The sequence below is a fragment of the Paraburkholderia bengalensis genome (assembly GCF_037126505.1).
In the GTDB taxonomy this organism is placed as follows: Bacteria; Pseudomonadota; Gammaproteobacteria; order Burkholderiales; family Burkholderiaceae; genus Paraburkholderia; species Paraburkholderia bengalensis.
In genome coordinates this window covers 1-55855 of the sequence record NZ_JACFYJ010000054.1, presented here as the reverse complement: position 1 = coordinate 55855, position 55855 = coordinate 1, and the positions used below count along the sequence as shown (strand labels likewise).

The 55855-nt window shown below is 64.0% G+C and carries 44 protein-coding genes, 1 other RNA gene and 5 pseudogenes; 25 read left to right on the top strand and 25 right to left on the bottom strand.

Going from position 1 to position 55855, the window contains the following annotated elements; all coding sequences use genetic code 11:
- Positions 1–134 (bottom strand): annotated as a pseudogene (locus H3V53_RS44005) (XdhC family protein); the annotation flags it as partial.
- A gap of 36 nt (positions 135–170) precedes the next feature.
- On the opposite strand from H3V53_RS44005, the gene H3V53_RS44000 reads away from it, so the two are divergent.
- The 8 genes from H3V53_RS44000 to H3V53_RS26840 all read left to right on the top strand — a co-directional run bounded on the left by H3V53_RS44000 (position 171) and on the right by H3V53_RS26840 (position 5601).
- Positions 171–416: a hypothetical protein gene (locus tag H3V53_RS44000; protein ID WP_473766664.1), complete on the top strand. Its 246-nt coding sequence runs from the start codon at positions 171–173 to the stop codon at positions 414–416.
- Between the two features lie 340 nt (positions 417–756).
- Positions 757–1131 carry a 30S ribosomal protein S6 gene (gene rpsF / locus H3V53_RS26870; protein WP_054926850.1) on the top strand — a complete coding sequence of 125 codons (375 nt, stop codon included), beginning with the start codon at positions 757–759 and terminating at the stop codon, positions 1129–1131.
- A 65-nt stretch (positions 1132–1196) separates the two neighbouring features.
- The gene (gene priB, locus H3V53_RS26865) at positions 1197–1496 is read left to right on the top strand and encodes a primosomal replication protein N (protein WP_054926851.1); all 300 of its coding nucleotides are present in this window, start codon (positions 1197–1199) and stop codon (positions 1494–1496) included.
- A 2-nt stretch (positions 1497–1498) separates the two neighbouring features.
- Positions 1499–1774 (top strand): 30S ribosomal protein S18, encoded by a 276-nt coding sequence (gene rpsR / locus H3V53_RS26860; protein WP_012400321.1) that lies wholly within the window; start codon positions 1499–1501, stop codon positions 1772–1774.
- 27 nt (positions 1775–1801) lie between these two features.
- Entirely contained in the window at positions 1802–2254 is a 453-nt protein-coding gene (gene rplI / locus H3V53_RS26855; RefSeq protein WP_054926852.1) for a 50S ribosomal protein L9, read from the top strand.
- 172 nt (positions 2255–2426) lie between these two features.
- On the top strand, positions 2427–3815 hold the full coding sequence (locus H3V53_RS26850; RefSeq protein WP_054926853.1) for a replicative DNA helicase: 1389 nt from the start codon (positions 2427–2429) through the stop codon (positions 3813–3815).
- Positions 3816–3964: 149 nt separating this feature from the next.
- Positions 3965–4591, top strand: a complete 627-nt coding sequence (locus H3V53_RS26845) for a DUF47 family protein (protein ID WP_054926854.1) — start codon at positions 3965–3967, stop codon at positions 4589–4591.
- Entirely contained in the window at positions 4591–5601 is a 1011-nt protein-coding gene (locus tag H3V53_RS26840; RefSeq protein WP_336600520.1) for an inorganic phosphate transporter, read from the top strand. The genes H3V53_RS26845 and H3V53_RS26840 overlap by 1 nt, the downstream gene beginning before the upstream one ends.
- Before the next feature lie 36 nt (positions 5602–5637).
- On the opposite strand, the gene H3V53_RS26835 is transcribed toward H3V53_RS26840, so the two are convergent.
- The 13 genes from H3V53_RS26835 to H3V53_RS26775 form a co-directional block, all read right to left on the bottom strand.
- Positions 5638–6444: an SDR family NAD(P)-dependent oxidoreductase gene (locus H3V53_RS26835; RefSeq protein WP_336600519.1), complete on the bottom strand. Its 807-nt coding sequence runs from the start codon at positions 6442–6444 to the stop codon at positions 5638–5640.
- Between the two features lie 137 nt (positions 6445–6581).
- On the bottom strand, positions 6582–7679 hold the full coding sequence (locus H3V53_RS26830) for a C40 family peptidase (protein ID WP_336600518.1): 1098 nt from the start codon (positions 7677–7679) through the stop codon (positions 6582–6584).
- Positions 7680–7916: 237 nt separating this feature from the next.
- The gene (locus tag H3V53_RS26825) at positions 7917–9749 is read right to left on the bottom strand and encodes a PhoH family protein (protein WP_336600517.1); all 1833 of its coding nucleotides are present in this window, start codon (positions 9747–9749) and stop codon (positions 7917–7919) included.
- A 368-nt stretch (positions 9750–10117) separates the two neighbouring features.
- Positions 10118–10579, bottom strand: a complete 462-nt coding sequence (locus tag H3V53_RS26820) for a peroxiredoxin (RefSeq protein WP_336600516.1) — start codon at positions 10577–10579, stop codon at positions 10118–10120.
- Positions 10580–10810: 231 nt separating this feature from the next.
- Positions 10811–11707 (bottom strand): polysaccharide deacetylase family protein, encoded by an 897-nt coding sequence (locus tag H3V53_RS26815; protein WP_336600515.1) that lies wholly within the window; start codon positions 11705–11707, stop codon positions 10811–10813.
- 10 nt (positions 11708–11717) lie between these two features.
- Positions 11718–12764 carry a bifunctional UDP-4-keto-pentose/UDP-xylose synthase gene (locus H3V53_RS26810; RefSeq protein ID WP_336600514.1) on the bottom strand — a complete coding sequence of 349 codons (1047 nt, stop codon included), beginning with the start codon at positions 12762–12764 and terminating at the stop codon, positions 11718–11720.
- Positions 12761–13708 carry a formyltransferase gene (locus H3V53_RS26805; RefSeq protein WP_336600513.1) on the bottom strand — a complete coding sequence of 316 codons (948 nt, stop codon included), beginning with the start codon at positions 13706–13708 and terminating at the stop codon, positions 12761–12763. The genes H3V53_RS26810 and H3V53_RS26805 overlap by 4 nt, the downstream gene beginning before the upstream one ends.
- The gene (locus H3V53_RS26800) at positions 13705–14790 is read right to left on the bottom strand and encodes a glycosyltransferase (RefSeq protein WP_336600512.1); all 1086 of its coding nucleotides are present in this window, start codon (positions 14788–14790) and stop codon (positions 13705–13707) included. Before H3V53_RS26800 ends, H3V53_RS26805 begins: the two co-directional genes overlap by 4 nt.
- Positions 14791–14917: 127 nt before the next feature.
- Positions 14918–16069: a DegT/DnrJ/EryC1/StrS family aminotransferase gene (locus H3V53_RS26795; protein WP_336600511.1), complete on the bottom strand. Its 1152-nt coding sequence runs from the start codon at positions 16067–16069 to the stop codon at positions 14918–14920.
- Positions 16070–16107: 38 nt separating this feature from the next.
- A complete protein-coding gene (locus H3V53_RS26790) occupies positions 16108–16302 on the bottom strand; it encodes a hypothetical protein (RefSeq protein ID WP_336600510.1) in 195 nt (64 codons plus the stop codon).
- Between the two features lie 42 nt (positions 16303–16344).
- Positions 16345–16716: an SMR family transporter gene (locus H3V53_RS26785; protein ID WP_054927194.1), complete on the bottom strand. Its 372-nt coding sequence runs from the start codon at positions 16714–16716 to the stop codon at positions 16345–16347.
- A 28-nt stretch (positions 16717–16744) separates the two neighbouring features.
- Entirely contained in the window at positions 16745–18655 is a 1911-nt protein-coding gene (locus H3V53_RS26780) for a glycosyltransferase family 39 protein (RefSeq protein ID WP_336600509.1), read from the bottom strand.
- Positions 18656–19142: 487 nt separating this feature from the next.
- Entirely contained in the window at positions 19143–19517 is a 375-nt protein-coding gene (locus H3V53_RS26775) for an Mth938-like domain-containing protein (protein WP_336600508.1), read from the bottom strand.
- Positions 19518–20132: 615 nt separating this feature from the next.
- Here H3V53_RS26775 and H3V53_RS26770 point away from each other — a divergent pair.
- From H3V53_RS26770 to H3V53_RS26745, 6 genes and pseudogenes are all read left to right on the top strand, one after another.
- The gene (locus tag H3V53_RS26770) at positions 20133–21380 is read left to right on the top strand and encodes an aminotransferase class I/II-fold pyridoxal phosphate-dependent enzyme (RefSeq protein ID WP_054927004.1); all 1248 of its coding nucleotides are present in this window, start codon (positions 20133–20135) and stop codon (positions 21378–21380) included.
- A gap of 58 nt (positions 21381–21438) precedes the next feature.
- Entirely contained in the window at positions 21439–22770 is a 1332-nt protein-coding gene (locus H3V53_RS26765; RefSeq protein WP_336600507.1) for a homoserine dehydrogenase, read from the top strand.
- Positions 22771–22794: 24 nt separating this feature from the next.
- Positions 22795–24243, top strand: coding sequence for a threonine synthase (gene thrC, locus H3V53_RS26760; protein ID WP_054926996.1), 1449 nt, complete (start codon positions 22795–22797; stop codon positions 24241–24243).
- Between the two features lie 330 nt (positions 24244–24573).
- A complete protein-coding gene (locus tag H3V53_RS26755; RefSeq protein ID WP_336600523.1) occupies positions 24574–25845 on the top strand; it encodes a molybdopterin molybdotransferase MoeA in 1272 nt (423 codons plus the stop codon).
- A gap of 64 nt (positions 25846–25909) precedes the next feature.
- A pseudogene (moaD, locus tag H3V53_RS26750) lies at positions 25910–26166 on the top strand (molybdopterin converting factor subunit 1).
- A gap of 11 nt (positions 26167–26177) precedes the next feature.
- Positions 26178–26654: a molybdenum cofactor biosynthesis protein MoaE gene (locus H3V53_RS26745; RefSeq protein WP_054926999.1), complete on the top strand. Its 477-nt coding sequence runs from the start codon at positions 26178–26180 to the stop codon at positions 26652–26654.
- Positions 26655–26760: 106 nt separating this feature from the next.
- On the opposite strand, the gene H3V53_RS26740 is transcribed toward H3V53_RS26745, so the two are convergent.
- Entirely contained in the window at positions 26761–27318 is a 558-nt protein-coding gene (locus tag H3V53_RS26740; protein WP_336600506.1) for a group III truncated hemoglobin, read from the bottom strand.
- Between the two features lie 240 nt (positions 27319–27558).
- On the opposite strand from H3V53_RS26740, the gene H3V53_RS26735 reads away from it, so the two are divergent.
- Positions 27559–28065: an Rrf2 family transcriptional regulator gene (locus H3V53_RS26735; protein WP_336600522.1), complete on the top strand. Its 507-nt coding sequence runs from the start codon at positions 27559–27561 to the stop codon at positions 28063–28065.
- A gap of 469 nt (positions 28066–28534) precedes the next feature.
- Positions 28535–31132 (top strand): ATP-dependent chaperone ClpB, encoded by a 2598-nt coding sequence (gene clpB / locus H3V53_RS26730; RefSeq protein WP_336600505.1) that lies wholly within the window; start codon positions 28535–28537, stop codon positions 31130–31132.
- Positions 31133–31250: 118 nt separating this feature from the next.
- Here clpB and H3V53_RS26725 read toward each other — a convergent pair.
- The 4 genes and pseudogenes from H3V53_RS26725 to H3V53_RS26710 all read right to left on the bottom strand — a co-directional run.
- Positions 31251–31703 (bottom strand): annotated as a pseudogene (locus tag H3V53_RS26725) (YidB family protein); the annotation flags it as partial.
- Positions 31704–31826: 123 nt separating this feature from the next.
- Complete coding sequence (locus H3V53_RS26720) at positions 31827–32372, bottom strand: ComEA family DNA-binding protein (protein WP_336600503.1); 546 nt, start codon at positions 32370–32372, stop codon at positions 31827–31829.
- A 180-nt stretch (positions 32373–32552) separates the two neighbouring features.
- Positions 32553–34955, bottom strand: a complete 2403-nt coding sequence (gene pbpC / locus H3V53_RS26715; protein ID WP_419539583.1) for a penicillin-binding protein 1C — start codon at positions 34953–34955, stop codon at positions 32553–32555.
- A gap of 24 nt (positions 34956–34979) precedes the next feature.
- A complete protein-coding gene (locus tag H3V53_RS26710) occupies positions 34980–41027 on the bottom strand; it encodes an alpha-2-macroglobulin family protein (protein ID WP_473766663.1) in 6048 nt (2015 codons plus the stop codon).
- 415 nt (positions 41028–41442) lie between these two features.
- On the opposite strand from H3V53_RS26710, the gene H3V53_RS26705 reads away from it, so the two are divergent.
- From H3V53_RS26705 to H3V53_RS26685, 6 genes and pseudogenes are all read left to right on the top strand, one after another.
- Complete coding sequence (locus H3V53_RS26705; RefSeq protein ID WP_336600501.1) at positions 41443–41991, top strand: fimbrial protein; 549 nt, start codon at positions 41443–41445, stop codon at positions 41989–41991.
- 65 nt (positions 41992–42056) lie between these two features.
- Positions 42057–42806 (top strand): fimbria/pilus periplasmic chaperone, encoded by a 750-nt coding sequence (locus H3V53_RS26700; protein WP_336600500.1) that lies wholly within the window; start codon positions 42057–42059, stop codon positions 42804–42806.
- A gap of 58 nt (positions 42807–42864) precedes the next feature.
- Positions 42865–45183: pseudogene (locus H3V53_RS26695) on the top strand (fimbria/pilus outer membrane usher protein); the annotation flags it as partial.
- A 196-nt stretch (positions 45184–45379) separates the two neighbouring features.
- Entirely contained in the window at positions 45380–45913 is a 534-nt protein-coding gene (locus H3V53_RS43750) for a fimbrial protein (RefSeq protein ID WP_419539582.1), read from the top strand.
- A gap of 120 nt (positions 45914–46033) precedes the next feature.
- Positions 46034–46450 carry a MerR family transcriptional regulator gene (locus tag H3V53_RS26690; protein WP_336600498.1) on the top strand — a complete coding sequence of 139 codons (417 nt, stop codon included), beginning with the start codon at positions 46034–46036 and terminating at the stop codon, positions 46448–46450.
- On the top strand, positions 46447–46854 hold the full coding sequence (locus H3V53_RS26685) for a carboxymuconolactone decarboxylase family protein (RefSeq protein WP_336600497.1): 408 nt from the start codon (positions 46447–46449) through the stop codon (positions 46852–46854). The genes H3V53_RS26690 and H3V53_RS26685 overlap by 4 nt, the downstream gene beginning before the upstream one ends.
- A 162-nt stretch (positions 46855–47016) precedes the next feature.
- On the opposite strand, the gene H3V53_RS26680 is transcribed toward H3V53_RS26685, so the two are convergent.
- The 4 genes from H3V53_RS26680 to H3V53_RS26665 form a co-directional block, all read right to left on the bottom strand.
- On the bottom strand, positions 47017–48396 hold the full coding sequence (locus tag H3V53_RS26680; protein WP_336600496.1) for an MATE family efflux transporter: 1380 nt from the start codon (positions 48394–48396) through the stop codon (positions 47017–47019).
- 2 nt (positions 48397–48398) lie between these two features.
- Complete coding sequence (locus H3V53_RS26675; protein ID WP_336600495.1) at positions 48399–50156, bottom strand: ArnT family glycosyltransferase; 1758 nt, start codon at positions 50154–50156, stop codon at positions 48399–48401.
- 293 nt (positions 50157–50449) lie between these two features.
- Complete coding sequence (locus H3V53_RS26670; RefSeq protein ID WP_054927010.1) at positions 50450–50713, bottom strand: type B 50S ribosomal protein L31; 264 nt, start codon at positions 50711–50713, stop codon at positions 50450–50452.
- A gap of 173 nt (positions 50714–50886) precedes the next feature.
- Entirely contained in the window at positions 50887–51723 is an 837-nt protein-coding gene (locus tag H3V53_RS26665) for a M90 family metallopeptidase (protein ID WP_336600494.1), read from the bottom strand.
- Between H3V53_RS26665 and H3V53_RS43745 the strand changes: the two genes are divergently transcribed.
- Positions 51707–51985, top strand: coding sequence for a hypothetical protein (locus H3V53_RS43745; protein ID WP_419539580.1), 279 nt, complete (start codon positions 51707–51709; stop codon positions 51983–51985). The genes H3V53_RS26665 and H3V53_RS43745 overlap by 17 nt on opposite strands.
- Positions 51986–52091: 106 nt before the next feature.
- Here the strand turns inward: H3V53_RS43745 and rho are convergent, their stop codons facing one another.
- Together rho and trxA are read right to left on the bottom strand one after the other, a co-directional pair.
- A complete protein-coding gene (gene rho, locus H3V53_RS26655) occupies positions 52092–53354 on the bottom strand; it encodes a transcription termination factor Rho (protein ID WP_012400357.1) in 1263 nt (420 codons plus the stop codon).
- 287 nt (positions 53355–53641) lie between these two features.
- A complete protein-coding gene (gene trxA, locus H3V53_RS26650) occupies positions 53642–53968 on the bottom strand; it encodes a thioredoxin TrxA (protein ID WP_007586494.1) in 327 nt (108 codons plus the stop codon).
- Between the two features lie 433 nt (positions 53969–54401).
- On the opposite strand from trxA, the gene ffs reads away from it, so the two are divergent.
- Positions 54402–54500: signal recognition particle sRNA small type (ffs, locus tag H3V53_RS26645), an RNA gene on the top strand.
- Positions 54501–54695: 195 nt separating this feature from the next.
- A pseudogene (dnaX, locus tag H3V53_RS26640) lies at positions 54696–55855 on the top strand (DNA polymerase III subunit gamma/tau); the annotation flags it as partial.

Sequence of the window (55855 nt, the reverse complement as noted above, 5' to 3'; positions counted from 1 at the left end):
CGGTAACGCGGGCCGTGGATCGTCAACAGACGCCTGCCGTCGAACTCGACGCCATCGGTGGCTTGCGCGGGACTCAACCGCGCGATACCCGTTTCCATAGAGGATCTTGCCGCCAGCGCTTTCCGCTCGCGGGCGGACGGCTCGACTATGTCGGACATCGGCGGGTCGGCGTGCTGACGTACCGGCACGCGAAGCACGTGATCGACGTGTACGTGTTTCCCGCGGACGACCCGGCGGCGGGCAAGCCGGGGCCGGCAATGGTGCGCGACGGGTACGCTGTCGCCCGCTGGCGCGACGACGGCATGATGTGGTGGGCCGTCACGGACGCCGCGCCCGACTCGCTGACGGCCCTGCAGGCGGCGCTCACGGCGAGGCTGCATGGCGCTGAGCCCGGCGCGCCGTATTCGGGCAGTTGATCGGGCAGTTGAAGGACGGTTGTGCGGGGTGGGCGGCGGCGCAGGACGCGCCGCCTGCCCGCACGTCTGCTGGTTCGCCGCGCTTTGTTCGCCCCCGTCATTTCTCCGTCGTTTGTCTCGCTTCACCGGCCCGGATTGATCGCGAATCAACCCCGCGAAGCCGGGATTTCTCGCGATAACACCCCCGCCACGCCGCTAAGCCTTTGAAAACATGCCCGAATCGCGCGTTCGCTGCATGCTTTATCTTGCAAACAGTGCCGATTCAGGTTATAGTTTCCGGCTTCTCACTTGCCGCACCGGTTCCGACGCCCGGGTGGCTTTAATCCACAAGGAGTGATACATGCGTCATTACGAAATCGTCTTCATCGTGCACCCCGATCAGAGCGAGCAAGTGCCCGCGATGATCGAGCGTTACAAGTCCACGATCACGTCGCACGGTGGCCAGATCCACCGTATCGAAGACTGGGGCCGTCGCCAACTGGCCTACATGATCGAGAAACTCGCAAAGGCTCACTACGTCTGCATGAACATCGAATGCGACCAGGCTACGCTCGACGAGCTGGAACACGCGTTCAAGTTCAACGACGCCGTGCTGCGTCACCTCATCGTCAAGATGAAGAAGGCCGAAACCGGCCCGTCGCCGATGATGAAGGAAGTGCAGCGCGAAGAAGCCAAGAAGGCGGCTGCAGCGCAGTCGACCGAAGCGCAGGCTTAAAGCATCACCGTTAAGCCATCAGGGTTACGCGCCGTTTTCGCCAACATGGTTCGTAAAAGGAATCGATGAATCGGCTGCAACTCACGGCAAGCGTCGTAGAACGCGAACCGGTGCGGTACACCCCCGCCGGCGTTCCGATTGCAGGCTGTACGTTGCAACACCGCACGCAGGTCGTCGAAGCGGGCATCGCCCGAACTGTCGAGCTGACCATGCAGGCGGTCGCGGCCGGCGAAGCGAGCGGCAGGCTGGAGCGGGTTGAGATGGGCGTCGAAACGCTCTTCACCGGCTTCCTGGCAAAGAAAAGCCGCAACGCGAGAACTCTGGTGTTTCACATCACAGAATTGCAGGACATTGGAAAGGACTAATCATGCCCCGCCCGACTGGTAAGAAATTCGACAAGCGTCGTCAGCAACAAAACCCGCTCTTCAAGCGCAAGAAGTTCTGCCGCTTCACGGCTGCAGGCGTCGAACAGATCGACTACAAGGACATCGATACGCTGAAGGACTTCATCGGCGAAAACGGCAAGATCACGCCGGCACGTCTGACGGGTACCAAGGCTCACTATCAGCGCCAGCTCGACACGGCGATCAAGCGCGCGCGTTTCCTCGCGCTGATGCCGTACACCGATCAGCACAAGGCCTAATCCGTCGACGTCACAAGGAGCATCCGAATGCAAATCATTCTTCTCGAAAAAGTCGTGAACGTCGGCAACCTGGGCGACATCGTCAAGGTCAAGGACGGCTACGCACGTAACTTCCTGATCCCGAACAAGAAGGCACGCCGTGCCACGAAGGAAGCCATCGCCGAATTCGAAGTTCGCCGCGCAGAACTGGAAAAGGTCGCTGCTGAAAAGCTGGCGGCTGCCCAGGCTCAAGGCGAAAAGCTGGCAGGTCTGACGGTTCAGATCGCACAGAAGGCGGGTGTCGACGGCCGTCTGTTCGGCTCGGTGACGAACGCGGACATCGCTGACGCACTGACCAAGCAAGGCTTCGCAGTGGAAAAGGCACAAGTGCGTCTGCCGGAAGGCCCGCTGAAGATGGTCGGCGACCATCCCGTGCACGTTTCGCTGCACACGGACGTCACGGTTGACGTCACGGTGTCGGTGCTGGGCGAGCACGTCTAAGCTGCCGCCGAGACAAGAAGTGAGATCGCCAGGCAAGGTCTGGCGATGAAGGGCAGGGGCCGGGAAACCGGCCTCTGCCTTTTTTATTCTGCGCAATCGCCGTTAACGACGATAGGGCGTCGCGCGTTGCGATGCTTTGCCCGCGTCATCATTTGCTTGATAATTCCACCCCATGAACGCACCGTCGAAAGATCCTCAAATCGAGTCGCTGAAGGTCCCGCCCCATTCCATCGAGGCCGAGCAATCGGTACTGGGCGGCCTGCTGCTCGACAACGGCGCATGGGACCGCATCGCCGACTTCCTCGCGCAAAGTGACTTCTACCGTTACGACCACCGCATCATTTTCGAGCATATCGGCAGGCTGATCGCGGCGACGCGTCCCGCCGACGTCGTGACCGTCTATGAAGCGCTGACCACCTCGGGCAAGGCGGAAGAGGTCGGCGGGCTGGCGTACCTGAACGCGCTCGCGCAAAACACGCCGAGCGCCGCGAACATCCGGCGTTACGCGGAAATCGTGCGCGATCGCGCCGTGTTGCGGCGTCTCGTGTCGGTGGCCGATGAAATTTCCGCCGACGCGTTCAACCCGCAAGGCAAGGAAGTCCGTCAACTGCTCGACGAGGCGGAATCGAAGGTGTTTTCGATTGCCGAAGACGGCGCGCGCGGCACGCAAGGCTTTCTGGAAATCGGTCCGCTGCTGACGCAAGTCGTCGAGCGCATCGACACGCTGTACCACACCGCCAACCCGAGCGACGTGACGGGCACGCCGACCGGCTTCGTCGATCTCGACCGGATGACGTCGGGCATGCACGGCGGCGAGCTGATCATCGTCGCAGGGCGCCCGTCGATGGGCAAGACGGCGTTTTCGATGAACATCGGTGAATACGTGGCCGTCGAGTATGGGCTGCCCGTCGCGGTGTTCTCGATGGAAATGCCGGGCACGCAGCTGATCATGCGTATGCTCGGCTCCGTCGGCCGGCTGGACCAGCACCGCATGCGTACCGGGCGCCTCACCGACGAAGACTGGCCGAAGCTCACGCACGCCGTCCAGAAAATGAGCGAAGCGCAGATTTTCATCGACGAAACGGGCGGCCTGAATCCGATGGAACTGCGCTCGCGCGCACGCCGTCTGTCGCGCCAGTGCGGCAAGCTCGGGCTCATCATCATCGACTATTTGCAGCTGATGAGCGGCTCGTCATCGGGCGAAAACCGCGCGACGGAAATCTCGGAAATCTCCCGTTCGCTGAAGAGTCTCGCGAAAGAGCTGGACGTGCCCGTGATCGCGCTCTCACAGCTGAACCGCGGTCTGGAACAGCGCCCGAACAAGCGCCCCGTGATGTCGGATCTGCGTGAATCGGGTGCAATCGAACAGGATGCGGACGTGATCCTGTTCATCTATCGCGACGAAGTCTACAACCCGGACAGCCCCGACAAAGGCACCGCGGAAATCATCATCGGTAAGCAGCGTAACGGTCCAATCGGACCCGTTCGCCTCACGTTCCACGGTCAATTTACGAAGTTCGACAATTTTGCCGGTCCGCAGAATTTTTACGGCGGCGAGTAGCACAGTTGGGTGCAATCCCGTCAACCGGGTTGCGCCTGCCGTTGCGCGCGCGCCGAAAAGCTGGTCACGCGCAACCCTCGAAATGGTCCCTAACGGTACAATGTTGCGGTTTGATGACAGCCTCACCGTGACCATTTTCCGGGAACCCAATGTTTGGTCGATTCATGCCCACCGAGGGCAAATTTTTTGAAATTTTCAACGCACACGCGAAGCACATCGTCGCGGGTAGCCACGAACTCGAACTCCTGATCGATAACCTCGGCGACGCCGAGATCCACAAGCAGAACGTGCAGACGGCGGAAAAGGCCGCCGACAAGCTCACGCACGAAACCATCGATCTGCTGCACAAAACGTTCATCACGCCGCTCGACCGCGACGAGATCCACAAGCTGATCACCACGATGGACGACATCCTCGATCTGATGGAGGACGTCGCCACGGCCATTTCGCTGTACGACGTGCAGGCCGTCACGTCGGAGGCGAGCCAGCTGGCGCATATTTCGACGGCTTGCTGCGAACGGGTGCAGGCGGCCGTCGGCATGCTGTCGGACATGAAGCAGGCGCGCGACATTCTGAAAGCCTGCGAAGACATCGATCGTCTGGAATCGGATGCGGATCGCGTGCTGCGCTCGGCGATGTCGAAGCTCTTCCGCGAAGAAGACAACGTCAAGACGCTGATCAAGCTCAAGGCGATTTACGAACTGCTCGAGTCGATCACGGACAAGTGCGAGGACGTGGCGAACATCATCGAAGGCATCGTGCTGGAAAACGCGTAATGCATTCGATACAACTCGCCATCTGGGTGGTCGCGACGCTCGTCGTCGTCGCGCTCGTCTTCGACTTCATGAACGGGTTTCACGACGCGGCGAACTCGATCGCCACCGTCGTCTCCACGGGCGTGCTGAAGCCGCAGCAGGCCGTCGCGTTCGCGGCCGCGTTCAACGTCATTGCGTATTTCATCTTCCACCTGAAAGTCGCGCAGACGGTCGGCAAGGGCACGATCGACCCCGGTATCGTCGACCACTACGTGGTGTTCGGCGCGCTGGTCGGCGCCATCGGCTGGAACGTGATCACCTGGTACTACGGCATTCCGTCGAGCTCGTCGCACGCGCTGATCGGCGGGCTGGTGGGCTCGGCGCTGGCCAAATCCGGCTGGGCGTCGCTCAACTGGGACGGTCTGCTGAAGACGGTCGCGTTCATTTTCGTGTCGCCGCTGCTGGGCTTCGTGCTCGGCTCGTTTTTCATGCTGCTGGTGTCGTGGATCTATTTCCGCACGCCGCCAAGCAAGGTCGACCGGCGCTTTCGCCGGCTGCAACTGCTTTCGGCGGGGATGTATAGCCTCGGCCACGGCGGCAACGACGCGCAAAAGACCATCGGCATCATCTGGATGCTGCTGATCGCGACGGGCTACGCGTCTTCGACGGCCGACGCGCCGCCACTCTGGGTGATCGGCGCCTGCTATCTGTCGATGGGGCTCGGCACGCTGTTCGGCGGCTGGCGCATCGTCCGCACGATGGGCCAGAAGATCACCAAGCTCAAGCCCGTCGGCGGTTTCTGCGCGGAGGCGGGTGGCGCGATCACGCTGTTCGTCGCGTCGTTTCTGGGCATTCCCGTATCCACGACGCATACGATCACGGGCGCGATTGTCGGCGTTGGCGCGACCCAGAAGCTGTCGGCCGTGCGCTGGGGCGTCGCGGGCAACATCATGTGGGCGTGGATACTGACGATTCCCGCTTCCGCGCTGCTCGCGGCCGCCGGCTGGTGGGTCGGCCACAAGATTCTCTGACGTCTCCCGTCAGGAACTGAAAACGGCGCGCCGCGATCAGATCAGCGGCGCGCTGCCTCCATCCATCGGGACGATCGCACCCGTCACATAACTCGCGCGGCGGCTCGCCAGAAACAGCGCGACGTCCGCAATTTCCTCCGGCTTCGCGAAACGCCCGAGCGGGACGCGCGCTTGGCCGCGCGACAGCGCCTCGGCGGGCTCGATACCTTCGCGCGAGGCTTCCAGCTTCAACGCTTCCTCGACGCGTTCCGTCATCGTTGCACCAGGGTTGATCGCGTTGATGCGGATACCGTAGCGTGCGTAGTAGTGCGCGAGACCGACGGTGGCCAGCATCAGCGCCGCATTGGCCGCGCCGCCCGCGATATGAATGTCGCTCGCGATCTTGCCGCCCATGCCGATGATGTTGACGATCGTGCCCGGCTCCTTCGCGCCGCCGGTTTTCACGCGCTCAGCCATGCGTTTGAGCACTTCCTGCTGCGGGTAGATATAGGGAAAGTACTTGGCTTCCATCGTCGCCTTGAATGCGGCCGCGTCCAGCGTTTCGGGGTCGTAGCGGCGCGCGGCGCCCGCGCTGTTGATCAGAGCGTCGATCGGGCCGACGGCGCCCGTCACTTCCTCGACGACGTCAGCGGCGCTGTGGGGCTCGTGAAGATCGGCGCGCGTCAGATGGACGTGCAGGCCCTCGCTGGAAAGCTGCTCGCGGGCGCGAGCAAGATTCGCGGGGTCCCGCGACACGATCGCGACCTTGGCGCCTTCCATCGCGAACGCCCGCGCGCACGCAAGCCCGATGCCCTTGCTGCCGCCCGTTATCAGGACCACCTTGTCTTTGAGTCCGAGATCCATCGTCGTCACCCGCCGTTAGAGATTTATGAGATATCGTCAAAAGATAGCAGAGGTGCGGCGAATCGGGGTTGACCCTCGGCGTGCCGCGCTTCGCGAGCGCGCGTCGGGGAGCGCCTTCGGAGCAGCGCACTGTGGGTTCAGTAACTGCTGCTGGCGAAGCCGGCGATGGGATCGTCGTTGGTTTGCGTCGGGGCGGGAATGGGGCGCGAAGCCGTCGATGCGCGCATGATCTGCACGCCCCCCGTTTCTTCCGGCGACTGCGCCGCCCGTGCCTGGCGCGCTGCGACGGAGGCGGGTGGTGGCGGCTCGTAGGCGTCGGCGGCGGCGTCGATCGCGTCAGGCGCAGGCGACGGCGATGCGCCATATACGCGTTGCGCAGGCGCGACCGCGACGGGAACGGCAGCATCGGGCGCCGCCATGGCAGGTGACGCCGTCACCACCGGCGACACGGCGCCCGCGGCGCGCGCCTGCATGTGTGCGGTGCTCAGGACAGGCGGAGGCGGTTCGAACGGGTCGGCGGGAGCGGCCGCCGTAGCGGTGGGTGCGGCCGTGTGGGGACTGCCGGCGGGCTGCGGTTGCATGCGAACGACGGGCGCCGGCCTTGGCGCTGCAGCAGCGGCCACTGCCGGCGCGGGCGATGCGGGTGCCGACGCCTGATAGCTGGGCGCATCAAACGGGGTGGTCGTCGGCGCGCCGAGCGCGGGCGCGACGCGGCGAATGCCGTCAAACCGTTTCGCCCAGTACGGATTGGTCAAATAGTCGAGCCGCACGGTGCCGCCTGTCGATGGCGCGTTCACGAAGCGCAGCTTGCCCACGTAGATCCCGACGTGCGAATGCGGACGTCCCGTCGTATTGAAGAAAATCAGGTCACCGGGCGCGATTTCGTCGGGTTCGACCGATTCGCCGCGCCCGCTCATATCGGCCGTCGTGCGCGGCAGGTTGACGGACGCGGCGCGCTGCACGACGTAGTGCACGAGGCCGCTGCAATCGAAACCGCTGTCCGGCGTATTGCCGCCCCAGCGATACGGCACGCCGACGAGACTCATCGCCTGAATCGAAATTTCTTCGCGGCCGATGCTGTGATCGACGAAGTTCGGGAAGTCGGGCGGCGTGGTGCGATAGGCGCCGCCAGACGACGCGTACGTTCCGCCCGAGCCGCGCACGGTCTTTTGCGGCATGCCGGAGCAGGCAGCGAGCAGGGCGACGACGAGCAGTGACAGCACGAGGCGAAGCATGAAAAGAGGCGAGCGAAAACGCGCACGGGAAGCGGGTGATGCTCGATGGTAGCCCGTCAGACGGGCCTCTCGCAAGAAATCTTGATGGATTACTTGAAGTTTGCGCGCTAACTGTCAATTTTCTGCGACTGCGCGCAGCCGGATGGGATGTCGACTTCAAACGCGGCGCGCATAAAAAAGCCGCGTCCGGCACGAACCGGGAGCGGCTTTGAACAACAGAGGAGGCGTGTCAGCGCGTCAAAGAATATCCGACGCGTAATCGGCAAGCCGTGAACGCTCGCCGCGCGCGAGCGTCACGTGCCCGCTGTGCGCCCAGCCCTTGAAGCGGTCGACCACATATGTGAGACCGGAGCTGCCTTCCGTCAGATACGGCGTGTCGATCTGCGCAATATTGCCAAGGCAGATGATCTTCGTGCCCGGACCCGCGCGCGTGACGAGTGTCTTCATCTGCTTCGGCGTGAGGTTTTGCGCCTCGTCGATGATCAGATACTTGTCGACGAACGTGCGGCCGCGCATGAAGTTCATGCTCTTGATCTTCAGGCGCGAGCGGATCAGTTCCTGAGTGGCGGCGCGGCCCCATTCACCCGCGGCGTCATCCGTTTTCTGCAGTACTTCGAGGTTGTCGTCGAACGCGCCCATCCACGGCTGCATCTTTTCCTCTTCCGTGCCGGGCAGAAAGCCGATGTCCTCGCCGACAGGCACCGTCGCGCGCGTCACGATGATCTCGTTGTAACGCTTGTCGTCGAGTACCTGCGCGAGGCCCGCGGCCAGCGCGACCAGCGTCTTGCCTGTGCCCGCCTGGCCGAGTAGCGTGACGAAGTCGATTTCCGGATTCATCAGCAGGTTCAGCGCGAAGTTCTGCTCGCGGTTGCGCGCCGTGATGCCCCAAACGTTGTTCTTGTGATGGCCGTAGTCGCGCAGCGTTTGCAGCAGCGCCGTCTTGCCGTTCAGTTCCCGCACGATCGCGTGGAACGCCGGCTCGCCGTTCTGCGGCTCGAGATAGACGAACTCGTTGACCAGCATCGACGCGCACAGCGGACCCGTCACGCGGTAATACGTGGTGCCCGTCTTGGTGTCCTGCCAGCTCTCCATGTCCTTCGCATGCTTCGTCCAGAAATCGGGCGGCAGTTGACGGATGCCGGAGTACAGCAGGTCTTTGTCTTCGAGAACCTGGTCGTTGAAATAGTCTTCAGCGGGCAGGCCGAGCGCGTGCGCCTTGATGCGCATGTTGATGTCTTTCGACACCAGCACGACCTGACGATCCTGCCGGTCGCGCTGCAGCGCGCGCACGACGCCGAGAATCTGGTTGTCGGCCTTGCCTTGCGGCAGGCCTTCGACGGGCTCGATATGCGTGAGCTTGGTCTGGAAGTACAGGCGCCCGAGCGCCTCGCGGCTGCCGAGGCGCGACAGCGAAATACCCTCCGACATCTCGCCCGCATTGGCGACGAGCGAATCCAGCGTGCGGCTCACCTGACGCGCGTTGCGCGCAACTTCCGACATGCCCTTTTTGTGATTGTCGAGTTCTTCCAACGTCATCATGGGCAGATAGACGTCGTGCTCCTCGAAGCGGAACAGGCAGGTCGGATCATGCATCAGCACGTTGGTGTCGAGCACGAAGAGCTTGCGAATCTCGACTTGCGCGCCCTTGATCGAACGCTTTTTCGTGCCGGCGCGCGTGGTCGTCGCGCTCGTGGCGGCGGGCGCGTCGGCGTCGGCGGAACCCTTGCCGCGGCGTGCGACGACGGGCGCGGCTTCAGCGTCTTCGGCAGGCATCGGCGCAATCGGCTGCAGCAACGCGGCTGTCTGCTTCGCCTTGCGGCTGCGCGAAGGCGCGGCGTCGGCAGAGGACGAAGCAGCGGATGCAACGGGCGGGACGGAACGCAGCGTCGTTGCCGCGTTGGCGGCGTGCGACATCGGTGCGGCGACATTGGTGCGGCCATATTCGGCCGATGCGGCTTGCTCCCCTTCGTTCGCCTGTTTTCGGACAGGCTTGGCAGGCGTGGCTTTCGCCTTGTATTCATCAGGCGGCAACAGATTGCCGAGCTTGCTGGGTGGGGTAGGCAAAGGCATGGTTTCCCTCGAGTAAAGCGGGTCACAATTCTTCGCCGCCTGCCGCAAACTGTCGTGCGTCGTGCGCTCGCAATTTGCGTCCGGTGGCGCGTGTCGGATTAGTAATGCCGGTTCGCCTGGTTTTCGATCGGCTCCTTGACGAAAGTGCGCTGCGAACGACGCAAACGGCTGCGCGCAATGAAAAAAGCCGCCGCCCCGGCAAACGGGGCAGGCGGCTTGACTTCGGTCATCGCATTGCGCCTCGCGACTCGCCTCATGGCCGCACGCCTCATGGGTGATGTGTCAGCGGCGACGACGACGCGGTTCTGTGCGCAACTGCGGAAAAAATAGTATGAACAGGCACTCATTGCGGCCCAATATAACGCGCCTCAAAGCGCTTGTACAGCCTCCAGAATCTCGTCGACGTGGCCTGGCACCTTCACGCCGCGCCACTCGCGGCGCAGCACGCCTTGAGTATCGATGACAAACGTGGAGCGCTCGATTCCCCGTACTTCTTTGCCATACATTTTCTTCATTTTCATGACGCCGAAGAGCGTGCACAGCGTTTCGTCGGGGTCCGATACCAAGGTAAACGGCAGTTCCAGCTTGGCCTTGAAGTTATCGTGCGAACGCACGCTGTCGCGCGACACGCCGATGATCTCCGCGCCCGCCTTCCTGAACTTCGGGTAGAGGTCGCGGAATTGCAGGCCCTCCGTCGTGCAGCCGGGCGTGTTGTCCTTCGGGTAGAAATACACGACGACCTTTTTGCCACGCAGGCTGGACAGCGTGAAGTCGCCACCGGTGGCGGGAGCGGTGAAGTCGGGAACGGGTTGATCGACTGCGATGGGCACGAGGTCCTCCGGTTGTTATCGATTCTTATCGGTGTCGGCGGCGGCGTGGGCCGCGCGCCTGAACGTTTTCCTGGGGGGCTTGGGGCTGCCGCAGATCGCGGAACGTGTTGCCGGATTGAAAGCATTGCCGGCGCCGAACGTATGGTGCTCAGGACAGGCGCGCCGCATTGTTTCGTTCGCCCCGCTGCACGCCCGACAGCCTGCCACCCGTGCACGATGTTGTCGCCGCGGCTAATCGGGCTGAACGATCAGTTCGCCGGAACGGCCCGGAATTTCCCCCCACGTCACAGGGTACGACGGCAGTGTGTCGTGGTCTAGCGCGGCGTGGTAGTCGCCCATCGTCGCGAACGTGTGGCCTTGCGCGCGCCAGCCGGCGAGCAGCTGCTCGAAGATGGGCGCGAGCTTCTGGCCTTCGAGTTCCGCATGCAGCGTGAACACCTGATCGTGCGGATTGTTTTCGGTGCGCTTCAACATCCACGCGGCGACGTTAGCCGTGTCGATGCCGTCGACGCCCAGCACTTCGTCCAGCGTGGGCAGCGTGGTCGGCATCTGTACATGCGACAACGTGCGTCCGCCGACGACGGGGAAATACGGCGTATGCCCGCGCCCGTCGGAGGCGTACTGCATGCCCCACGCGTCGATCTGCTCGAATGCGTGGCCGTTCATCTGCCAGCCGGCCGCGCCGTGCGTGACGGGCGGCATGCCGAAAATCTCGACGAAGCGGTCATGGCTCTTCTGCATCTGCGCGACGGTCCAGTCGCGCGGACGCGAACGCACGTTGTCCTGCCAATAGACGTGATCCCACGTATGGATGCCACACTCGAAGCCCGCCTCGTGGATTGCGCGCATCTCCGAGCGGGCGCGCGCGCCGATGTCCGGCCCGGGCAGCAGAACGCCGTACATCAGCTGCCTGAGACCGTAATGCTCGACCACCGACGTGCGCGACACCTTTTTCAGAAAGCCCGGCCGCAGCACCCGCCGCATCGCCCAGCCGGTGTGGTCGGGGCCAAGACTGAAGAGGAAGGTGGCGCGCGCCTTGTAGCGGTCGAAGATACGCGCGAGATTCGGCACGCCTTCACGCGTGCCGCGCAACGTATCGACGTCGATTTTCAGGACGATCAGAGCCAAGCGGCAGCCCTTACTGTTGCTCGACGAGGGCGCGAGCCTCGGCGACATGGCCGCGGTACGCTTCGAAAATCTTGCGCAGCGCTTCGTCGAAGGTCGATTGCGGCGCCCACGCGAGTTCCTGCATCGTGTTGTCGATCTTCGGCACGCGATTCTGCACGTCCTGATAGCCCGCGCCGTAGTACGCGCCCGACGAGGTCTCGACCAGTTGCACCTGTTTCGCCGTTTCCGCGTATTCCGGGAATTCGGCGGCCAGCGCGAGCATCTTGTGCGCCAGTTCGCGCACCGAGAAGTTGTTCGTCGGGTTGCCGATGTTGTAGATCTTGCCCGTCGCGACGCCGTTCCTGTTCTCGATGATCTTCATCAGCGCGCTGATGCCGTCGTCGATATCCGTGAACGCGCGCTTCTGCGCGCCGCCGTCGACCAAGCTGATGTTCTCGCCGCGCACGATATGGCCGAGGAACTGCGTGACCACGCGCGACGAACCTTCCTTCGGCGTGTAGATCGAGTCGAGGCCCGGGCCGATCCAGTTGAACGGGCGGAACAGCGTGAAGTTCAGGCCTTCCATGCCGTAGCCCCAGATCACGCGGTCCATCAGCTGCTTCGAGCACGCGTAGATCCAGCGCGGCTTGTTAATCGGGCCATAGGTGAGGGCAGACGCGTCCGGGTCGAACTGCTCGTCCGAACACATGCCATAGACTTCGGAAGTGGACGGAAACACGAGGTGCTTGCCGTACTTCACGGCCGACCGCACGATGGGCAGGTTCGCCTCGAAGTCCAGCTCGAACACGCGCAGCGGCTGCTGCACATAGGTGGCGGGCGTGGCGATGGCAACGAGCGGCAGGATCACGTCGCACTTCTTCACGTGATACTCGACCCACTCCTTGTTGATCGTGATGTCACCCTCGAAGAAATGCATGCGCTCGTGATTCACGAGGTCGCCGAGGCGTTCGGTCTGCATGTCCATGCCGAACACTTCCCAGTCGGTCGTTTCGAGAATGCGCTTGGACAGGTGATGGCCGATGAAGCCGTTCACACCCAGAATCAGGACTTTTTTCATGTGTTACGGGAAGATTGAATGAGCTGGGTGAATTCGGCGGGGGTGACGACGCGCTCGCTTGTCTGGTGCTGATCGTCGCGCTGATGCCGCAATTCGTGGATCACGATGACGCGGCCGTCGCCGCATGTCGCAAAAAAGCCATTATCGCCTACGTGGATGCCGGGCGGCAAATCGCCGCCCGGCGCGCCGGGTTGCGCGAGCCGCGCCCGCGCAACGATGAAGCGCTCGCCGCTGACCTCCGTGAACGCGCCGGGATACGGCGGCGCGACGGCGCGAATCAGGTTGTACACCTGCTGGCCGCTCTGGCTGAAGTCGATGCGTCCGTCTTCCGGCTTGCGGCCACCGAAGTAGCTGCCGTGCGCGAGATCGTTGGGCAGATGCGGCGCCTCGCCCCGCAGCAGCGCGGGCAGCGCGCGCCACAGCGTCTGCTCGGCGGCGACCGTCACCTTGTCGAACACCTGGCCGGCCGTATCGTCGGGCAGGATGGGCACGGGCGTCTGAGCGATGATCGCGCCTGCATCCGGCTTTGCGGCCATTTCGTGCAGCGTCGCGCCCGTTTCCGTCTCGCCGTTGAGCACGGCCCAGTTGACGGGCACGCGGCCGCGATATTTCGGCAGCAGCGAGCCATGCATGTTGTACGCGCCGCGCGCCGCGACGGCGAGCAGGTCGACGGGCAGCATGTGCCGGTAATAGAACGAGAAGATGAAGTCGGGCTGCGCATTGACGACGAGCGCGCGCAGTTCCGCGCTTGTCGGATCGGCGGGCGTCACGACGGAGATGCCGTGCTCGGCCGCCACCGACGCGACGCTGCCGAACCAGATGTTTTCGGCCGGATTGTCCTCATGCGTGACGACGAGGGCGACGTCGACGCCACGCGCGAGCAGCGTCTGCAGACAGCGCACGCCGACGTTGTGATAGGCGAAGACGACGGCGCGCGGCTTCATCGGCTGGCCTCGCGATCGTTGCGATCGTCGCGACTGTCGGGGGCGTTGTGGTCGTCGCCGTTGACGCTGGCGGTCTGCATGCCCTGCACGAAGGACTGGCGCGGGTGCGCGGCGACGGGTTCGCCGTTGCGCTCCTCGAGAATGGTCTGCACCAGGTAGCGCGGCCGCGCGCGCACCTGCTGATAGATGCGGCCGATATATTCGCCGAGCAGTCCGAGCGCGAAGATGATCACGCCGAGCATGAAGAACGTGATGGCGAACAGCGTGAACACGCCTTGCACTTCCGCGCCGATGATGAAGCGGCGAATCAGCAGCAGCACGAACAGCGCCGCCGAGCCCGCCGACAGGATCACGCCGATGAACGACAGCCATTGCAGCGGCACGACCGAAAAGCCCGTCACGAGGTCGAAGTTCAGGCGGATCAGGCTGTAGAGCGAGTATTTCGATTCGCCCGCGAAGCGTTCCTCGTGCGCGACTTCGATTTCCACCGGATTCTGCGCAAACGTGTAGGCGAGGGCGGGAATGAACGTGTTGATCTCGCCGCAGCGGTTGATCGTGTCGATGATGTGGCGGCTGTAGGCGCGCAGCATGCAGCCCTGGTCGGTCATCTTGATGCGCGTGATGCGCTCGCGCAGCCGGTTCATCGCCAGCGACGCCTTGCGCCGCCACAGGCTGTCCTGGCGCTGCATGCGGATCGTGCCGACGTAGTCGAAGCCTTCGCGCATCTTGTTGCACAGCTTGCCGATTTCTTCGGGCGGATTCTGCAGGTCGGCGTCGAGCGTCACGACGATTTCGCCGCGCGACTGCTCGAAGCCCGCGAGGATCGCCATGTGCTGGCCGTAATTGCCGTTCAGCAGGATGACGCGCGTCGTGTCGGGGCGGGCGCGGAACTGTTCGGCGAGCATCGCCGCCGACCGGTCACGGCTGCCGTCGTTGATGAAGATCACCTCGTAGCTCGTGCCGAGCGCATCGAGCGCCGGATACAGGCGCGCGAACAGCGCGCCGAGCCCGGCTTCCTCGTTGTACACGGGGATGATGACCGAGAGTTCGGGAGCGACCGGGCGTGGGTCCGTTTGATTCATGTCCGCTGGGTTTCCGCTTGATTGACCGCTTGGTTTTTTTGACCGCTTGATTGACTGCCTGGTTTTGACTGCCTGCTTTTTTTAACTGCCAGAGTTCGACCGTCTGATCGGCTGCCGGATTGACTGTCTACCGGCCGTATTGTTCGCAAATTTCGTTCACCGCACGGCACACGCGTTCTACATCCGCTTCATTCATCTGCGTAAAGAGCGGCAGCGTGACGGTGGTCGCGCCATAGTGCTCCGCGTGCGGGTACATGCCTTCCTTGTAGCCCATCGCGCGATACAGCGAAAAAAGGTGGATGGCCGGGTAGTGCACGCCCGTGCCGATGCCGCGTTCCTTCATCTGCTCCATGAATCCGGCGCGGCTGATCGATAGGCGCGACAGCGGCAGCGTGACGAGGAACATATGCCAGTTGGTGTTCTCGAAGTCCGCCAGCGGCAGGCCCATGCCGAGCTTGACGGCCGCGCCGCCCTCGAAGCCGGCGAAGTATGCGCGCGCGAGCTGGTGACGCTGCGCGCGAAAACGTTCGATGTGCTTCAGCTGACCGAGGCCGACGCGCGCGGCCACGTCCGTCAGGTTGTACTTGCCGCCGAGCAGCTCGCAATCCATGCCGTCGAAGCCCGTTCGCACGATGCCCTGCAGCCGGTACTTTTGCGCAAGCGTAGCTTCTTCCTCGTCGTTCAGCACGAGCGCGCCGCCTTCGATCGACGTCAGATTCTTGTTCGCGTGGAAGCTGAACGACACGATGTCGCCGAGCTTGCCGATGCGCTCACCGTTCCACGTCGCGCCGAACGCCTGGGCGGCGTCCTCGATCACGCGCAGCTTGTGCGCGCGGGCGATCGCATACAGCCGGTCCATGTCGACGGGCAGGCCCGACAGGAACACGGGAATGATCGCTTTCGTGCGCGGCGTGATCGCCTGTTCCATCAGGTCAAGATCGATGTTGCGCGTGGCTGGGTCGATATCGACGAACACGGGCGTCGCGCCCACTTCCAGAATGACGTTGCTCGTCGCGACCCACGAAGCGGGCGTCGTGATGACTTCGTCGCCGGCGCCGACGCCTGCGATGCGCAGACCGATCTCCAGCGTCGCCGTGCCCGAGTTGAACGTGCGCACCGGGCGGCCGCCGCAGTATTCCGACAACGCTTTCTCGAACGCCTGATTTTGCGGGCCTGTCGTGATCCAGCCGGAGCGGAGCACATCGACGACACCGCGGATCGTTTCTTCATCGATCTCAGGACGAACGAACGGCAAAAACGGAACGGATGACTGGGTCATGGATGGTTTTGCTCGATAGAAAAAAGGGTCGGGGGCATTTACCTTAACAAAGCCTGACGATTTGCTTTAATCGGGCTTGGAATGGTGCCTGCATCGATCTCCGACGGAATGCGGCGGCGATAATGTGCGAGTTCCGCGCCAATGTCCAGCGCCCGAAACAATTCAGAAGAAAATAACAGACACGCGCCCGCTTGCCAGGGCCATTGCGCTACATAGCGGGATGAATCGCGCATGAACGGCCGCAACCGGCGCACGAACGGAGCAGAGCGCGGTGCTCAACTGCGAGCGACGATGAACACGCCGACCAGGATCACGCCGATGCCGACGAGGCGTTGTGCCGATAGCACTTCGCCGAACAGGTACCAGGCCGCGAAGGCATTCACGACATAGCCCAGCGACAACATCGGATAGGCGATCGAGACATCCACGCGCGACAGCCCGACGATCCACACCACCACGCTCAGCACATAGCACGCGAGCCCGCCGATGATGGGCAGCTGCGTGGCGATCCGCAGACCGACGGGGATGACGTTGGACAGCGTGAAGTCGAAATGGCCGACGGCGTTGGTGCCGGCCTTCAGCAGAAGCTGCGCGGTCGCGTTCAACGCGACACCCGCCAGGATGCAGAAAAGCGAAATCGGGTTCATTGAACAGGTTGTCGTGTGAAAAGTGCGGTCACTGCTGCGGCTGCGGCTGCGGCTGCGGCGGTGCGGCCGCCGTGCCGGGCTGAGCCTCGGCAGTACCGGCGGGCGCCGCCGGCTTCTCGACGATCACGCGGCGGCTGTCTTGCGCGACCACGGTCATCGGCAGATGTTGCGCGCTGAATTCCTTGTAGCGGTCGGGCGACATCAGCGCCATCGCGTAACGGTCGGTTTTCCAGCGCTCGGTCCATTGCGGGATCGTCGGCACCCATTTTTCTGGTTCGACGGACACGCCGAAGGCCAGTTCGTCCGGGTGCTCGACCATGATCATCGTGTGGTCGATATAGAACGGCATAGTGTGGTCGAGCACGCCGACTGAATAGAACGGCGTGTCGGCGGGCAGCTTCGCGAGCGCCGCCTTCACGGCAGGCGCGAGCGGCGCGCCCGACGACAGCCGGCCGAACACGTCGTGCCCCGTGCCCGCGACCGTCGCGAGCAGCACCCAGCCGATGCCGAACGCCGTCGCCGCCTTGAAGACGCCGTTGGGGCAGGTTCGCGCGCCCGTGGCGGCTGGCGCGGCATGCAGCGCGCTGACGGGCACGCCCAACGGCGAACCTGTGGGCGCACCGACCGTCGCACTCATCGGCAGGCCGATCGTCGCGCCGCTCTGCAAGCCATTCGACGCCGCGTTCGCGGCGCGCGTGCCGCGCCGGTTGATCGCGATCGCCGCGAGCGTGAAGACGAGACCGACGGCAAGCGCTGCGAACACCCACACGCGGAATTCCAGGTACAGCGCATTCGGGTTGCGCGCATCGCCGAGCCGCCCGAGGAACACTGCGCCAAAGCCGCCCGCGACCAGAAAGAGCGCGTAGCCCGTCAGATGCCGGTGGAACTGCTCGCGGGTGACGAGGGGCAGGTACATGCCGATCACGAGCGCCAGCGCGGGCGCGATGGGGAGCGTGTAGGAGATCAGCTTCGAGTGCGACGCGCTGAAGAACAGGAAAATGAAAGCACTCCACACGAACAGCAGCGTGACGGGCGCAAAGCCGTTGGCCTGTCGCGGCATGCGCGACGCATGGCGAACGCTCTGCAGCGTCACCGACAGCCAAGGCAAAAAGCCGACCAGCATCACGGGCAGGAAGTAGTAGAACGCGCCTGGGCGGTTCTGCTCGGGCGTCAGATAACGCCTGAACTGCTGCACGATGAAAAAGAAGTTGAAGAACTCGGGGTTGCGGTCTTGCACGAGCACGAACCATGGCGTGACGACCGCGAAGAACACGATCAGTCCGCTCACCAGATAGAGGCGCTTCCAGAGCGCCCAGTCGCGCGCGATCAACGTGTACAGCACCAGCACGGCGCCGGGCAGGATCAGCCCGACCAGTCCTTTGGACAGCACCGCGAGTGCCATCGACGCCCACACGAGCCACATCCAGAGCCGCTGCTCCCGCGCGGCGAGCCCCGGGCGCTGGGCGAGCAGCAGTGCGCACAGCGTGACTTCCATCCAGAACGACAGGCCCATGTCGAGTGTGTTGAAGTGGCCCATCAGATACCAGTACGGCGCGCTCGCGAGCACGAGCGCGGCGAACAGGCCCGTCGCGACGTTGAATACACGGGCGCCCGTGTAGCCGATCAGCAGCACGCCCGCAAACCCCGTCAGCGCTGTGTACAGGCGCGCCTGCCATTCGCCGATGCCGAACCACGCGAACGACAGCGCATTCGCCCAGGTTTGCAGCGGCGGCTTTTCGAAGTACTTGTAGCCGTTGTAGCGCGGTGTGATCCAGTCGCCGGTGACGAACATTTCGCGGGCCATCTCCGCGTAGCGGCCTTCGTCGCTTGGCAGCAGGTGGCGCCAGCCCAGCGGCACGAACCAGATCACGGCCAGCGCGAGCACGAGCAGCAGGACCGTCGTGCGATTGAGCGTCAGCCCGGACGGCTTGTCATTCATCTGTATTTCAACCTTTTTCGGCGCCGCTATCGCGGCCTCGTTCTTATCCCGTTCGGACGGTCGCGGCATGCCACGCGGCGCGCGGCTTCCGGCCCATGCCGGGTTGCCAGGCGCCTGGGCCCGCGCCGCGTCCAGCGCTGCGTCGGACGAAGCGCGCGGCCGATAGACCGCGATAAGGCGGGCGATTGTCCGTGCCCCACCTTATGGCAGCCTTATGCCGCCAGTATCCGACGGTGTTCGACTCGCGGTCGACCGGAGTTCGGCCACCTCGCGCCCGTGTTCTCTTGCGCGGCGTCCGCCGCGCGGCGAACGCCAGCTCGAACAGCCAGACGCCCGCGCCGGAACGCGCAGCCGCGCAGTGTACTTGATCCGCAAGACGCGCACGCCAAAACGCCGTGCCGGGCGCCGCGCACCCGGGCGCGATGCAGCGTCCAATGGGCGTCCAATGGGCGGCGAAATGGATGGCGAATGGGCGGCCAACGGGCGTCTAACGCTCGATCAGCAACGCCGCGGCGACCTTGCGGCCTTCCGCCATCAGAATGTTGTAGGTGCGGCAGGCCGCCTTGAAATCCATCGTCTCGACGCCGATGCGTCGGGCGGAGAGGGCGACCGTGAGGCGCGGATGCGGAAAACGCAGGCGCTCGCCGCTGCCGAAGATGACCACTTCGGGGGCGGGCTCGATCAAGAGCGCGAAGTGCTCGGGCGAAAGGGCCTCGAACGACGACACCGGCCACTCGATGACGGGGCTGTCCGGCAGCACGATGATGCTGTCCGTATGACGCTCGAGATTGATTTCGACGTAATCGGCGCCGTAACCCGTGACGGTGTTCAGGGCGCCGCTTGAATCCTGATGTAATTTCAAACTGGTTTTCCGTGATCGTCGTGAGACATGCAGAACGTGCGTGGCGCCCGGCTTCGCGCGGCCTGCGCGTCGGGGCGGCCGTGGTGTCGGCCCAGGTCTGCCCGCTCGGGACCGCTGCCGACCCGTCGCGTTTCGACCGGCGCGCGCGGCAGCCGGTTCAACGCGCAACCGCCATGCAGGAAGGCAGCCTGGAGTCGACACGCGGCGCACGCGCTGCGCCGGGCGCGGCATTGACGCCGCATACGGAAGGCTTGCAGAGCCTTGCGTGGTGCATTGCGGAAGTCGGCCAAAATCCGCTAAATTATAACTTTTTAGCCGCCCGGCGGCTCCCCCGAGGTTCGCGCGCTGCCACAAGCCGCGCCCGCAAGGCTGGCGACTGCGCCCGCCGTCGACCGTGGGGTGCCCGGATCGCGTCGGCGAGGCGTCAACCGTGCGCCCGGCGCGACGACGCATCAGGCAGCATGCCGGCGCCCGCCGCGCCATCCGATCCCCTTCGATGGCCGCGCCGCCCGCGTCCCGCCCGATGCGCCGCGGCCCGCCGCGCAATCCCGTCATCATGGCTTGCCCGCTGCATGGGGCGCAGCTCCGTGGTTCCGCTCATTTATCCAGGATGAAGTGCCCGTCGTGAAACCGATACTCAAATCCAACAAGCTGTTGAACGTCTGCTACGACATTCGCGGGCCCGTTCTCGAACACGCGAAGCGCCTCGAAGAGGAAGGCCACCGCATCATCAAGCTGAACATCGGCAATCTGGCGCCGTTCGGTTTCGACGCGCCGGACGAAATCATTCAGGACATGATCCGCAATCTGCCCGAGTCGTCGGGCTATTCGGATTCGAAGGGCGTGTTCGCGGCGCGCAAGGCGATCATGCATTACGCGCAGCAGAAGCGGGTGGCGGGCGTCGAACTGGACGACATCTACATCGGCAACGGCGCGTCCGAGCTGATCGTGATGGCGCTGCAGGCGCTGCTGAACGATGGCGACGAAGTGCTGCTGCCCGCACCCGACTATCCGCTGTGGACGGCGGGCGTGAGCCTGTCGGGCGGCACGCCCGTGCACTACATCTGCGACGAATCGAACGCATGGATGCCCGACCTCGACGACATCCGGGCAAAGATCACGCCGAACACGAAGGCGCTCGTCGTCATCAACCCGAACAACCCGACGGGCGCGCTGTACTCGGACGAACTGCTGCTCGGCCTGATCGAGATCGCGCGCCAGCATGGCCTCGTCATTTTCGCCGACGAGGTCTACGACAAGATCGTCTACGACGGCAAGACGCATACGTCGATGGCGGCGCTGTCGGAAGACGTGCTCACCGTCACGTTCAACAGTCTGTCGAAAAGCTATCGTTCGTGCGGCTACCGCGCGGGCTGGATGTGGGTGTCGGGGCTGACGGGCGAGAACCGCCGCCGCGCGAAGGACTACTTCGAGGGCCTCGGCATTCTGGCGTCGATGCGCCTGTGCCCGAACGTGCCGGGCCAGTACGCGATCCAGACGGCACTCGGCGGCTATCAAAGCATCAACGAGCTGATCGCGCCGGGCGGGCGTCTCTACAAGCAGCGCGAGCTCGCGTACGACATGCTGACGGCCATTCCCGGTGTCAGCTGCGTGAAGCCCGAGGCCGCGCTGTACATGTTCCCGCGCCTCGATCCGAAGATGTATCCGATCGAGAACGATCAGCAGTTCATCCTCGATCTGCTGCTGGAAGAGCGCGTGCTGCTCGTGCAGGGCAGCGGCTTCAACTGGAAGACGCCGGATCATTTCCGCGTCGTGTTCCTGCCGAACGTCGACGATCTGGCCGATTCGATTCACCGGATTGCGCGCTTCCTCGACGGCTATCGCAAACGCCACACGGCCTGAGCGCACTGCATCCGCGCCCGAACCGATTTCCCAATCTCTCACTAGAAACACACGCTGCATGGAACCGATCAAAGTTGGACTGCTGGGCTTCGGCACGGTAGGCAGCGGCACCTTCACGGTACTGCGCCGCAATCAGGAAGAAATCAACCGACGCGCCGGCCGCGGGATCGAGATTGCGCGCATTGCCGTGCGCAATCCCGCCAAGGCGACGGCGGCCCTCGGCAGCGAAGCAGGCACGGTCGTCGTGACCGATGACTTCGGTTCTGTCGTCGACGATCCGTCGATCGACATCGTCGCCGAAATGATCGGCGGCACGGGCATTGCGCGCGAGCTCGTGCTGCGCGCGATCAACAACCGCAAGCACGTCGTGACAGCCAACAAGGCGCTGCTCGCCGTGCACGGCACGGAAATCTTCGAGGCGGCGCGCGCGAACGGCGTGATGGTCGCGTTCGAGGCGGCCGTCGCGGGCGGCATCCCCATCATCAAGGCGCTGCGCGAAGGGCTGACGGCCAATCGCATCCAGTACATCGCGGGCATCATCAACGGCACGACCAACTACATCCTGTCGGAAATGCGCGACCGCGGCCTCGATTTCGCGACGGCACTGAAAGCCGCGCAGGAACTCGGCTACGCGGAAGCCGACCCGACCTTCGACATCGAAGGCGTCGATGCCGCGCACAAGGCCACCATCATGAGCGCGATCGCGTTCGGCGTGCCCGTGCAGTTTGATCGCGCTTACGTCGAAGGCATCAGCAAGCTGGCCGCGATCGACATCAAGTACGCGGAAGAGTTGGGTTATCGGATCAAGCTGCTCGGCATCGCGCGCCGCTCGGACAAGGGCATTGAACTGCGCGTGCACCCCACGCTGATTCCGGAAAAGCGGCTGCTCGCCAACGTCGAGGGCGCGATGAATGCCGTCGTGGTGCACGGCGACGCCGTCGGCACGACGCTGTACTACGGCAAGGGCGCGGGGGCGGAGCCGACGGCTTCCGCCGTGGTCGCCGATCTCGTCGACGTGACGCGCCTGCATACGGCCGACCCGGAGCATCGCGTGCCGCATCTCGCGTTCCAGCCGGATCGTCTGTCGAATACGCCCATCCTGCCTATCGACGAAGTCACGAGCGGTTACTACCTGCGTCTGCGCGTCGCCGATGTGACGGGCGTGCTGGCCGACATCACGCGCATTCTGGCCGACACGGGCATTTCTATCGACGCGCTCCTGCAAAAGGAATCGGAGCAGGTGGACGTGTCGAAGAAGGGCGAGACGGACATCATCCTGATCACGCATGAAACGGTCGAGAAGAACGTGAACGCGGCGATCGCGAATATCGAGGCGCTGAAGACGGTTGTGTCGAAGGTGACGAAGCTGCGCATGGAAGCGCTGAACTGACGCACCACGCAAAAAGGCAAGCTGATGAACTACATTTCCACGCGCGGCGCCGGCATCGGCGAGCGCCATACGTTTTCCGACATCCTGCTCGGCGGTCTCGCGAAGGATGGCGGCCTGTATCTGCCGAACGAATACCCGAAGGTAACGGCCGATGAACTCGCGCGCTGGCGCGTGCTGCCATACGCGGATCTCGCGTTCGAGATCCTGCGCAAGTTCAGCGACGACATTCCCGCCGAAGACCTGCGCGACATCACGCGCCGCACGTACACGGCGCAGGTGTACTGCAACGTGCGCGACGAGGAAAACGCCGCGCAGATCACGCCGCTGAAGACCCTGGGTGTCGAAGACGGCGCGCCGCTGTCGCTGCTCGAACTATCGAACGGTCCGACGCTCGCGTTCAAGGACATGGCGATGCAACTGCTCGGCAACCTGTTCGAGTACACGCTCGCGAAACATGGCGAAACGCTGAACATTCTCGGCGCGACGTCGGGCGATACGGGCAGCGCGGCCGAATACGCGATGCGCGGCAAGAAGGGGATTCGCGTCTTCATGCTGTCGCCGCACAAGAAGATGAGCGCGTTCCAGACGGCGCAGATGTACAGCCTGCAGGATCCGAACATCTTCAACATTGCCGTCGAGGGCGTGTTCGACGATTGCCAGGACATCGTCAAGGCCGTGTCGAACGATCATGCGTTCAAGGCGCAGCAGAAGATCGGCACGGTCAACTCGATCAACTGGGCGCGCGTCGTCGCGCAGGTCGTGTACTACTTCAAGGGCTATTTCGCGGCGACAAAGAGCAATGATGAGCGTGTGTCGTTCACGGTGCCGTCGGGCAATTTCGGCAACGTGTGCGCGGGGCATATCGCGCGCATGATGGGCTTGCCGATCGAAAAGCTGGTCGTCGCGACCAACGAGAACGACGTGCTCGACGAGTTCTTCCGCACGGGCATCTACCGCGTGCGCACGTCGGCGCAGACGTATCACACCAGCAGCCCGAGCATGGACATTTCGAAGGCGTCGAACTTCGAGCGCTTCGTGTTCGATCTGCTGGGCCGCGACCCGCAGCGCGTGCTGCAACTCTTCCGCGACGTCGAAGAGAAGGGCGGTTTCGACCTGCAGGCCAGCGGCGATTTCGCGCGCGTGCAGCAGTTCGGCTTCGTGTCGGGCCGCAGCAGCCACGACGACCGCGTCGATACGATCCGTGACGTGTTCCAGCGTTACGACACGATGATCGACACGCATACGGCCGATGGTCTGAAGGTCGCGCGCGAGCATCTGCAGGCGGGCATTCCGATGATCGTGCTGGAGACCGCGCAGCCCATCAAGTTCGGCGAGACGATTCGCGAGGCGCTCGAGCGCGAGCCGGAGCGGCCGGCCGCGTTCAGCGGACTCGAAGACTTGCCGCAACGGTTCGAGGTGCTGCCCAACGATGCGCAGCGTGTGAAGGCGTTCGTCGCTGCGCACACGGAGTAAGCGGGCTCGTTGTCAGTGGCGCTGGGCGGGCGCTGGGTAAGCGGATGGTTCCCCGCACCCAGCGCCCGTCTGTTTGCGATGTCGGCTGGCGCCAGCCACGAAGCGAACCTCAGCCGCGCGCCAGCGCCACAACCTACGGCCAGCCGTCGCAGGCCAATCAAACCGAACCCGATCGCCTTGCGACGCGCAGCGTCCCCTCCCGCTACAATGATTCTTTGCGAATCATTTCCGACCTGATCGATGTCCACACCCACGCCACCGACATCACCCGCGCCACCGACATCACCCGCGCCACCGACATCACCCGCGCAGCCGGGGCAGCGCGCGCCGATGCTTTCGACGGCCGATGCGCTCGCCACGCTGCTCGGCGCCGCCGTGCAGATCGACGGCACCGAAACACTCCCGACGCTCGACGCGACGAACCGCGTGCTCGCCGTCGACGTCGTTTCGCCCCTCGACGTGCCGCCGATGAACACCAGTTCGATGGATGGTTATGCGGTGCGTGTGGCCGAGCTGTCGCAGGGCGAGCGCCGCTTGCCGATTTCGCAGCGCATTCCGGCCGGCCACGCGCCGCAGCCGCTCGCGCAAGGCACGGCGGCGCGCATTTTCACGGGCGCAACGGTGCCGCCCGGTGCCGATGCCATCGTGATGCAGGAGCAGACGGAAGCGGCGGGCGACGAAGTGACGATCCTCCATACGCCGAAAGCGGGCGAATGGATCACCCAGCAAGGCGCCGACATCCGCAAGGGCGCGACGATCCTGCCCGCCGGCACACGGCTGACGCCGCAGGCGCTCGGGCTGGCGGCGTCCGTCGGCTGCGCGAATCTCGAAGTGGTGCGCCGCGTGAAGGTCGCGGTGTTTTTCACGGGCGACGAACTGACGATGCCCGGTGAGCCGCTCGCGCCGGGCGCGATCTACAACTCGAACCGCTTTACGCTGACGGGACTCTTGCACAAGCTCGGTTGCGACGTGACCGATTACGGCATCGTGCCCGACAAGCTCGACGCGACCCGCCAGACGCTGCGCGACGCCGCGCAAGCCCACGATCTGATCTTAACGTGCGGCGGCGTATCGGTGGGCGAGGAAGATCACGTCAAGCCCGCCGTCGAAGCAGAAGGGCGTCTGTCGATGTGGCAGATCGCTATGAAACCCGGCAAGCCGCTCGCATTCGGTGCAATCCGTCGCGGCGGCGCCGCCGACGCAGGCACACGCACCGCGGCGCAAGCCGCCGACAGTCCGGGCGCGGCGCGGGCGGCGCACGAAACGTTCTTCATCGGACTGCCGGGCAATCCCGTGTCGACCTTCGTCACGTTTCTGCTGTTCGTCCGGCCGTTCCTGTTGCGTCTTGCCGGCGTGCGCACGGTGACGCCGCGCGCGCTGTCGCTGCGCGCCGATTTCGCGCAGCAAAAGGGCGACCGACGCAACGAGTTCCTGCGCGCGCGCGTGAACGCCGCCGGCGGGCTCGATCTGTTTCCGAACCAGAGTTCGGCTGTGCTGACGTCGACCGTGTGGGGCGACGGGCTGATCGACAATCCGCCCAATCATGTGATCAGCGCCGGCGAGACGGTGCGTTTCATTCCGTTTTCCGAGCTGCTGAACTGAACGCGGCCCGTTCAACGGGCGCTTGTTGTACGTTTTTAGGGCCGCTACGAGGCCGTTATCGACGATGAGAATCCAGCTGAGATATTTTGCGAGCGTGCGAGAAGCGCTCGGCCGATCGGACGAATCGGTGGATGTGCCCGAAGGCATTGCAACGGTCGGCGACGTGCGCGCCTGCTGCGTGTGCGCGGCGGCGTGTGGGCCGAGACGCTCGCCGACGGCCGCGCGCTTCGCATGGCCTGCAACCACGTGATGACGGACGCCGGCACGCGCATCACCGACGGCTGCGAAGTCGCGTTCTTCCCGCCCGTCACGGGCGGCTGAGGGGATAGACGATGACCGTCCGCGTCCAGACTGAAGACTTCGACCTGTCCACGGAAGTTGCCGCGTTGCGCGCGCAGAATCCGAAGGTCGGCGCGGTGGCGTGCTTCGTCGGCACCGTGCGCGACATCAACGAAGGCGAAGCCGTCGAAGCGATGGAACTCGAGCACTATCCGGGCATGACGGAAAAGTCGCTCGAAGCAATCGCGGCAGCGGCGCGCGAACGCTGGCCGGGCACTGAGGTGCTGATCGTGCACCGCGTCGGCCGCCTGATGCCGCTCGATCAGATCGTGCTGGTCGCGACGACCTCGAAGCATCGGGCCAACGCGTTCGCATCGTGCGAATTCGTGATGGATTACCTCAAGACCCAGGCGCCGTTCTGGAAGAAGGAAAAGACGGAAAGCGGCGAACACTGGGTGGACGCGCGCATCACCGACGACGAAGCGCTCACGCGTTGGGGACTCGAATCGCAGAATTCGAAAGCAGATTAAGCGTTATTCATTGAACGCTTCAAAAATAATCGCCATCCATTCCGCCTGCAATTGTTAAATGGCGCTTCGTAAAATCCGATTGTTAAATCGAATTCATTAGGTGGTTTCAATCATCGCGCGACCGGCCGATGATTTTCGCCGGAAATGGTTCGCCGCGCGGGCGCACATGCTCGGCCGCGTGCTCGTCGCGTGAACGGCGGCGAGGAGCGATGTGCTCCAGCAGCGCCTGCTGTTCGGCGGGAATCTGGTAATCCCACCCGAATTTGCTCAGTTGCAGGCTCTGCGCGATGCGTAGAGCCGGCTCCATGAAACGCACGGCGGCAGCCGGTTCGTAGCGTGACTCGACCGTGTCCAGGAACAGGAATAGCCACCGGCTGAAATGCCGCGGCTCGAGGCCTGCCAGCGGCATGTGCGCCTGCTGCACGTTGCCCCGATATTGCTTTGCGCCGAGCACGAGCGATCCCCAGAACGCGCACATCTTCGGCAAATGCTCGTCCCAGCGGCCTGCGAGCTTCTGTTCGAATGCGGGTCCGAGCAGCGCATCGGCACGCACCCGATCATAAAAGGCGTATACGAGTTCGCGGATATTGTCCTCTGTCGGTTCTGCATATCGGCTTGCAAGGCGTTCGACGGGCGCAATATCGGAAGAAATATCAGGGTTCATATCTGGAACAAAAGTGAGTCGCTGCAAAATCCATTCGCGCACACGTTGGTAGCTCGAACTTTTAATAAAGAAAAAGTGCGCTTCAAACGAAAGTTAGCGTTTATAGTTACGCGAAATAACGAGATAAGCGCGGCAATAACATGTGGGTTGGGTGCATGTTATTGCGCAGCCGCAGTATTTGGCGTTAGTGGAGCTGACGTGAACATTCCGCACGTCGACTCCGTCGCGAATTGCCTTTCAATGAGACTCACAGACTATACCGATTACTCGCTGCGCGTGCTGCTTTACCTGGCAGTTCGTTCCGAAGGACTGGCTACGATTCAAGACATCTCGGATGCCTACGGCATATCGAAAAACCATCTGATGAAGGTGGTCCAGCGGCTCGCCGAGCTGGGGTGGGTGGAAACCGTGCGGGGGCGCAATGGCGGTTTGCGGTTGTTCGAGCACTCGTCGGCGCTCACTGTCGGCGAAGTCGTGCGAGCGGCCGAGAGCGATTTCGCACTCGTCGCCTGTTTCAACGGCAGCGACGCGAATGGGAACCATCGTGATTGCGTCATTCAGTCGCAATGTAGGCTCAAAGGCATTTTCGAGTCGGCGCGCGATGCCTTCTTCCGCGAACTGGACGGCTACACGATCCGCGACATCGCAGAGCCTGCGTCGCCGTTGATGTCGTTGCTCGCGCTCAAGCCTTCGGCGACGGTGGTGCCGATCGTGCCTGCCGTCCCCGCTGTTTCGACGGGGACTTGAGCGGAATCGCCGGCCAGCGGCGGGCGGTAGCGGAGGACACGGACGACCCGGTTCGAAACCGCGCTCGTGCGCGGGCGACGGGTCGAGTGTCCGGTGGTTGCGCGAGTGTGACGTGTGCGGCCGTCCTCCGTGTCCGCTGGTCGGGCGCGCGTCGTGTCGCTGCGTTGCGTGACCGGCGCGGGCCGTGCGTGGCGCGGGCTCGTTGCTCAGCCACGCTCGCGCTATCGGGTATCGCTCGATGTGCGGGCGCTTGTCTCGCTCGTATGCGCCGTTCGCTCGCTTCGCCCGCACTTTCTTCGATGCACGTAGCGGACTACACTGCGCTGTGTCTCCACGCCTTACCGCAGGCTTGCACGTTCGCACGGTCGTGCGGCTTCCGTGCAACTTCTCTCTCCCTGATGCAAAAAAACGCTTGAAACCTGACTAAAACCCCTCATTTTCGGTGGTAATCGAAATTGGAGGTCTCCTGATGAGAATCGACAAACTCACCACTAAATTCCAGGAAGCGTTGGCCGACGCGCAAAGCCTAGCCGTCGGTCGTGACAATCAGTACATCGAACCCGTGCACCTGCTTGCCGCACTCGTCGCGCAACAGGACGGCTCCGCGCGCTCGCTGCTCTCGCGCGCCGGCGTCCAGGTGCAGGCGCTGCAGACCGCGTTGGGCGACGCGATCACGCGTTTGCCACAAGTGCAGGGCACCGACGGCAACGTGCAGATCGGCCGCGAGCTGACGGGCCTGCTGAACCAGGCCGACAAGGAAGCGCAGAAGCTCAACGACACCTACATCGCGAGCGAAATGTTCCTGCTCGCCGTCGCCGACGACAAAGGCGAGGCGGGCCGCCTGGCGCGCGAACACGGCTTGTCGCGCAAGTCGCTGGAAGCGGCCATTGTCGCCGTGCGCGGCGGCGCGCAGGTGCACAGCCAAGACGCCGAAAGCCAGCGCGAGGCGCTGAAGAAGTACACGATCGACCTCACCGAGCGCGCCCGCGCAGGCAAGCTTGACCCCGTGATCGGACGCGACGACGAAATCCGCCGTTCGATCCAGATCCTGCAACGCCGCACGAAGAACAACCCGGTGCTGATCGGCGAGCCGGGCGTCGGCAAGACGGCGATCGTCGAAGGCCTCGCGCAGCGTATCGTCAACGGCGAAGTGCCGGAGACGCTCAAGGGCAAGCGTGTGCTGTCGCTCGACATGGCGGCGCTGCTCGCGGGCGCGAAGTATCGCGGCGAGTTCGAAGAGCGTCTGAAGGCTGTGCTGAACGATATCGCGAAGGACGAAGGTCAGACTATTGTCTTCATCGACGAGATTCACACGATGGTCGGCGCGGGCAAGGCCGAAGGCGCGATGGACGCGGGCAACATGCTGAAGCCGGCACTGTCGCGCGGCGAACTGCATTGCGTCGGCGCGACCACGCTCGACGAATATCGCAAGTACATCGAGAAGGACGCCGCGCTGGAGCGCCGCTTCCAGAAAGTGCTCGTCGACGAGCCGAGCGTCGAGGCGACCATCGCGATCCTGCGCGGCTTGCAGGAGCGCTATGAACTGCACCACGGCGTCGACATCACCGACCCGGCCATCGTCGCGGCGGCGGAACTGTCGCATCGCTACATCACGGATCGTTTCCTGCCCGACAAGGCAATTGATCTGATCGACGAAGCCGCGTCGAAGATCAAGATGGAAATCGATTCGAAGCCGGAGGAGATGGATCGGCTCGACCGCCGGCGCATCCAGCTGAAGATCGAGCGCGAAGCCGTCAAGAAGGAAAAGGACGAAGCGTCGCAGAAGCGTCTGCAGTTGATCGAGGAAGAAATCGAGCGGCTGGATCGCGAATATTCGGATCTCGAAGAAATCTGGACGGCGGAAAAGGCGGCCGTGCAGGGCAGCGCGCAGCTGAAGGAAGAGATCGAGAAGACGCGCGCGGAAATTACGCGCCTGCAACGCGAAGGCAAGCTGGAAAAGGTCGCCGAGTTGCAGTACGGCAAGCTGCCGCAGCTCGAGCAGCAACTGAAGGCCGTGACCAAGGCCGAGGCCGAAGAGCAGAACAATCCGACGCGTCCGCGGCTGCTGCGCACGCAGGTCGGCGCCGAGGAAATCGCGGAAGTCGTGTCGCGTGCGACGGGCATCCCCGTGTCGCGGATGATGCAGGGCGAGCGCGAGAAGCTGCTGCAGATCGAAGAGAAGCTGCATCAGCGCGTGGTCGGTCAGGACGAAGCGATCAGCGCCGTCGCCGATGCGATCCGCCGTTCGCGCGCCGGTTTGTCGGACCCGAACCGTCCGTATGGCTCGTTCCTGTTCCTCGGGCCGACGGGTGTCGGTAAGACGGAACTGTGCAAGGCCCTCGCGGCGTTCCTGTTCGATGCGGAAGATCATCTGATTCGCATCGACATGAGCGAGTTCATGGAGAAGCACAGCGTCGCGCGTCTGATCGGCGCGCCGCCGGGCTACGTCGGCTACGAGGAAGGCGGCTATCTGACGGAAGCGGTGCGCCGCAAGCCGTACAGCGTGATCCTGCTGGATGAAATCGAGAAGGCGCACCCGGACGTCTTCAACGTGCTGTTGCAGGTGCTCGACGACGGCCGTATGACGGACGGGCAGGGCCGCACCGTGGACTTCAAGAACACGGTGATCGTGATGACGTCGAATCTCGGCTCGCAGGTCATCCAGTCGATGGTCGGCGAACCGGAAGAGACTGTGAAGGATGCCGTCTGGGAAGAAGTGAAGCTGCATTTCCGGCCGGAGTTCCTGAACCGGATCGACGACGTCGTGGTGTTCCACGCGCTCGACCGCTCGAACATCCAGTCGATCGCGAAGATCCAGCTGGAACGCGTACACGAGCGGCTGGCGAAGCTCGACATGCAGCTGGTCGTGTCGGATGCCGCGCTGGAACTGATCGGCAAGGTCGGCTACGACCCGCTGTTCGGCGCGCGGCCGTTGAAGCGCGCGATCCAGCAGGAGATCGAGAACCCGGTCGCGAAGCTGATTCTGGCCGGCAGGTTTGGTCCGAAGGACGTGATCCCCGTCGAGGTGGACAACGGCAAGCTCGTGTTCGAGCGAGTCGTCCATTAAACGGCGCGGCGCCACAGGCTGCCGCATCCGTTTCGGCTGAAAGTAAGAAGGGCAACGAAGCGATTCGTTGCCCTTTTTTATTGGCCGTCCACAGGAGACGGCGCAAGTTCCGCTGGGATCAGGCGTTCTTGTTGCCGAACAGCCCGGCGAGCTGGCTGATCGTGCCGAGCGCGCCGCCCAGGCCGCCCGCGTCGACCTTGCCGTCGGCGGGCACTTCGCCGTTCGGCGTCGCGGCGTTGACGACGTGCGGCAGCACTTGCGAGAGCAGACCCGTGACCATCGACGGCTCGACGCCGATTTTTGCCGCCATGGTGGAAACAGCTTCGGAGCCGAGCACGTTGTGCAGCGTGTCTGCGGCGATCGGCTGGTTTTCGCCCGTGCCGACCCACGAGCTGATGATGTCGCCCGCGCCGTTTTGCTCGAAGCGCTGGATCAGCCCGTTCAGGCCGCCTGGCTGGTTGTTGATAAATTCGAGCGCTGCGGAAATCAGCGCTGCCTGGCCGCCGCCCTGTGGCGACTCGCCGCCGCCGAGCATGGAACCGAGGGTGTCGAGTAGGCTCATGACAATCTCTCTTGAGGAGCCGGCGCGGCATGAGAAGCGACGCGCGGGCGGGGAATGAAACGCCGCGCGTGAAGCGCGGCACCAATGGACGTTGGGGCAGTGCGGCCGATGGACGCTGACGGAAACGCGTTCTTATGCCCCCGATGCAGCGGACGCAGCCTTGCTCTTCTTCGATTTCTTCGACTTCGAAGCTGTCGTGTCCGACGCCATCGCAGGCGCGGACGCTGCCGTGGCAGCAGGGGCGGATGCCGCAGCCGCGTCGGCCTTACTCTTCTTCTTCGATTTCGACGTCATCGTGCCCGATGCCGTCTCGCCGGGCGCGGCCGGGGCGGCGCTTTGTGCCGTGGTGGCGGGCGCCGGTTTCGATGTGGCGGTAGTCGATTTGGCAGGCGCGCCCGTCGGCGGCCCGGATGAGCCGTTGATCGTCAGGCCCGCCGCTTCGAGATTCTTCACCGACTTGTGGCCGATCCCCTTCACGCGGTTGGCGAGATCGTCGGCATCCTTGAACGGGCCGTTCTTGGTGCGTTCGTCGATGATCGCCTTCGCGTGGACGGGGCCGATACCCTTGACGGATTCGAGCGCGGCCTGATCCGCGTTATTCACTTCGACGGCCGCCGCAAAACCCGCCGACAGCGACAGGACGAGCGCGGCGCACAGCATCAACAGCTTCTTCAACATGGCAATCACTCCATTGAGGGCAAACAGGTAGCCGGAACGGACGACGCTTTCACGTTAGCAAGCTTAGGGTTCAAGCATAGGACAATTCAGTGTCCTGTTTGACGGAACGGCCCGTAACTTCTGCGAATCGGCGGATTTATACCGTCCGAATCATGACAAAACAATGGGAACTGACCAAATTTATCGCTTTTGCCCGGTCCCTGCGCCGTCGCGGGCCAAGGATGTCGGAGGAATTCGAGAAGCTTGCGGCACCGAGCCGTTTTCCCGCCCGGGTTCGTCCGTGTGCGGCACGGCGGAGTGGCGCACGGTCGCTCCGCGCACTTCGAAGTGCACGCTGTCGGCGCCCGTGCCGTCCGCATTGACGAGTTCGAGCACGTGCCGTCCCGGCCACGGCAGCCACAGCACGCGTTCGTCGCGGCCAAGCGCCTTGCCGTCGAGCCGCCACGTGCTGCGCCCCGATGAGCCGCCCGCGCGCTCGAACACGATGCGCTGGCGCGCAGCCGGGATGTCGGGATCGAGCGCGAACAGCGTGCCGTCGGTGGGCGAGCCGATGCGCGGCGCGGCGTTCGATGACGACGCATGCGAATTACCCGCTCCGCGCAACAATGGCGATGCAGGCGCGGTCACGGGCGCGGCGTCCGTCGGCTTCGCGTGTGCCGCAAGCCCGACCGTCACCGTCTGCGTACCGTCGATGAACCACTCGTTGCGCGCGGGCTCGATATTGCCGTCGAAGCTCACGCGCGTTTGCACGACGCCCGCCGGCCTGCGCGGGGCGATGCTCGGCACGCCCCGATGCAGATAGCCGACGATGGCAGCCCAGATCGGCGCCGCGCCCGTCACGCCGGATACGTCCCACATCGGCTGGCCGTCGGCGTTGCCGACCCACACGCCGACTGTGTAACGCGACGTGTAGCCGACCGTCCAGTTATCGCGCATGTCCTTGCTTGTGCCCGTTTTCACCGCGGAGAAAAAGCGCGTCGCGAGCGGACTGTCGAAGCCGAAGGTGCGTGTGCGCGCGTTGTTGTCGGCGAGGACGGTCGTGATGATGTAACTGGCATCGGCGGTGAAGACGCGTTGCTGCGGCGAACGCGCGTCGGCGGCGGGAAGATCGCGCGGTGGCGTGGCGACGCCGCCGTTGGCGAGCGCGCGATACGCATTGGTCAGTGACAGCAGCGTCACATCGGCGCTGCCGAGCGCGAGCGAATAGCCGTAGTAGTCGCCGCTTTGCGCGAGCGGCAGGCCGAGCGCGGTGAGCGTGCTGGCAAAACGATGCGGCGTGACCATCACGAGCGTGCGCACGGCGGGCACGTTCAGCGATGAGCCCAGCGCCGTACGCACGCTGACCCAGCCCTTGAAGTCCTTGTCATAGTTTTGCGGAATATAAAGGCCGCCGCCCGCCGCCAGATCGAGCGGCGCATCGTCGAGCAGCGAAGCCGTAGTGAGCCGCTTTTCGTCGATGGCCTGCGCGTAGAGGAACGGCTTGAGCGTCGAGCCCGCCTGGCGGCGCGCGAGCACGGCATCGACATCGCGCGCGCCCGACAGCCCGCCCGACGATCCGACCCACGCGAGCACGTTGCCTGTCGCGTTGTCGAGCACGACGACGGCGCCGTCATGCACGTTGCGCGGATGCGCGGGCGCGTTGAGTTCGACCAGGGTGCGCGTGAGCGTTTCGCTGGCGAAGCGCTGCAGCCTGGCGTCGAGCGTGCTCGTCACGCGCGCGCCCGCCGCTGGATGCGTCTCGCTCGCGATGCGCCGCGCGAAGTGCGGTGCGAGCATCGGCGCATCGGATGAAGCGGACAGCAGCGTGGGAGCAGGGCGCGCGAACGCAAGCTGCACGAAACTCGCGAGATTCACACAGCCATCAGGTGCCTTCATGTCGCGCAGAATGCGGCACGCGCGCTCGCTCACCTTGGCGTACGGCGCATTCGGCGCCCGGATCAGCGCGGCGGCGACGGCGGCTTCGCGTTCGTCGAGACCGGAAGGCGCCTTGCCGAACAGCGTCATCGACAGCGCCGACAACCCGATCGTCTCGCCGCGAAACGGCACGAGATTCAGATACGCTTCGAGAATCTGGTCCTTGCGCCACGTGCGTTCGAGCAGCAGCGCGTTCACGACCTGATTGGCTTTTTGCGCGACGGAGCGTTGTCCCGAGCGCTCGCGATCGTCATCGAGCAGACCCGTCAGCTGCATCGTCACCGTCGATGCGCCGCGGGTGCGCGTGTTCCATAGATTCGCCCACGCAGCGGCAGCCGCGCCGCGCCAGTCGACGCCGCTATGTTCGTAAAAGCGCTTGTCTTCCGACACGACGATCGCTTCGCGCAGCGCAGGCGAGACGTCCGCGACCGTCACCCAGTCGCCGCGGCGCTCGGTCTTGTCGATGCGCGTGCGTTGCAGCGGCACGCCCTCGCGCGACAGCAGCACCCAGTCGGAGCTGCGCCATTGCGTGCGCACGTCATTGAAAGTGGGCAGGGCGCGCGCGGCGAGCGGCAACGAGCTCAGCAGCGCGCAAAGCACGACACGGACACACGACAGCGCTAGCGCCCGCCGCTGCTTCGGCGGGCAAGCGCGGCGCGTGGCATCCATGCTGTGCGGCATCACATGCGCTCCTTACTTCGCGGCAGACGCCGGCTTCACGACCACGGGCGCATTCGGCAGCACGCCGAACGTCGACGGCGCGTAGAGCGCTTCGACGCGTGTCGGCGGCAGGCCGAACGTGCCGACATTGTTCAGCCGCACCGTGTATTCGACCGAGAATTTGCCCTTCGGCAGATAGTCGTAGTACGCGCGATAACCGTCGAAGCCGCGCTCGACGAACGCGGGCCACGCGTCGCCTTTCGACTTCTCGCCTTGCGTCGCCGCTTCTGAATCGCGGTTCAACTCTGAGCCGAGTATCGTCGCGCCCGCGGGCACGGGATCATTGACGACAACCCACGTCATGTCCGTCTGTGCGTCGATATCCAGGTGCACGCGGAGGATATCGCCGCGCGTGTTGACGCCCTTCCCGGCGGGATCAACGGGCGTGACCGTCTTCGTGATCCGGTAACCTGCCGCGAACGGCGCTTTCAATGCAACGGCCGCAAGGCTTTCGATCGTCGCCCACGGTTTGCCTGTGCCGTCGTGCGTGAGTGTCAGCGAAACGGGCGCGCTGCGCGAGTCGGCTGGCCACGGCAGCAACTGGCTGCGGGTGTCGGCCGTTTTCGTGATGGCCGTTGCGGACGCATCGTTCGTCGCAGCGGATGCGCTCTGGCTCCACGAAATGGTCTTGTCCGTTGCGCCGAGTTGCAGCTTCGTCTGCCCCGTGACGGGCACGCTCTCGAACATTTGCGAGAAGCGCTGCACGGCCAGCGAGCCCCACAGGTTCGCGGTGGTCGTCTGCCATGCGCCGTTCTTCTGCAACGCGAGCAGGCCCGCGACGACGCGCGGCATCTCGTCCTTCCAGCCGGGCGTGTCGACGAAGGTCAGCGCGGTGCGCGCCGCGTTGGTTTCGGTGCCCGTCATCAGCCACCAGAGGTCGTCGCTATCGGCCGTCGAGAAGGTTAGGCGCGTGCCCTGATAGGTCAGCCGCGAGCGGATGATCTGTTCGGCTTGCGCGAGTTTTTCGTCGCGCTGCGGCACGTCTTTCACGCGCGACAGCACGGCGTAGTAGTCGAGCACGGCCGACGTCGGCCACTGGTTCGGCGCGATCTCGATCGAGCCGAGCATGCTCGCGCGCGCCGCGCCGTGACGCGACAGCGCCTCGAGGGCTTCCAGCTTGCGCAGGTCCCGATCCTTGCGCGGCGCCCAACTGTCGCGCGTGAGCCGGCCTTCGACGAAGTTCGCGAGACCGCCTTGGAGCTTCGCGCGCAGATCGTCGGGCAGCGCGAAGCGCGGGTCGAGCCTCGCGGCTTCGTCGGTGACGGACAGCAGGTAGGCGGTGAGTGTCACGCTGCCCGTGTTGCCGCTGTCGTCGCCAGGCGGGAAGTAGTTCGCGAGACCGTCACGGTCCAGATAGACGGGCATGCGCGCGACCACGCCTTGCCAGCGCGCCGCGTCACGCAGGCCGAGCGCGACGGACGTCTGCTGTTCGAGACAGCCATACGGATAGCGCTGGAACCAGCGCCGTACGCCCGGCAAGCCGTCCGACAACTTCGACTGCAGCGATACCGCGATGCCGCCGCGCAGCGCGCCCGCCTGTGTCGCCGCGGCATCGGGCGGCGCGGCGACGGGCAGCGAGAACGAGCCGTCCACTTGCGTGAGCGTGGCCTGCTGCACGGTGACGGGGATCGCGGCCGTCACGCGCTGCGTGACCTTGAGCGCATCCGACGCGTGCGCCGCGCCTTGTTCCGTCGCGCCGATGCTCCAGGTCAGCGCGGCGGGTGTCGCTTCGGATATACCGTCTGGCGGCGCGACCGTCCACGCGACTTCGTGCGCCGAATCTGCCGCGACGTCGACGGTTTGCGGCTGCAACGACAAGCCCGCCACGTTCGGCGTCACGACGACTTTCATCGCGCGCGCGGTCGTGTTGCGCACGGTGAACTGCGCACGGAACTGATCGCCTTCGCGCACGAGCGGCGGCAGGCCGGAGATCAGCTGCAGATCCTGAGTGCTGCGGATCGACGTGCTGCCCGTACCGAATCTGCCGTCGCCGACCGCGGCAATCGCGACGATGCGAAAGCTCGTCAATGCGTCGTTGAGCGGGACGTCGACGGCGGCTTCGCCGTTGGCGTCGAGCGTGACGCGTGGATTCCACAGCAGCAGCGTGTCGAACAGTTCGCGCGTCGAGCTATGCCCGCCGCCGCCGCCCGCCGGAACCGCCTTGCGTCCGAAATGGCGTCGTCCCACGATCTCCATCTGCGCCGTCGACGTTTCGACGCCGTACGCGCGCCGCTGCAGCATGGCATCGAGCACGTCCCAACTGGTGTTCGGCATCAGTTCGAGCAGCGCCTCGTCGACGGCGGCCACGGCGATCTGCGTGCCGGCGGGCGCGGGCTTGCCGCCCGGCAATTGCACGCGCAGCTTCACGTGCGCCTTGCCGCGCACCGCGTACGACTTCGCATCGGGCGTCACAGTGACGGCGAGCCGATGCGCTGCCGTGCCGACCTTGATCTCGGCGAGACCGTAGCGGAACGCGGGCTTCGACAGATCGACGAGCGGCGTCGGCGCCTCGTAGTAGCGGCCTTCGTACCAGAACGCGCGTGCCCATTCGAGCGGCGCCTTCCAGCCCCATGTGAAGAACGAGTACCACGGCACGTCGCGCACGCGCCCGCGCAGCGCGAGCACCGACAGGTACACGTTCGGCCCCCAGGCCTCGCTGACTTTCAGTTCGACGGTCGGGTCCTTGCCGTCGAGCTTCACCACGTGTGTCTCGATGACGCCTTCGCGTTCGACGGCCACGAGCGCCGTCGCGAAGCGGAACGGCATGCGCACCTGGAAGCGGGCTGTCTCGCCGGGCTCATAAGCGCTCTTTTCGGGTAATACGTCGATGCGGTCGGTGTTGTCGCCGCCGAACCAGAGGTCTTCTTCGCGCGTGACCCACACAGAGGTCGTGGCCGTCGACGCATGGCCCTCGCCGTCTTTCGCCGTTACGACGAGATCGACGTTGCCTGCTTCCTTCAGCTTCGCGTCGCAGGTCATCAGGCCGTGATCGTCGCTCTTGCCGCTGCACAGCGTACCGAGGTCCTTCGTTTCGGTGTGGTTGTCGTACGCATAGAAGCCGCCGACCATGCGCTTGCGCGTCGAGATCGTCATGCGTGCGATGCCGCGCACGTCGAGCGGCACGTTCGCGCGCGGCCTGCCTTGGAGATCGACGGCGAGCGCTTTCACGGGCACCGCGTTGCCCACCGACACCCACTGTCCCGATTTCACGCCCGCCACGACAGCGGCGGGCCATAGCGTCGCGTTGCCGCCGATCGTCTGCACTTCGCCGTTCGGATCGGCGAAGGTTGCTTCGAGCGCGAGGCGCCTGGGCGCGTCGACGGCGGGCAGGTTCTTGAGCGTCAAGCTGCCGGCGCCATTGCGATCGAGCGTGACGGGCTCCTTGTCGGCGATCAGCTTCGACGCGTCGACGTCGTCCGATGCCTGCGCGCTTTCGTCGTCGTCGGAAGCCGCGGTGCCGGTTTCGTTGCGCTTGCGGTAGGGCGCGAAGCTGAACTCCGGATACGTGTCCGCGAAAGCGGGCGTCGTGCTTTTCATCAGCGCCGACACCTGGACGGGCAGGCCGGATGCGCCGCCGCCCGACATGTAGTCGATTTGCAGCGCAACGGGCGCCTCGCTCGCGGCGACGAGGGGATGGGCCTTCTCGTCGCGCACGGCGATCGTGCCTTTGAACACGGGCAAACGGAATTCCTCGACGCGGAAGCTGCCCGATGTGTAGGTGTGGCGCGCGCTGTCGCCGTCGCTGTCATCGCCATGGCTGTCTGCCGGCGACGGCGAAGCCGCATCGCCGTCATCGAGCGAAACACTGTACTCGCCGAGCTTCGCCGCGGCCGGAATCGCGAAGGCGGAATCGGCCGTGTGATCGGCGGCCCATTTCAGCGGCAGATGCCACGTCTGTCCGCTGCCGAGATGCCGGATCGTTACGCGCGTCGGGTACGTCTTCGGCAACGCGAGGCCGTGCATCGTCTCGACGCGGATCATGTGCTTCATCGACACCGTTTCGCCCGCGCGCAGCAGCGTGCGATCGAACACGGTATGCGCGCGCACCGTCCGGTCGAGACTCGTGTCCGTCGGCACGTTGAAGCGCCACGCTTCGATGCCCCGGTTCCAGTCTGAGCGCACGAAGGCCATGTCGTGGCCCGTTTGGGGATCGTCGACGCGCGCCGACACGAATAGACCCTCGAAGCTGTTCTCGCCGCATTCGCGGCGCGCGTTCAGCGGCTGGTTGATGGTCAGCACGCCGTGCGCATCGGTCTTGCCCGACGCGAGTTCGTCGCCGTTGCAGTCGCTGACGTGCACATCGGCGTTCGGCACCGGCTGGCCTTTGTCGAGCGTCGTCACCCAGACGACGCTGTTCTCGCGGCCCTGCTTGAAGTGCACGCCCAGGTTCGTGACGAGCACGGCCGTGCGCACGTACATCGGCGCGTTTTTGCCGAGCAGCGACGCGCCGAGCGCAGGCGAGGCCAGCTCGATCACGTAGAAACCGGGCTTCGTCACGGGCACGCCGACCACCTCGAACGGCCGCAGCGTTTTCGGATCGGCCTTCGGCAACGCGAGCTTCTCGACGTTCGGCTGACCGGCGAGCAGCGACAGCGAGCGCAAGTCGATTTGCGGGTTCTTGCGATCTTCGTTCGGATCGGACTCGTCGCCCTTGCGCGGCACGATGACGGAATGCGGATTGTGCGCGAGCAATTGCGGCATCTGCTCGTCGATCCACTTGCGATTCATCGTGAAGCCGTCGAAGCGGTCGACGTTGCGCATCCATTGGCGGATGTCGCGATCGGCATCGACGCGCAGCTTCGCGAACTGCGCGTTGCCCGCGTTGAGCCCGGCGATATGCAGGTCGGCCTCGACGTTGCGCAGCGTGACGGGCACGAGCGCGGGCATGTCCGGTTCCGCGAAGCGCTCGATGATCCCAAACGTGCCCGACGAGAATTTGGCAAGCGGCGGCAACGGCGCCGTCGCGGTCTTGAGCGGGAACAGGTCCGCATTGGTCAAGGCGCGGCCGCTGACGTCCTTCAGATGAGCGGGAAGCTCGATGGTCAGCTCGGCCCGCTCCGGAAGTGGCGCTGCGAATTCGACGGTGCTGGTTTGCGGGTCTTTGTCGTCGGCGGGGAAAGTGGGCTTGATGTCGCCGTTGGGGCCCCTGAGCAGGATCTTGTCGGCATCGGTGCGCAGGATCGGCGCGTTGAACTGCACGCGCAGCGGCCGCAGCGGCGTGCAGGGCGCCTTCGCGTTTTCACGCTCGCAACTGAAGCTCGCCGCGAACGGCTCGCGCACGGTGAAGTCGAAGCGGCGCTCGACGTCGTTCGCAATCCCGCTCGGGCTCGTGACGCCCTTGCCATACACCAGTTGCGCCTTCGTGCCCGACGGCAGCGCCTGCTGGCATTGCAGCGTCAGCACGCGCGCGGCTTCCTTCTGCAGTCGGAAACGCTTGAGCAATTCGGTGCGCGTCGCGGCATCGACGTTTTTCACGGGGATGCGGTTGCCGACTCCGCTCGACTCGCACCAGACGTTCTGCTGCACGGATGCTTGCGTCGCCGGTCCATTCAGCCGCAGGACAAACGCCTGGTCTTCTTCGATTTCGCCGCCGTACGGCTCGACGCGCTGCACGAACGGGCCGCCCGTCTGGAATGCGAAGTGACGCGGTCCCGTCAGCGCGTGGCCTGCCGACGATTTGAGCCCGTCGTCGAGGTCGACGGAGCAGGCGACGCCGGGCGGCAGGTCGGCGGCGAAATCCCATGCCCACGTCTTGTCGTCGATCCAGCGCGGCTGCCCGGCGCTCACGGAGGCGTCGTTGCAACTGACGCGCGCGGGCGCGGGCAGGTTGGGCGCGCCGAACGCGACCATCGATTCGTCGAACTTGACGACCACCTGCCGCACCTGCGCGACCTTGCCCTGTGGCGAAACCTGCGTGATGCGCGCTGCATCGGCGCGCCACGCGACGGCGCCGAGAAGCGCAAGCACGAGGGCCGCTGCCATTGCCCCGAACCATTGACGTTTGATGATGCCGCTTTGCATCGACCGCGCTCCCTGTTTCATTGTTATTGCCGAGTTGCTTTCAGTTTGCAGCCGATTCTAGCCGATGAATACGCCGATTCAATGTGTGCATCTTGTCATTTTTGCCGAACGGATTTTCGATAATTATTTGGACAACTAATTCGGAGTCGAAAGTTGTGTAATTTGCGAAAAATCAAAATTTCGAATGGATGCGGGTAGATTAATTATTGATAAATATCAAAAGTTAGAATGACTTATCGTATGTGTTTTTAAGAGTGGTCCCATTCGTTTTGAAGGGGTGGAACGACCACGATGTTTTCGGCGCGCAGTATTCCGATTTGCTCCTGGTCGTATGTGGCGCAGCGAAAGATCACGTGAGAAAAATCGCAAATACACGCCATTTTTATTCTCCAACTCACGCAAGCGCCGATTTCTCATGAATAACAAACACCTGTTCGCCATGATCGTCGCGGGTATCGGCCTGGCGTCGCAAGGCGCGTTCGCCAGCGACGGCAACATCACGTTCATCGGCAAGATCACCGACACGACCTGCCAGATCAACGGCAACGGCACCGGCAACAAGGACTTCACCGTGAAGCTGCCGACGGTACAGGCGCCCGCGCTGGGCACCGCCGATCAGACGGCGGGCCGTACGTCGTTCAATATCGCGCTCAGCAACTGCTCGCCCGCGACGGGCACGGTTCACACGTACTTCGAGCCGGGCACGACCGTCGACCTGCAAACGTACCGTCTGCTCAACGCGACAGGGACGGGCGCTGCGACCAACGTCGAACTGGAACTCCTGAACAGCAACCAGACCGTCATCAAGGTGGGTGCGACCGACGCGTCGCAGGGTGACATTCCTCAATCGATCTCGTCCGGTGCGGCAAATCTGAACTACTTCGTCCAGTACCACGCCACGGGTGGCGCCGCGACTTCCGGCACGGTGAACTCGTCGGTCATGTACTCGCTCAGCTACCAGTAAGCGCGGCAAACCAGTGCGTGCGCGTGCACGTGCGGGTGCTTTTTTGAATTCGCAGGGAATCGATCATGAAGACGGGAAAGTTCATCAAGCTGCTGCTGGCCACAGCGATGTGTGCCGTGACTGCGGCAGGCACAGCCGGGGCGCAGGCCTCCGTCGTGATCGGTGGCACGCGGATCGTCTATAACGCCAAAGAACGCGAAACGTCGGTGAGGATGTCGAACGAAGGCGACAAGCCCGCGCTGATACAGGTGTGGATCGATCGCGGCGACCCGAAGACGAGACCGGCAAACGCGGACGCGCCGTTCACCGCGACGCCGCCCGTCGCGCGAATCGAACCGCACAAAGGTCAGACCACGCGGCTGTTCTTCACGGGCGAGGCGCTTCCTCAGGACAAGGAAACCGTGTTCTGGTTGAACGTCGTCGAAGTGCCGCCCGCCCCGGACCCCGCGACGGACCCCAACACGCTGCAGCTGGCCATCCGTTCGAGTATCAAGCTGTTCTACCGTCCCGCCGGCTTGCCAGGCGCGCCGGAGCAGGCACCCGCCAGGCTGACCTGGCGTCTTCGCGCAGGCACGCAGCCTTCCATCGAGGTGACCAATCCGACACCTTACTACGTGTCGTTCTCCACGCTCGAACTTGCCAGCGGCGCAAAGTCCGCGAAGCTCGACGACGGCGTCATGGTCGCGCCGGGGGAAACGCGCCGTCTCGGTCTCAAAGGCGATATCGACGCCGATGCGCCAGCAACCGTCAAGTACCACGCGATCAGCGACTACGGCGGAATGATCGAAGGCGAAGCCGCCGTCACCGCGAAGTAGCCGTCGCCCTGGGCGCCCGTGCGCGCCCCGGGACATCTCATCCCTTTGTCTGACACGAATGAATGCCGGCGCCGGCAGGCGGCCGGCCGTCCTTTGCACGCCCCGCAGCAGGAAAATGCGACTCTCCCACGTTCCATCGAATCCCGCTTTTCTGCGGCTCCGTCCCATCGGCGCCGTCGCGCTGATGTTCGTCGTGCCGCAAGCCTTCGCGACAGGCTCGACCACGAGTCTCGCCGAGGTCAGGTTCAACAACGCGTTCCTCACCGGTCCGGACAGCACGACGCTGGACGTAGCCCGCTTCAGCAAGGGCAATCTGCTGACCCCGGGCCGCTACCGGGCCGAGACCTATGTCAACGACGCCTGGATAGGCAAGCTCGATGTCGATCTCCGCGCGGTCGACGGCAATCCGGACAACGTCCAGCCCTGCATGAACAGAGATCTTCTGGAGCGTCTTGGCGCGGACCTCGGCAGGCTGTCGGCGGAAGCTGCCGGGCGCCTCGACAGGGCAGGAGAATGTGTCACGTTGCCCGATCTGGTGCCGGGCGCAACGGCCGCGTTCGACATGGGGGATCAACGGCTCGACGTGTCATTGCCGCAGATCGCGATGACGCATGCCGCCCGGGGCTACGTCGATCCGAAGTACTGGGACGAGGGCGTGAACGCTGCGCGCGTGCAATACAACGGCAACGTCTACCGGTGGGATAGCGGCCCGCGCGCGTCGACGCAGGGTTATCTGGGTCTCGACGCCGTCATGAACATCGGTGCCTGGCGGCTGCATCATCAGGGCAATTTCAACCACGACGAGAGCGGCCGCCACTACCAGAACATGCAGACATACATGGCGCGTTCGATCGCGCCCATGCGCAGCCAGCTGCTGATTGGCGAAGCAAATACCGACGGAAGTCTGTTCGATTCGTTTGGTTTTCGCGGCGTCCAGTTGTCCAGCGACGAGCGCATGTACCCGGAATGGCAGCGCGGCTACGCACCCATCGTGCGCGGCATCGCCAACTCCAACGCGCGCGTGCAGATCAGGCAGAACGGCAACACCATCTACGAGACGACCGTGCCGCCCGGGCCGTTCGAGATCAGCGACCTGTATCCGTCGGGCTATAACGCGGATCTCGAGGTCGTCGTGACCGAGGCCGACGGCAGCGTGCATATATCGAAGATCCCCTATGCGGCTGGGGTGAACGCGCTGCGTGCCGGTTCGACGCGCCTCAGCTTCACCGTGGGCCAGTACCGTCACCCCACGCAGCGCAGTACGCCGCTGCTGGCGCAGGCGACGTTGCAGCATGGCTTCACGAACCTGTTGACGGCTTACGGCGGATTGATCGCCGCCGAAAACTATTTCTCGGGAATGCTCGGTGTCGCGCTGAATACGGACTACGGGGCACTGGGCCTCGATGTGTCCCAATCCGGCACGCACCTGCGCATGCAACCCGACCGCTACGGCCAGAGCGTGCGGCTCAGCTACAGCAAGCTGATGGAGCCGACCAACACGAGCCTCACGCTGGCCGCTTATCGCTATTCGACCAAGGGCTACCTGGACATATCGGATGCCATGGCGCTTCGCGATCTGGACGAGCGCGGCGAGGCGAGCGTCATGTCGGGCATCGTACGGGGGCGCCTGCAGCTGCAGGTCAATCAGAATCTGCCGCAGGGATTCGGCAATTTCTATGTGACGGGATCGATCCAGGATTACTGGAACCGGGGCGGACGGGATGCGCAGTTGCAGGCGGGTTACAACAACACGTACAGACGTCTGAGCTACGGCGTCTCGTTTGGCCGCCAGCTCAATGTGGGCACCAACACGTGGGACAACCGGATCATGCTCACGCTCGCCATTCCGCTCGGCACGAGTGCGCATGCGCCGCGCTCGATGACCAGCATGCAGTACGCGACAACCAGGGGGGGAACGTTGCTGCAGGAAGGCATCACGGGAACGGCGGGCGACAACTACGCGTTCACCTATGGCATCAATGCCAGCCGCAACGTCGGCAGCACGACGTCGTCATCGGTTGCTGCGAATGCGGCCTACACGTCGCCGTACGCGAGCGTGAACAGCAGCGTGTCGCGATCGCAGAACACGAATCAGATCAGCGCGGGCATGACGGGCGGCGTGCTGGCGTACGGCGGCGGCGTGGTCCTCGCGCCGAATGTGGAGAACACTGTGGCCGTCGTCGAAGCGAGGGACGCAGCCGGCGCGAAGGTCATGAATTCGCCGGGCTTGCGCCTCGATCCGTTCGGTTACGCGGTGACATCGAACCTCGCGCCGTTCTCGCGCAACCGCGTGGATCTCGATCCGATGGGCTTGCCGCTGAACGTCGAGTTGCAGTCGACGATGCAGCAAACCGCGCCGACGGCTGACGCCGTCGTCAAGCTGAGATTCGATACGCAGAACGCCGGTTGCACGGCGATCATCGAAGCAAGACTGTCCGACGGAAAGGCGCTGCCATTCGGCGCGCAAGTGTCGAGCGCAGACGGCGGGCAGCCCGGACAACGCCTGTCCCCATTCGGTTGCGTACGCCGCTCCTGTCACGACCTATTACGGCCACAGCTATACCCTGCAATTCGTGAAGGTCGCCAACGTCACGCGGGCGGGAACCGTGCAGGCCGCCGACGTCGTCAGCTTTCAGCTCGACACCGATGGAAACCCCGTCTATCTCAACTTCATCGCCACCGGGTCGATCCAGTTCATTCAAGGGGCATGTCAGACGCCGGACGTGTACGTGCGGCTCAAAGGCAAGCTCACCGATTTTCGCAACGTGGGCAGCACGGGCACGGCCGTCCCCGTGAATATCCAGCTGAACAACTGCCCGGGCGGGATGAACGGCATCAGCTATCGCATCGATCCGGTGACGAACGTCGTGAACCCGGCGCAATCGGTGGTCGATCTGGACGCAAGCTCCTCTGCTGCCGGCGTGGGCGTGCAACTGCTAACTACCGGCCTGAACCCGTTTCCGCTCAGCACGGCCACGCCGTTCACTGGCTATACGGGAGCGGGCGGCTCCTTCACGATCCCACTGATGGCTCGCTACTATCGCACCGGGGCGCTCTCGCCGGGGATCGCCAATTCTGCGATGACCTTCACGATGACGTACTACTGACGACTCGTCGAAGGCGTCGGTGGCGCCTCACCGCGCGTGCTATCGATGGCACTGAACCCGATTGCCGCCAAACAAGGTCTTGACTTAGAGTGCACTCGAAGTCCTAAGCTGGGTTCCGTCATGTCGAAAATGCTCACCATTGGTCAGGTTGCCGCGTCGAGCGGCGTTTCCACGCATACGCTGCGCTACTACGAGCAGGCGGGCTTGTTGCGCTCGATTGGCCGGACGGACGCCGGGCATCGTCTGTATTCGCCCGCCGATCTCGACTGGCTGCAGTTCGTGATGCGTCTGAAGGCGACGGGGATGTCGATCGCGGGCATGCAGGCGTTCGCCGCGCTGCGTGCCGAAGGCGATTCGACCTTCGGCGCGCGTCGCGAGATGCTGGTCGAGCATCGCGATACGGTGCTGGCGCATATCGCCGAACTGCAGGCGAACCTCGGCGCGATCACCGACAAGATCGCGTTCTACGAGGCGGCCGAACGTGCAGCGTCATCGACAGGACATGCCGACAACTCATTCGTAAAGGACTCGCAATGAATCATGCACACGACGATCGCTATGCGCGCGGCTGGGACAAACTGAAGGAAATCGACGGAACGGCGGGGGAGAAGGTGGTCGCGGCGCTCGCGCCGATTGCGCCGGATTTCGCGCGGCTGTTGATCGAGTTTCCGTTCGGCGATGTGTACAGCCGGCCGCAACTGGGTCTGCGCGCACGCGAAATCGCGACGATCGCCGCGCTGGCTGCGCTCGGCAATGCGCAGCCGCAGCTGAAGGTGCATATCGAGGCGGCGCTGAACGTCGGCTGCACGCGCGACGAGATCGTCGAGGTATTCATGCAGATGGCCGTGTATGCGGGCTTTCCGGCGGCGCTGAATGCGCTGTTCGCCGCACGCGAGGTGTTCGAGTTGCGGGATAGGGAAGAGGTGGAGGCGGCGGATTAGCAGTCCAAGGCAGTGTACGGCGGAGGATTGCATTGAATGCAACTAACCGTCTGTTGTTGCGGATCTCTCCGGGGCTGGGCGCCTGGTCCGCATGAAAGCCCAGCCTTCAGGAAGAAGAGGCGGAACGACACGACAACCCGCATTCCATCCGTCGCGATCCGCCTAAGCCGCGCTATCCGCCCGCTGTACGGCGCCTATGCGCACCGACCGCGCGCTGATTCTGCGCAGATACAAGGCGAGCCCGATGCCCGCGATCAGCAGGCTCGCCGAGTTCGCGAGCCAGAAACCGCGCGCGCCCGTGAACGATTCGGGCACCCATCCGCCGACATCGAACCCGAGAGCATAGCCGCCGCCCAATCCCACGCCCCAGAGCGCGACTGCATAGATCACCGTCGGCACGACGGCCACGCGATACGCCCGCAACACGAACGCAGACGTTATCTGCAGCGCATCGCATACGTGGTAGAAAACGACGATCAATACGAGCGGCATGGCGGCCTGCGCGACATGCGCATTCGGCGTATAGCCTGCGATGATCAACGGCCGCAGCGCGAGCACGATCACGCCGTAGCAGCACGCGATCGCCACCGCCATCGCGATGCCATGCCGTGCGAGCGTGCGCGCAGCCTCGTAGCGATGCGCGCCGAGCGCCTGCGCAACGAGCGTCGACGTCGCGATGCCGATGGACAGCGGCGTCATGTACAGCACGGCGCCGATGTTGCCCGCGATCTGATGACCCGCGAGCGTGGTCGTGCCGAAGCGCGCGATGAAGAGCGCCATGAACGTGTACGACGTGACCTCGATCAGATACGACAGCCCCATCGGCACGCCGAGTTTCAGCTGCGCGGCCTGTCGCCGCCACACGGGCCAGCAGAAGTGCCGGAAGATCGCGAACGGGCGGAACACGTCGAGCTTCGTCATCACCAGCATGCCGACGACGGCGAGCGTCCAGTTGATCAGACAGCTCGCCAGCGCCGCGCCGGGGCCGCCGAGCGCCGGCAAGCCGAACGCGCCGAAAATCAGGACCGTGTTCAGCGGCAATTTCAGCAGCAACGCGCCGATCTGCAAGATCATCACGAGCCGCGGCTGCCCGACGGCGTTGGTGAGCGAGCTATAGACGCGAAACGCGAGGCTCGCGGGCAGGCCGAACGCCACGATCTGCAGATACGACACGGTGCGCGCGCGCAACGCTTCCGGGGCGCGAGCGAGTTGCAGCAGCGGCTGAGGGAAATAGAGAATCAGAAAGCCGATCACGGCGAGGGCGGCCGCGAGCCACAGCGCCTGACGCACTTCCTCGCCGATTTCCTCGTAACGCGCCGCGCCGTATAGCTGACCGGCGATCGGCTGCAGCGCCGTCAGAATGCCCGTTAGGCCGATGTACACCGAGATGTAGATCGATGCGCCGAGACCGAGCGCCGCGAGATCGGTCGCCGAAAACCGCCCGACCATCGCCGTGTCGATCACGCCGAACGCGATGATCGCGAGCTGTCCGATCAGCACGGGCCATGCGAGCGCCGCGATTTTCCGTACGTCGGCGAGCATGGTCAGCCGCTTTTCTTCGGACGCCAGGTGCGGCGTTTCACGGGCGGCTGCGGCCGGTCGATGCGTACGTAAAGGCGGAAGCGTTCGTCGCGGTCGGCGACGCGGCGGCCTTCCCAGACCAGCTTCCACACGAAGTTCGACATCGCGCTCGGCTCGCCGAAGTCTTGCGTGTCCTGGCGCAGGATCACGTCGCAGTCGTCATCGAACGAAAAATGCATGTCGCCGAAATAGGCGAACGTCGCAATCTGCGCGTCGCCCAGACGCACGGGGGAGATGCAGTTGTAGTCGGCGGGCAGGTGCGCGGCGATCTGCTGCGCAACGTCCTTGTAAGTCCGGCTGTAGTTGACGACGGGCAGCCACAGCGTCATCAGCAGCACCCACATCAACGTCGTGCCCGCGCTCGACAACACGACGCTGCGCCACAGCACCTTCGGATGCCGCGCGACGCGCCATTGGACCAGCGCGAACCAGCACAAGGTCACGGCCACGGCGCACACGAACGACAGGATCTTGAATTGCGGCGAAAAACCCGGCGCAAGCCGCGCGAGGTTACGCGCGAGCTGATGCGGGTAGCCCGTCATCCCCGCGAGCCACACCAGCCACACGAACGTGCCGAGCACGGTGAAGCTCAGCACGGCGAACCAGTCGATCGCGTTGATCGCGCCGCGCTTGAGCGTCGGTAGCGCGAACGCGGCGATTACGGCGAGCGCGGGCGTAAGCAGGATGAACAGCCGGTTGGACCCATGGCTTTGCAGCACGACGAGCACCAGCAGCGGCGCGATCACCGAGAGAGGAATCGCGATGTGCGGCGCGCGGCGCAGCCCGGCCCAGCTGAACCATGCCCAGATCGCGAGTGGCCATGCGGGCCAGGCGTACAGCGACAGGTTCTTGATCGCGTAGAGCAAGGTCGAGCCGTAGGGGCCCGCGAACGCGTGCAGGCTGCCGCGCATCCATTGATGGAGGAACCAGACGGCATCGTCGGGGAAGAGGGCGATCGCGGTGAGCGGCCACACGACCGACAGCGCCAGCGCGACGGGCAGACCCGCGAGCATCAACGTGCGCCAGTGCGTTTCGTGGACGATCACCATCATCGCGAAGGTGCCGATGAGCAACGCGCCGACCAGCACGGGGCTGCTCGTCAACGTCACGAGGCCGATCGCGCCGCCCCAGATCAGCGCGCCCTGCACGGGTTTGTCGATCATGCGCACGAGGCCGTAGACGAGCATCGCGATGCAGACGAACTGCGCGATCTGCGGCGTGGTTTCGTGGCCGCGCTCGGCGAGACCGAAGGTGGCGAGCAGGATCAGCAACGCGCCGTCGCCGAGCGTACGGCCGTAGTCGCGCGGCTCGGGTTCGCCGCCGAACGCATATTTGAACGGTTGCACTTCGGGGCGGCGGCCGAGCAGATAGGCCGCGTACCAGACAAACGCACAGGCGGCGCAGAACAGCAAACCGGTGAACACGCGCGACGCGTTGCTCGCATCGACGAGGGGATCGAGCACGCGGATCGCGCTCGCGCCGAGCCAGTAGCCGAGCGGCGCATCCGATGTCATGTATTTGCCGACGAGATTGGGCAGCAGCCAGTCGTGCAGCGAGCCGTTGGCCATCGTCCACATGACGCCAAAGCCGGCTGCGTCCTCGTTCTTCCACGGGTCGCGCCCGAACAGGCCGAACGACGCGTACACCACGCAGATGGTAAGCAGCATCCAGCGCGGCAGCGCGCTGGTGGCGGAGGCAGTGAGGCGAACGACAGATCTCATGCGGTGTTCGTGTGGGGCTGCGCGGTCGGCAGCCTTGAGTTATTGGTGGAGCGCAGGAGGCGTCCCGGATTCAGGCATGCGGCATTGTAGACGGGCGGCGCGCTGTGCGTCACAAGCTGGCTTTCAGGCGCGCCCGGGCGGATCCGCCTGCCGGCGCGCACGCATGGGCGGCCATGCCCGCACGTGCGACGATAGAAACCTTTCACCGACAAAAAAGGGCAGCGTAGGCTGCCCTTTTTGCATCGCGGCGGCCCGGACGAAAGTCAGGGCGCGCAGTACCACTTCGCGGGATATTATTTCGCGGCCTTGCCCGAAGCGCGGGCGCCGAACTTCTTGTTGAACTTCTCGACACGGCCCGCGGTGTCCATGATCTTTTGCTGGCCGGTGTAGAACGGGTGCGATTCCGACGACACTTCGATCTTCGCCAGCGGGTACGTCTTGCCGTTGAATTCGGCCGTTTCACGCGTCTGGATGGTCGAGCGCGTCACGAACTTGAAGTCGTTCGACATATCGACGAACAGGACTTCGCGGTAATCCGGGTGAATGCCTTCTTTCATGGTCTTTCCTTTAGTCTGGCGGTAGCCAACCCGGGAGCCGGAGAATTCCGCAACCGCGAGCCACTTGCCTAAGGTCGAAAAACGGCGATTATGCCAGAAAATCAGTCCTTTGACGAGGTTGCGGAGGTTTTTTCGCACGCTGCGGACGGCTGGCCGAGGCAGCGTCCCACGGCTTACACGGGCGGACCGGCGAGTGCGCCCGTGCGCGCCGGGTCCTGCCGGTAATAGCGCGCGAGCAGCCGGTAAAGCTCCGGATACGCTGATTCGAACTCGCGTGGCTTCACGAATAGCGCCTCGCTGCAGACGGCAAAAAATTCCGACGGATGATCAGCCGCGTAGGGGTCGATCAGGGATTCGCGCTCGAAGCGCGCCCAGCGGCGCTCGGGTACGGCGTCCACTTTCGCGCAGAACTGGTCGTACGCGTGGTCGAACACGTCGGTCCACTGCGCGGAATCGAGCGGCGCGTGCAGCTTGCGAAAAAGGGGCGGGTGGCCGTCGGCTTCGCCCGTCACCATGTCGATCTTGTGCGCGAACTCGTGGATCACGACGTTGTACGCGTCCGATCCGTCCGTCATCTGCGCGTCCTCCCACGACAGGATCACAGGGCCGCCTTCCCACGCTTCGCCGCTCGCGTCGTGCTCCACTTCATGAACCACGCCGTCTTCGTCCTCGACCGTCTTGCGGATCACGAACTCGCCAGGATAGACGATCACGCCGACCCAGCCGCGATACAGGTCGAGCCCGAGATTCAGCACGGGCAGGCAGGCCTGCACGGCGATCGCGACAGTGATCTGGTCCGTCAGCTCGAGCTCGTGCGCCGTCGAGAATTCCTTCTGCGCAAGAAAGAGGCTCGTCATCTCGCGTAGCCGCGCGAGGTCGTTGGCGGCAAGATGCGACAGAAATGGCAGGCCATCGAGCGTCGTTTGCCAGAGCGCGTCGTCGATTGCGTAGGTGCGCAGCGCGCGGTCGCGGCGCCGCGTGCCGAGCCATTGGGTGAGTTTCGAAAGCATCGCGCGGTGGTGTCGGTTCGCCTGGTTGATCGAGGCGATCTGGGTTCGAAAATTGGACCCGCAGCTTGTCGGCGCCCTCGCTCGCGAGCCGCCGTTCGACATAGTCCAGATCGTCGCGCAGTCCGGTTTTCAGCTTCTGCGCTTCCTTCAGTTCACGTTACATGGCTTCGATGCGCGTATCACGTCGGCGGCGTCATGCACGGTCAGCAGAGCAGGAGAGTCGGCGTTCGACATGCGGACGCTTCGTTGCTGCGGGACGTGAAGCATTATAGATAAACGTGTACGTGCAGATGCGCGCGCGAGCGCCGCACAGAAAAACAAAAACGCCTGCGCGAGGGCAGGCGTTTGTGAGGCGATGTGCGAGGACGTTAGCCGCCGCGACGCATCATGTCGAAGAACTCGGCGTTGTTCTTTGTCTGGCGGATCTTGTCGAGCAGAAATTCCATCGCTTCGACTTCGTCCATATCGTGGATGAACTTGCGCAGCACCCAGATCTTTTGCAGGATCTCGGGCTTGATCAGCAGTTCTTCGCGACGCGTGCCGGACTTGTTCAGGTTGATCGACGGATAGACGCGCTTTTCCGCGAGACGGCGTTCGAGGTGCACTTCCATGTTGCCCGTGCCCTTGAACTCTTCGTAGATCACGTCGTCCATGCGGCTGCCCGTTTCGATCAGCGCGGTGCCGATGATGGTCAGCGAACCGCCTTCCTCGATATTGCGCGCCGCGCCGAAGAAGCGCTTCGGACGCTGCAGCGCGTTCGCATCGACACCGCCCGTCAGCACCTTGCCCGATGCGGGCACAACCGTGTTGTAGGCGCGCGCGAGACGCGTGATCGAGTCGAGCAGAATGACCACGTCGTTCTTCATTTCGACGAGGCGCTTCGCTTTCTCGATCACCATTTCGGCGACCTGCACGTGACGCGCGGCGGGTTCGTCGAACGTCGACGCGATCACTTCGCCCGCCACCGAGCGCTGCATTTCCGTCACTTCTTCCGGACGCTCGTCGATCAGCAACACGAACAGGATCACGTCGGGATGGTTCTGCTTGATCGCATGCGCGATGTGCTGAAGCATCACGGTCTTGCCGGACTTCGGCGACGCGACGAGCAGGCCGCGCTGGCCCTTGCCGATGGGCGCGATCATGTCGATGATGCGGCCCGTGACGTTTTCCTCGCCACGCATTTCACGTTCGAGCAGCAGCACCTTGTTCGGGTGCAGCGGCGTCAGGTTCTCGAACATGATCTTGTGCTTCGAGGCTTCCGGCGGCTGGCCGTTGACCTTGTCGACCTTCACCAGCGCGAAGTAGCGCTCGCCATCTTTCGGCGTGCGGACTTCGCCTTCGATCGTGTCGCCCGTATGCAGGTTGAAGCGGCGAATCTGCGACGGCGAGATGTAAATGTCGTCCGTGCTCGCGAGATACGAGGTTTCCGGAGAGCGCAGGAAACCGAAGCCGTCAGGCAGCACTTCGAGCGTGCCGTCACCGAAGATCGTTTCGCCCGTTTTGGCGCGTTTTTTTAGAATGGCGAACATCAGTTCCTGCTTGCGCAGGCGGTTCGCACTTTCGATCTCGAGACCATTGGCCATCTCGATCAATTGGGACACGTGCAGAGTCTTAAGCTCGGATAAATGCATACGGAGAACCCGCAGGAGAAGGTGCGACCTGAAATGAAATCTGGGAGGAGAAGTGAGCGGAACCGCTCAAGGACCTACTCGTCTTTTAGACGTTTTATAGATTCTAGCATAGCACACGCCAAATCCAGCCTGCGCGGCTGGGTGGTGTCGGCGCATGATTCCTGTTGTCATTGTTGTCCAGCGACAACAGGAATCATGCGGCTCGCCCAATGCACGCGCTAATTGCGCGCCGCTGCTTCATGCGAGCCGGGCGGCGCGCAGCAAGTGCACGCACGCCGGTGTGCGGATTAAAGATTGCCGTCGAGGAACGCGGTGAGCTGCGACTTCGACAGGGCGCCGACCTTCTGCGCCGCGACCGCGCCGTTCTTGAACAGAATCAGCGTGGGGATGCCGCGTACGCCGAACTTGACGGGCGTGGACTGGTGTTCGTCGACGTTGATCTTGGCGATCTGCAGGCGATCCGCGTAGTCCTTCGCGACTTCGTCGAGGATCGGCGCGATCATCTTGCACGGGCCGCACCATTCCGCCCAGAAGTCGAGCAGCACGGGTTTGTCGGATTTGACGACGTCCTGTTCAAACGACGCGTCGCTAATATGCTTGATGTGTTCGCTCATTTGTGTGAATACCTCTTTCGGTTCGAGGCCTGCCTTGAATGCCCGCCACGATACAACAAACTCAGAAAACCTTCCGTTCGCTTTGCCACAGGTCAAACCATGAAAGCCGACGCGACGAGTATCGTGGGGACACCTTCGGGAGGGCGGACTGGCTTGGCTTTGCGGGTCACTTGAACGTCAGTTTAGCCTAAATTGCTATGCGTTGCCCGTCGTGATAGTACGCATTCCGACAGTAGGGTTTCGTGCCGCTTCAGCGTTGCCCCGGCGACTGCCGGCATATCATGAAGCGGCGCTCCTCGTGACGAACCGAATCTATGAGCGCGTGGATGAAAGACAAGAGGGAGTACGCGAGGGTCGTATATATCGAAGCAATTGACGGCTTTTATCGACTGGGCTCTCGCGCGGTGCAGCAAGCGATGTTAGAATGCGACGTGACGGGCCTCCTCGCATGGAGGTGCGGTCAACCTGGTCAGGTCGGGAACGAAGCAGCCACAGCCGTTTTCCGCCAGTGCCGAGGGTCGGGCTCGTCACCTTCCGCTTTCTCTCGTTGTCTTCTCGTCATCCTCGTCGTTTTCCCTGTATTTCAACGTGCTCGCGTCCGTCGAAGCGCGGTGTCGCCTATCGCGTGATTCGCGAAATTCAATGATCCTTCGAAGCGTTGTCGCGCCACGCGCGAGCGCACGGTCGATTCGCCTTTTCGCGTCGATGTTGCTGATACAATTTCCAGATGACCTATCAAGTTCTCGCACGCAAGTGGCGGCCGAAGGATTTCGCTTCGCTCGTCGGACAGGAGCACGTTGTGCGCGCGCTCACGCACGCGCTCGACGGTGGCCGGCTGCATCACGCCTATCTGTTCACCGGCACGCGCGGCGTCGGCAAGACGACGCTGTCGCGAATCTTCGCGAAGGCGCTCAACTGCGAAACGGGCGTGACGGCCACGCCATGCGGCGTCTGCCGCGCCTGTCGCGAGATCGATGAGGGGCGCTTCGTCGATTACATCGAAATGGACGCGGCGAGTAACCGCGGCGTCGAGGAAATGGCGGCGCTGCTCGAGCGCGCCGTGTATGCACCCGTCGACGCGCGCTTCAAGGTCTACATGATCGACGAAGTGCACATGCTGACGAACCACGCGTTCAATGCGATGTTGAAGACGCTGGAAGAGCCGCCGCCGCACGTCAAGTTCATTCTCGCCACGACCGATCCGCAGAAAATTCCCGTCACGGTGCTGTCGCGCTGTCTCCAGTTCAACCTGAAGCAGATGCCGGCGGGGCATATCGTGTCGCATCTCGAGCGCATTCTCGGCGAAGAGAACATCCCGCACGAGCCCCAGGCGCTGCGCTTGCTCGCGCGCGCCGCGGACGGGTCGATGCGTGACGCGCTGTCGCTGACCGACCAGGCCATCGCATACTCGGCCAATCAGGTCACGGAAGAAGCCGTGCGCGGCATGCTCGGCGCCCTCGATCAAAGCTATCTGATCCGTATGCTCGACGCGCTCGCTGCGGGCGACGGCGCCGCCGTGCTGTCCGTCGCGGATGAAATGGCGTTGCGCAGCCTGTCGTTCTCGACGGCGCTCCAGGATCTGGCGAGCCTGCTGCACAAGATCGCGTGGGCGCAGTTCGCGCCGTCGTCGGTGCTGGACGAATGGCCGGAAGCCGCCGATCTGCGCCGCTTCGCCGATGCGCTGAGTCCGGAGCAGGTCCAGTTGTTCTATCAGATCGCGACGATCGGCCGAAGCGAGCTGGGTCTCGCGCCGGATGAATACGCCGGTTTCACGATGACACTCCTGCGCATGCTCGCACTTCGAGCCTGCGCCGAATGGCGGCGGTGGAGCCGGGGCGCGGCCGGCTGGGCCGCCGGGCGGTGCCGGCGCCGACCAGGCGCCGGCAG

Excerpts from the sequence above, each read along its gene's own strand:
- rpsF (WP_054926850.1), top strand. The coding sequence starts at position 757 with ATGCGTCATTACGAAATCGTCTTCATCGTGCACCCCGATCAGAGCGAG.
- priB (WP_054926851.1), top strand. The coding sequence starts at position 1,197 with ATGAATCGGCTGCAACTCACGGCAAGCGTCGTAGAACGCGAACCGGTG.
- rpsR (WP_012400321.1), top strand. The coding sequence starts at position 1,499 with ATGCCCCGCCCGACTGGTAAGAAATTCGACAAGCGTCGTCAGCAACAA.
- rplI (WP_054926852.1), top strand. The coding sequence starts at position 1,802 with ATGCAAATCATTCTTCTCGAAAAAGTCGTGAACGTCGGCAACCTGGGC.
- H3V53_RS26850 (WP_054926853.1), top strand. The coding sequence starts at position 2,427 with ATGAACGCACCGTCGAAAGATCCTCAAATCGAGTCGCTGAAGGTCCCG.
- H3V53_RS26845 (WP_054926854.1), top strand. The coding sequence starts at position 3,965 with ATGTTTGGTCGATTCATGCCCACCGAGGGCAAATTTTTTGAAATTTTC.
- H3V53_RS26840 (WP_336600520.1), top strand. The coding sequence starts at position 4,591 with ATGCATTCGATACAACTCGCCATCTGGGTGGTCGCGACGCTCGTCGTC.
- H3V53_RS26835 (WP_336600519.1), bottom strand. The coding sequence starts at position 6,444 with ATGGATCTCGGACTCAAAGACAAGGTGGTCCTGATAACGGGCGGCAGC.
- H3V53_RS26830 (WP_336600518.1), bottom strand. The coding sequence starts at position 7,679 with ATGCTTCGCCTCGTGCTGTCACTGCTCGTCGTCGCCCTGCTCGCTGCC.
- H3V53_RS26825 (WP_336600517.1), bottom strand. The coding sequence starts at position 9,749 with ATGCCTTTGCCTACCCCACCCAGCAAGCTCGGCAATCTGTTGCCGCCT.
- H3V53_RS26810 (WP_336600514.1), bottom strand. The coding sequence starts at position 12,764 with ATGAAAAAAGTCCTGATTCTGGGTGTGAACGGCTTCATCGGCCATCAC.
- H3V53_RS26805 (WP_336600513.1), bottom strand. The coding sequence starts at position 13,708 with ATGAAGCCGCGCGCCGTCGTCTTCGCCTATCACAACGTCGGCGTGCGC.
- H3V53_RS26800 (WP_336600512.1), bottom strand. The coding sequence starts at position 14,790 with ATGAATCAAACGGACCCACGCCCGGTCGCTCCCGAACTCTCGGTCATC.
- H3V53_RS26795 (WP_336600511.1), bottom strand. The coding sequence starts at position 16,069 with ATGACCCAGTCATCCGTTCCGTTTTTGCCGTTCGTTCGTCCTGAGATC.
- H3V53_RS26790 (WP_336600510.1), bottom strand. The coding sequence starts at position 16,302 with ATGCGCGATTCATCCCGCTATGTAGCGCAATGGCCCTGGCAAGCGGGC.
- H3V53_RS26785 (WP_054927194.1), bottom strand. The coding sequence starts at position 16,716 with ATGAACCCGATTTCGCTTTTCTGCATCCTGGCGGGTGTCGCGTTGAAC.
- H3V53_RS26780 (WP_336600509.1), bottom strand. The coding sequence starts at position 18,655 with ATGAATGACAAGCCGTCCGGGCTGACGCTCAATCGCACGACGGTCCTG.
- H3V53_RS26765 (WP_336600507.1), top strand. The coding sequence starts at position 21,439 with ATGGAACCGATCAAAGTTGGACTGCTGGGCTTCGGCACGGTAGGCAGC.
- thrC (WP_054926996.1), top strand. The coding sequence starts at position 22,795 with ATGAACTACATTTCCACGCGCGGCGCCGGCATCGGCGAGCGCCATACG.
- H3V53_RS26755 (WP_336600523.1), top strand. The coding sequence starts at position 24,574 with ATGCTTTCGACGGCCGATGCGCTCGCCACGCTGCTCGGCGCCGCCGTG.
- H3V53_RS26745 (WP_054926999.1), top strand. The coding sequence starts at position 26,178 with ATGACCGTCCGCGTCCAGACTGAAGACTTCGACCTGTCCACGGAAGTT.
- H3V53_RS26740 (WP_336600506.1), bottom strand. The coding sequence starts at position 27,318 with ATGAACCCTGATATTTCTTCCGATATTGCGCCCGTCGAACGCCTTGCA.
- H3V53_RS26735 (WP_336600522.1), top strand. The coding sequence starts at position 27,559 with ATGAGACTCACAGACTATACCGATTACTCGCTGCGCGTGCTGCTTTAC.
- clpB (WP_336600505.1), top strand. The coding sequence starts at position 28,535 with ATGAGAATCGACAAACTCACCACTAAATTCCAGGAAGCGTTGGCCGAC.
- H3V53_RS26720 (WP_336600503.1), bottom strand. The coding sequence starts at position 32,372 with ATGTTGAAGAAGCTGTTGATGCTGTGCGCCGCGCTCGTCCTGTCGCTG.
- pbpC (WP_419539583.1), bottom strand. The coding sequence starts at position 34,955 with ATGGATGCCACGCGCCGCGCTTGCCCGCCGAAGCAGCGGCGGGCGCTA.
- H3V53_RS26710 (WP_473766663.1), bottom strand. The coding sequence starts at position 41,027 with ATGCAAAGCGGCATCATCAAACGTCAATGGTTCGGGGCAATGGCAGCG.
- H3V53_RS26705 (WP_336600501.1), top strand. The coding sequence starts at position 41,443 with ATGAATAACAAACACCTGTTCGCCATGATCGTCGCGGGTATCGGCCTG.
- H3V53_RS26700 (WP_336600500.1), top strand. The coding sequence starts at position 42,057 with ATGAAGACGGGAAAGTTCATCAAGCTGCTGCTGGCCACAGCGATGTGT.
- H3V53_RS26690 (WP_336600498.1), top strand. The coding sequence starts at position 46,034 with ATGTCGAAAATGCTCACCATTGGTCAGGTTGCCGCGTCGAGCGGCGTT.
- H3V53_RS26685 (WP_336600497.1), top strand. The coding sequence starts at position 46,447 with ATGAATCATGCACACGACGATCGCTATGCGCGCGGCTGGGACAAACTG.
- H3V53_RS26680 (WP_336600496.1), bottom strand. The coding sequence starts at position 48,396 with ATGCTCGCCGACGTACGGAAAATCGCGGCGCTCGCATGGCCCGTGCTG.
- H3V53_RS26675 (WP_336600495.1), bottom strand. The coding sequence starts at position 50,156 with ATGAGATCTGTCGTTCGCCTCACTGCCTCCGCCACCAGCGCGCTGCCG.
- H3V53_RS26670 (WP_054927010.1), bottom strand. The coding sequence starts at position 50,713 with ATGAAAGAAGGCATTCACCCGGATTACCGCGAAGTCCTGTTCGTCGAT.
- H3V53_RS26665 (WP_336600494.1), bottom strand. The coding sequence starts at position 51,723 with ATGCTTTCGAAACTCACCCAATGGCTCGGCACGCGGCGCCGCGACCGC.
- rho (WP_012400357.1), bottom strand. The coding sequence starts at position 53,354 with ATGCATTTATCCGAGCTTAAGACTCTGCACGTGTCCCAATTGATCGAG.
- trxA (WP_007586494.1), bottom strand. The coding sequence starts at position 53,968 with ATGAGCGAACACATCAAGCATATTAGCGACGCGTCGTTTGAACAGGAC.